The 56,128-nt window shown below is 65.4% G+C and carries 50 protein-coding genes (2 of these 50 running past the window's edge); 32 read left to right on the top strand and 18 right to left on the bottom strand.

What is annotated here, in order from left to right:
- Both xdhB and xdhA read right to left on the bottom strand, forming a co-directional pair.
- A protein-coding gene (gene xdhB, locus N0K08_RS04370) for a xanthine dehydrogenase molybdopterin binding subunit (protein ID WP_261498825.1) crosses the window boundary here: on the bottom strand, positions 1-1,051 show its 5' portion. Its footprint begins 1,307 nt before the window's first position; only the first 1,051 of its 2,358 coding nucleotides appear in the window; its start codon is at positions 1,049-1,051; its stop codon lies beyond the left edge, outside the window.
- Positions 1,048-2,550 (bottom strand): xanthine dehydrogenase small subunit, encoded by a 1,503-nt coding sequence (gene xdhA / locus N0K08_RS04365; protein ID WP_261498824.1) that lies wholly within the window; start codon positions 2,548-2,550, stop codon positions 1,048-1,050. The genes xdhB and xdhA overlap by 4 nt, the downstream gene beginning before the upstream one ends.
- Before the next feature lie 374 nt (positions 2,551-2,924).
- Here xdhA and N0K08_RS04360 point away from each other — a divergent pair, with 374 nt between their 5' ends.
- The 7 genes from N0K08_RS04360 to N0K08_RS04330 all read left to right on the top strand — a co-directional run bounded on the left by N0K08_RS04360 (position 2,925) and on the right by N0K08_RS04330 (position 11,081).
- Positions 2,925-4,508: an ABC transporter ATP-binding protein gene (locus N0K08_RS04360; protein WP_261498822.1), complete on the top strand. Its 1,584-nt coding sequence runs from the start codon at positions 2,925-2,927 to the stop codon at positions 4,506-4,508.
- Positions 4,495-5,616, top strand: coding sequence for an ABC transporter permease (locus N0K08_RS04355; protein WP_261498821.1), 1,122 nt, complete (start codon positions 4,495-4,497; stop codon positions 5,614-5,616). Before N0K08_RS04360 ends, N0K08_RS04355 begins: the two co-directional genes overlap by 14 nt.
- On the top strand, positions 5,616-6,536 hold the full coding sequence (locus N0K08_RS04350) for an ABC transporter permease (RefSeq protein ID WP_261498820.1): 921 nt from the start codon (positions 5,616-5,618) through the stop codon (positions 6,534-6,536). The genes N0K08_RS04355 and N0K08_RS04350 overlap by 1 nt, the downstream gene beginning before the upstream one ends.
- 39 nt (positions 6,537-6,575) lie before the next feature.
- Complete coding sequence (locus N0K08_RS04345) at positions 6,576-7,724, top strand: BMP family ABC transporter substrate-binding protein (protein WP_261498818.1); 1,149 nt, start codon at positions 6,576-6,578, stop codon at positions 7,722-7,724.
- 104 nt (positions 7,725-7,828) lie between these two features.
- Positions 7,829-8,986 carry a BMP family ABC transporter substrate-binding protein gene (locus N0K08_RS04340; protein ID WP_261498816.1) on the top strand — a complete coding sequence of 386 codons (1,158 nt, stop codon included), beginning with the start codon at positions 7,829-7,831 and terminating at the stop codon, positions 8,984-8,986.
- A 65-nt stretch (positions 8,987-9,051) separates the two neighbouring features.
- The gene (locus N0K08_RS04335; protein WP_261498815.1) at positions 9,052-10,026 is read left to right on the top strand and encodes an aromatic ring-hydroxylating dioxygenase subunit alpha; all 975 of its coding nucleotides are present in this window, start codon (positions 9,052-9,054) and stop codon (positions 10,024-10,026) included.
- On the top strand, positions 10,026-11,081 hold the full coding sequence (locus N0K08_RS04330) for an adenosine deaminase (RefSeq protein ID WP_261498814.1): 1,056 nt from the start codon (positions 10,026-10,028) through the stop codon (positions 11,079-11,081). The genes N0K08_RS04335 and N0K08_RS04330 overlap by 1 nt, the downstream gene beginning before the upstream one ends.
- 150 nt (positions 11,082-11,231) lie before the next feature.
- Here the strand turns inward: N0K08_RS04330 and N0K08_RS04325 are convergent, their stop codons facing one another.
- Positions 11,232-11,675, bottom strand: a complete 444-nt coding sequence (locus N0K08_RS04325) for an HIT family protein (RefSeq protein ID WP_261498813.1) — start codon at positions 11,673-11,675, stop codon at positions 11,232-11,234.
- A gap of 183 nt (positions 11,676-11,858) precedes the next feature.
- On the opposite strand from N0K08_RS04325, the gene N0K08_RS04320 reads away from it, so the two are divergent.
- The 4 genes from N0K08_RS04320 to N0K08_RS04305 all read left to right on the top strand — a co-directional run bounded on the left by N0K08_RS04320 (position 11,859) and on the right by N0K08_RS04305 (position 15,373).
- A complete protein-coding gene (locus N0K08_RS04320) occupies positions 11,859-12,941 on the top strand; it encodes a BMP family ABC transporter substrate-binding protein (protein WP_261498811.1) in 1,083 nt (360 codons plus the stop codon).
- Between the two features lie 60 nt (positions 12,942-13,001).
- On the top strand, positions 13,002-14,285 hold the full coding sequence (guaD, locus tag N0K08_RS04315; RefSeq protein WP_261499645.1) for a guanine deaminase: 1,284 nt from the start codon (positions 13,002-13,004) through the stop codon (positions 14,283-14,285).
- Positions 14,286-14,336: 51 nt separating this feature from the next.
- Complete coding sequence (gene dcd / locus N0K08_RS04310) at positions 14,337-14,903, top strand: dCTP deaminase (protein WP_159911013.1); 567 nt, start codon at positions 14,337-14,339, stop codon at positions 14,901-14,903.
- Between the two features lie 110 nt (positions 14,904-15,013).
- On the top strand, positions 15,014-15,373 hold the full coding sequence (locus tag N0K08_RS04305) for a hypothetical protein (RefSeq protein ID WP_261498809.1): 360 nt from the start codon (positions 15,014-15,016) through the stop codon (positions 15,371-15,373).
- 194 nt (positions 15,374-15,567) lie between these two features.
- On the opposite strand, the gene N0K08_RS04300 is transcribed toward N0K08_RS04305, so the two are convergent.
- Positions 15,568-17,310 carry a sensor domain-containing diguanylate cyclase gene (locus N0K08_RS04300; RefSeq protein ID WP_261498808.1) on the bottom strand — a complete coding sequence of 581 codons (1,743 nt, stop codon included), beginning with the start codon at positions 17,308-17,310 and terminating at the stop codon, positions 15,568-15,570.
- The gene (locus tag N0K08_RS04295) at positions 17,307-18,275 is read right to left on the bottom strand and encodes a delta(1)-pyrroline-2-carboxylate reductase family protein (RefSeq protein WP_408642900.1); all 969 of its coding nucleotides are present in this window, start codon (positions 18,273-18,275) and stop codon (positions 17,307-17,309) included. The genes N0K08_RS04300 and N0K08_RS04295 overlap by 4 nt, the downstream gene beginning before the upstream one ends.
- A gap of 86 nt (positions 18,276-18,361) precedes the next feature.
- Between N0K08_RS04295 and ypfJ the strand changes: the two genes are divergently transcribed.
- Together ypfJ and N0K08_RS04285 are read left to right on the top strand one after the other, a co-directional pair.
- A complete protein-coding gene (ypfJ, locus tag N0K08_RS04290) occupies positions 18,362-19,231 on the top strand; it encodes a KPN_02809 family neutral zinc metallopeptidase (protein WP_261498807.1) in 870 nt (289 codons plus the stop codon).
- A gap of 122 nt (positions 19,232-19,353) precedes the next feature.
- Entirely contained in the window at positions 19,354-20,784 is a 1,431-nt protein-coding gene (locus N0K08_RS04285) for a DEAD/DEAH box helicase (protein WP_261498806.1), read from the top strand.
- A 62-nt stretch (positions 20,785-20,846) separates the two neighbouring features.
- Here N0K08_RS04285 and N0K08_RS04280 read toward each other — a convergent pair whose 3' ends face one another.
- Entirely contained in the window at positions 20,847-21,842 is a 996-nt protein-coding gene (locus N0K08_RS04280) for a Bug family tripartite tricarboxylate transporter substrate binding protein (protein WP_261498805.1), read from the bottom strand.
- An 89-nt stretch (positions 21,843-21,931) separates the two neighbouring features.
- Positions 21,932-23,506 (bottom strand): galactarate dehydratase, encoded by a 1,575-nt coding sequence (garD, locus tag N0K08_RS04275; protein WP_261498804.1) that lies wholly within the window; start codon positions 23,504-23,506, stop codon positions 21,932-21,934.
- A gap of 136 nt (positions 23,507-23,642) precedes the next feature.
- Here garD and N0K08_RS04270 point away from each other — a divergent pair, with 136 nt between their 5' ends.
- The 7 genes from N0K08_RS04270 to N0K08_RS04240 all read left to right on the top strand — a co-directional run bounded on the left by N0K08_RS04270 (position 23,643) and on the right by N0K08_RS04240 (position 31,469).
- Positions 23,643-24,362, top strand: a complete 720-nt coding sequence (locus tag N0K08_RS04270; protein ID WP_261499641.1) for a FadR/GntR family transcriptional regulator — start codon at positions 23,643-23,645, stop codon at positions 24,360-24,362.
- A 123-nt stretch (positions 24,363-24,485) separates the two neighbouring features.
- Positions 24,486-25,463, top strand: coding sequence for a Bug family tripartite tricarboxylate transporter substrate binding protein (locus N0K08_RS04265; RefSeq protein WP_261498803.1), 978 nt, complete (start codon positions 24,486-24,488; stop codon positions 25,461-25,463).
- A 46-nt stretch (positions 25,464-25,509) separates the two neighbouring features.
- Positions 25,510-26,418, top strand: a complete 909-nt coding sequence (gene kdgD, locus N0K08_RS04260) for a 5-dehydro-4-deoxyglucarate dehydratase (protein WP_261498802.1) — start codon at positions 25,510-25,512, stop codon at positions 26,416-26,418.
- A gap of 99 nt (positions 26,419-26,517) precedes the next feature.
- Positions 26,518-27,483: a 2-hydroxyacid dehydrogenase gene (locus tag N0K08_RS04255; protein ID WP_261498801.1), complete on the top strand. Its 966-nt coding sequence runs from the start codon at positions 26,518-26,520 to the stop codon at positions 27,481-27,483.
- Positions 27,484-27,518: 35 nt separating this feature from the next.
- On the top strand, positions 27,519-28,856 hold the full coding sequence (locus N0K08_RS04250) for an enolase C-terminal domain-like protein (protein ID WP_261498800.1): 1,338 nt from the start codon (positions 27,519-27,521) through the stop codon (positions 28,854-28,856).
- Between the two features lie 29 nt (positions 28,857-28,885).
- Positions 28,886-29,986, top strand: a complete 1,101-nt coding sequence (locus N0K08_RS04245; protein WP_261498799.1) for an SMP-30/gluconolactonase/LRE family protein — start codon at positions 28,886-28,888, stop codon at positions 29,984-29,986.
- A 34-nt stretch (positions 29,987-30,020) separates the two neighbouring features.
- On the top strand, positions 30,021-31,469 hold the full coding sequence (locus N0K08_RS04240; RefSeq protein WP_261498798.1) for an aldehyde dehydrogenase family protein: 1,449 nt from the start codon (positions 30,021-30,023) through the stop codon (positions 31,467-31,469).
- 55 nt (positions 31,470-31,524) lie between these two features.
- Here the strand turns inward: N0K08_RS04240 and N0K08_RS04235 are convergent, their stop codons facing one another.
- A complete protein-coding gene (locus tag N0K08_RS04235) occupies positions 31,525-32,370 on the bottom strand; it encodes a symmetrical bis(5'-nucleosyl)-tetraphosphatase (protein WP_261499639.1) in 846 nt (281 codons plus the stop codon).
- Between the two features lie 24 nt (positions 32,371-32,394).
- On the opposite strand from N0K08_RS04235, the gene N0K08_RS04230 reads away from it, so the two are divergent.
- The 3 genes from N0K08_RS04230 (at position 32,395) to N0K08_RS04220 (ending at position 35,744) form a co-directional block, all read left to right on the top strand.
- On the top strand, positions 32,395-33,693 hold the full coding sequence (locus tag N0K08_RS04230) for a hemolysin family protein (RefSeq protein WP_261498797.1): 1,299 nt from the start codon (positions 32,395-32,397) through the stop codon (positions 33,691-33,693).
- A 123-nt stretch (positions 33,694-33,816) separates the two neighbouring features.
- A complete protein-coding gene (locus N0K08_RS04225) occupies positions 33,817-34,107 on the top strand; it encodes an H-NS histone family protein (protein ID WP_261498796.1) in 291 nt (96 codons plus the stop codon).
- A 434-nt stretch (positions 34,108-34,541) separates the two neighbouring features.
- Positions 34,542-35,744, top strand: a complete 1,203-nt coding sequence (locus N0K08_RS04220) for an FAD-dependent monooxygenase (protein WP_261498795.1) — start codon at positions 34,542-34,544, stop codon at positions 35,742-35,744.
- A gap of 7 nt (positions 35,745-35,751) precedes the next feature.
- On the opposite strand, the gene N0K08_RS04215 is transcribed toward N0K08_RS04220, so the two are convergent.
- Both N0K08_RS04215 and kynA read right to left on the bottom strand, forming a co-directional pair.
- Positions 35,752-36,942, bottom strand: coding sequence for an MFS transporter (locus N0K08_RS04215; RefSeq protein ID WP_261498794.1), 1,191 nt, complete (start codon positions 36,940-36,942; stop codon positions 35,752-35,754).
- 176 nt (positions 36,943-37,118) lie between these two features.
- A complete protein-coding gene (kynA, locus tag N0K08_RS04210; RefSeq protein WP_261498793.1) occupies positions 37,119-37,976 on the bottom strand; it encodes a tryptophan 2,3-dioxygenase in 858 nt (285 codons plus the stop codon).
- A gap of 126 nt (positions 37,977-38,102) precedes the next feature.
- Here kynA and N0K08_RS04205 point away from each other — a divergent pair, with 126 nt between their 5' ends.
- The 3 genes from N0K08_RS04205 to N0K08_RS04195 all read left to right on the top strand — a co-directional run bounded on the left by N0K08_RS04205 (position 38,103) and on the right by N0K08_RS04195 (position 41,726).
- Positions 38,103-39,053 carry a DNA-3-methyladenine glycosylase family protein gene (locus N0K08_RS04205; RefSeq protein WP_261498792.1) on the top strand — a complete coding sequence of 317 codons (951 nt, stop codon included), beginning with the start codon at positions 38,103-38,105 and terminating at the stop codon, positions 39,051-39,053.
- An 88-nt stretch (positions 39,054-39,141) separates the two neighbouring features.
- Positions 39,142-39,579, top strand: coding sequence for a type III secretion system chaperone (locus N0K08_RS04200; protein WP_261498791.1), 438 nt, complete (start codon positions 39,142-39,144; stop codon positions 39,577-39,579).
- Positions 39,580-39,584: 5 nt separating this feature from the next.
- Complete coding sequence (locus tag N0K08_RS04195) at positions 39,585-41,726, top strand: hypothetical protein (RefSeq protein ID WP_261498790.1); 2,142 nt, start codon at positions 39,585-39,587, stop codon at positions 41,724-41,726.
- A 15-nt stretch (positions 41,727-41,741) separates the two neighbouring features.
- On the opposite strand, the gene kynU is transcribed toward N0K08_RS04195, so the two are convergent.
- From kynU to N0K08_RS04170, 5 genes are all read right to left on the bottom strand, one after another.
- Positions 41,742-43,052, bottom strand: a complete 1,311-nt coding sequence (gene kynU, locus N0K08_RS04190; RefSeq protein ID WP_261498789.1) for a kynureninase — start codon at positions 43,050-43,052, stop codon at positions 41,742-41,744.
- 29 nt (positions 43,053-43,081) lie between these two features.
- Positions 43,082-43,714 carry an arylformamidase gene (kynB, locus tag N0K08_RS04185; protein ID WP_261498788.1) on the bottom strand — a complete coding sequence of 211 codons (633 nt, stop codon included), beginning with the start codon at positions 43,712-43,714 and terminating at the stop codon, positions 43,082-43,084.
- 65 nt (positions 43,715-43,779) lie between these two features.
- The gene (locus N0K08_RS04180; RefSeq protein ID WP_261498787.1) at positions 43,780-45,147 is read right to left on the bottom strand and encodes an amino acid permease; all 1,368 of its coding nucleotides are present in this window, start codon (positions 45,145-45,147) and stop codon (positions 43,780-43,782) included.
- A gap of 219 nt (positions 45,148-45,366) precedes the next feature.
- The gene (gene argF, locus N0K08_RS04175; RefSeq protein ID WP_261498786.1) at positions 45,367-46,290 is read right to left on the bottom strand and encodes an ornithine carbamoyltransferase; all 924 of its coding nucleotides are present in this window, start codon (positions 46,288-46,290) and stop codon (positions 45,367-45,369) included.
- Positions 46,291-46,310: 20 nt separating this feature from the next.
- Positions 46,311-47,507 carry an aspartate aminotransferase family protein gene (locus N0K08_RS04170; protein WP_261498785.1) on the bottom strand — a complete coding sequence of 399 codons (1,197 nt, stop codon included), beginning with the start codon at positions 47,505-47,507 and terminating at the stop codon, positions 46,311-46,313.
- A 249-nt stretch (positions 47,508-47,756) separates the two neighbouring features.
- On the opposite strand from N0K08_RS04170, the gene N0K08_RS04165 reads away from it, so the two are divergent.
- Complete coding sequence (locus N0K08_RS04165; protein WP_261498784.1) at positions 47,757-48,077, top strand: DUF3579 domain-containing protein; 321 nt, start codon at positions 47,757-47,759, stop codon at positions 48,075-48,077.
- A gap of 208 nt (positions 48,078-48,285) precedes the next feature.
- On the opposite strand, the gene rpsT is transcribed toward N0K08_RS04165, so the two are convergent.
- The gene (rpsT, locus tag N0K08_RS04160) at positions 48,286-48,585 is read right to left on the bottom strand and encodes a 30S ribosomal protein S20 (protein ID WP_159917413.1); all 300 of its coding nucleotides are present in this window, start codon (positions 48,583-48,585) and stop codon (positions 48,286-48,288) included.
- Between the two features lie 156 nt (positions 48,586-48,741).
- Here rpsT and murJ point away from each other — a divergent pair, with 156 nt between their 5' ends.
- Positions 48,742-50,307: a murein biosynthesis integral membrane protein MurJ gene (murJ, locus tag N0K08_RS04155; protein ID WP_261498782.1), complete on the top strand. Its 1,566-nt coding sequence runs from the start codon at positions 48,742-48,744 to the stop codon at positions 50,305-50,307.
- A gap of 39 nt (positions 50,308-50,346) precedes the next feature.
- Positions 50,347-51,186: a SirB1 family protein gene (locus tag N0K08_RS04150; RefSeq protein ID WP_261498781.1), complete on the top strand. Its 840-nt coding sequence runs from the start codon at positions 50,347-50,349 to the stop codon at positions 51,184-51,186.
- A gap of 96 nt (positions 51,187-51,282) precedes the next feature.
- Here the strand turns inward: N0K08_RS04150 and N0K08_RS04145 are convergent, their stop codons facing one another.
- Positions 51,283-52,344 carry an AI-2E family transporter gene (locus tag N0K08_RS04145; RefSeq protein ID WP_261498780.1) on the bottom strand — a complete coding sequence of 354 codons (1,062 nt, stop codon included), beginning with the start codon at positions 52,342-52,344 and terminating at the stop codon, positions 51,283-51,285.
- A 29-nt stretch (positions 52,345-52,373) separates the two neighbouring features.
- Complete coding sequence (purM, locus tag N0K08_RS04140; RefSeq protein ID WP_261498778.1) at positions 52,374-53,426, bottom strand: phosphoribosylformylglycinamidine cyclo-ligase; 1,053 nt, start codon at positions 53,424-53,426, stop codon at positions 52,374-52,376.
- 322 nt (positions 53,427-53,748) lie between these two features.
- Here purM and hda point away from each other — a divergent pair, with 322 nt between their 5' ends.
- The 3 genes in view from hda to pcnB are tightly spaced (at most 34 nt apart) and all read left to right on the top strand, a layout consistent with a single transcriptional unit that may run on beyond the window.
- Positions 53,749-54,447, top strand: a complete 699-nt coding sequence (gene hda / locus N0K08_RS04135) for a DnaA regulatory inactivator Hda (protein ID WP_261498776.1) — start codon at positions 53,749-53,751, stop codon at positions 54,445-54,447.
- 34 nt (positions 54,448-54,481) lie between these two features.
- Complete coding sequence (locus N0K08_RS04130; protein ID WP_261498775.1) at positions 54,482-55,186, top strand: histidinol-phosphatase; 705 nt, start codon at positions 54,482-54,484, stop codon at positions 55,184-55,186.
- Positions 55,183-56,128: the 5' portion of a polynucleotide adenylyltransferase PcnB gene (pcnB, locus tag N0K08_RS04125; RefSeq protein WP_261498773.1), read on the top strand. It continues 665 nt past the right edge of the window; the window shows 946 of its 1,611 coding nt (coding positions 1-946); its start codon is at positions 55,183-55,185; its stop codon lies beyond the right edge, outside the window. Before N0K08_RS04130 ends, pcnB begins: the two co-directional genes overlap by 4 nt.

The following is a 56,128-nucleotide window of genomic DNA, read 5'->3' as shown; positions in this document are numbered from 1 at the left end:
GGTAGGAGGCGATTTCCACGTCGCTGAGGAAATAGGCATTGTCGGCATGGAAGATCGCCCGGTCGGCCACGGGGCCGGACAGGTCGGCCGAGAAGCCGCAGTTGGCCAGCATGTCCAGGTGCAGGCCGGTGATCAGGCCGCTGTCGTCAAAGCCCACGTCGTATTCGTAGGCGAAGGGGTGGCGCTTGCCGGTGATCATGAAGTCGTCATCGCGGTCCAGCCGCAGCTTGACCGGGCAGCCGAACTTGCGTGCGGCCACGCAGGCCCAGACAGCCAGGTGGCCGGCCTGGGTTTCCTTGCCGCCGAAGCCGCCGCCCATGCGCCGGCACTCGACCTTGACCGCATGGTTTTCCAGGCCCAGCGCATGCGCGACCCAGTGCTGGACTTCGCCGGGATGCTGGGTGCTGGAATAGATCTGCCACTGCTGCTGCTCCAGCGGCAGGGCGTAGGCGATCTGGCCTTCCAGATAGAAGTGCTCCTGGCCGCCGACTTCCAGCTGGCCGCTGAGCCGGTGCTCGCTGCGCAGCAGCGCGGCCTGGGCATCGCCCCGGCGCACGAACACCGGCGGCAGCACATAGCTTTTCTGGGCATGGGCGGTGTGCACGTCGAGGACGGCGGGCAGGGCGTCGATATCGCAGCGCACCAGCCGCGCGGCGCGGCGCGCCTGGCGCATGCTGCCGGCGACGACCAGGCCTATGACCTGGCCCACATGCTGCACGCTGTCGATGGCAAACACGGGCTCGTCGTGGCCGAACGCGGCCAGGATCTTGTCGCCGGGCACGTCGGCCGACAACACCACGCCGCGCACGCCGGGCAGGGCCAGCGCGGCCGTGCTGTCGACGCCGCGCAGCCGGCCGTGGGCCACGTTCGACAGAATCGGCGCGGCATACAGCGTGCCCTTGAGTTCCGGCAGGTCGTCGATGTAATGCGCCGTGCCCTGGACCTGGGCCAGCGCGCTTTCATGCACATGGGGCCGGCCCACCGCCGGAACGGAGCGCGTGGGCGTGAGTGCCGGAGCCAGCGCGGGGGAGAGGAGGTCGAGGGCTTTCATGGTGTGACTTTCGCGGCGGCGGCTTGCGCCAGGGAGGTCAGCGTGGCCAGCTGCGGGCTTGGGCCTTGCGATTCCAGCCAGTAGCGCTGCAGCAGATTGGCCAGCAGCGCGCGGCGGTAGCTGCCGCTGGCGCGCATGTCGGACAGGGGCTGGAACTCGGCGCTCAGCGCGTCGGCCGCGCGCGTCAGCGTGGTCTCGTTCCAGGGCTGGCCGCTCAGCACGGCTTCGGTCTGGCGCGCGCGCACGGGCGTGGCCGCGACGCCGCCCACGCCTATCGAGGCGCCGACCACCTGGCCGCCCTGCAGTTCCAGCTGGATGGCCAGGCAGACCGCGGAGATGTCGTCGTCGGTGCGCTTGCTCACCTTATAGGCGCGCAGCAGTTCGCCGGCGCGGGGCTTGGGCACCAGAATGCGCACCAGCAACTCGTCGGCCGCCAGCAGGTTTTCCCGGTAGCCGGTGTAGAAGTCTTCCAGCGGCAGCTGGCGTTCGCCGCGCAGGCTGGCCAGCACCACCTGGGCGCGCAAGGCGATCAGCAGCGGCATGGAGTCGCCGATGGGCGAGCCGTTGGCCACGTTGCCGCCCAGCGTACCGGCGTTGCGCACGGGCAGGCCGGCAAAGCGCGCGGCGAATTCATCGAGCTGCGGCCACAGCGCCTGCATGGCCGCGAACGCCTCGGTCAGGGTGGCGGCCGCGCCTATGGACAGCTGATCGCCGTCGTCCTCGATGGTGCGCAGCTCGGCGACGCGGGTCAGGTCCAGCACCTGGGGAAACTGGCGGAATTGCTTGGTGACCCACAGGCCCACATCCGTGCAGCCGGCCACGACCTGGGCCTGGGGGTGGGCGGCGCGGGCCTGGAGCAGTTCGGCCAGGGTCCGCGGTGCGAGGTAGGCCGTGTCATCGCCTGGCGTCAACTGCTGCAGCTGCGCCAGCACGGCGGCCTCGTCGACCTGGGCCCGGGGCAGTTGCGCCATCTGCTCGGCCGCGTCCAGGATGGGGCGGTAGCCGGTGCAGCGGCACAGATTGCCCGACAAATCGTGCTGGGCCAGCTCGCGCGTGATGGGCTGGCCCTGGCAGACGCGGTTCTGGTACATGCCGAACAGGCTCATGACGAAGCCCGGCGTGCAGAAGCCGCATTGCGAGCCGTGGCAGCTGACCATGGCGGCCTGGGCCGGGTGGACGGTGCTGGCCGGGTCTTCACGCGTGATCAGTGGGTCGCGCACCAGGTCTTCCACGGTCCACAGCGCCAGTCCCTGGACCGAATGGGCCAGGCGGATGCAGCTGTTGATGGCCGAATAGCGCAGTTGTTCGCCGGCCGGCGTGGCCACCGCTTCGGCTATGACCACGGTGCAGGCGCCGCAGTCGCCTTCGGCGCAGCCTTCCTTGGTGCCGGTGCAGCCCAGGTCTTCGCGCAGCACTTCGAGCAGCGTGCGATCGGGCGGTACATCGTGCAGCGTCACCGCTTGGCCGCGGCGTAGGAATTGCAAGGCAGAGGTGGTCATGGGACGGTGGCTCATCAAAGTGCGTTCAGAAAGCAGGCGAGGTGGAAGGCATGGCCCTGCATAAGCAATTTTCGTGCGGACGGAGGCCGCCGTCCATCGGGACCGGCCCGAGGGCCAGGCCCGAGACCTGAGGTAAAGCACCAATGCGCACGGCTTTTGCTTGCAGCAGACTGGACCGTTACGTGCCTGCTGGCATGCGCGGGAGGTGGCGTCCTGTGTCCGTCCCTGGCTGGCTGCGCCCTGCAAGGGCTTGTGCGACGCCCTGGGTGCCGTGCTTTGTTGCTACATAAATAATAGCTTGTTGCCTAAGCCAGGCAAGCGCTTGCGGGATGCTTTATGGAATGTGTTTGGAAAATTGAGAGACAATCGCCGCCATGAATCCCCCTGAAACAATTCCCACGCCCGGTGCCGCCCCACCGCGCTTGCAACTGACGGGCGTTACCAAGCGATATCCGGCAGTGGTGGCCAACAGTGGCGTGTCACTGACGGTGCAGCCCGGCGAAGTGCACGCCGTGCTGGGCGAAAATGGTGCGGGCAAGTCGACCTTGATGAAAATCATCTATGGCGCCGTGAAGCCCGATGAAGGCCTGCTGCAGGTCGATGGCCAGGTGGTACAGATACGCAACCCCCAGGAAGCGCGCCAGCTGGGCATTGCCATGGTGTTCCAGCATTTCAGTCTGTTTGACACGCTCACCGTGGCGGAAAACGTCTGGCTGGGCCTGGACAAGCAGATTTCGCTGGCCGAAGTCGTAAGCCGCATCGAGGAAACCGCCAGCGTCTACGGCATGGACATCGATGCCCTGCGCCCGGTGCACACGCTGTCGGTGGGCGAAATGCAGCGCGTGGAAATCATCCGCGCCCTGCTCACGCGCCCGCGCGTGCTGATCCTGGATGAGCCCACGTCGGTGCTCACGCCCCAGGCCGTCGACAAGCTGTTCGTGGTGCTGCGCAAGCTCGCCGCGGAAGGTTGCAGCATTCTCTACATCAGCCACAAGCTGCATGAAATCCGCGAGCTGTGCGACACCTGCACGGTGCTGCGTGGCGGCAAGGTCACGGGCGTGTGCCGCCCGGGCGAGGAATCCAACGCTTCCCTGTCGCGGCTGATGATCGGCGCCGAGCCGCCGGCCCTGACCCACCGCGAAGTCGCCACCGGCGCCACGGTGCTGCGCGTGCAGGGCTTGTCGCTGGCCCGCACCGACCATTTCGGCGTGGACCTGGAAGGCATCAACTTCGAAGTGCGCGCCGGCGAAGTGGTGGGCATTGCCGGGGTTTCGGGCAACGGCCAGAAAGAGCTGCTCTACAGCCTGTCGGGCGAAGACCGGCGCGCCGCACCCGAGATGGTGCAGGTCGCGGGCCAGGCGGCGGGGCGCATGTCGCCGCGCCAGCGCCGGGCCCTGGGCCTGCATTTCGTGCCCGAGGAGCGCCTGGGCCGCGGCGCCGTGCCGTCCATGAGCCTGGCGCACAACCTGCTGCTGACGCGCGACAACGCCGTGGGCCGCGGGGGCTGGCTGCACATGGACGTGCTGCACAGCCAAGCCCGCGCCATCATCGAGCGCTTCCAGGTCAAGGCCGGCGGGCCGAATGCAGCCGCCAAGTCGCTGTCGGGCGGCAACCTGCAGAAATTCATCGTGGGCCGCGAAATCGATGCCAAGCCCCGCCTGTTGATCATCTCGCAGCCGACCTGGGGCGTGGATGTGGGCGCTGCCGCGCAAATCCGCGGCGAAATCCTGGCGCTGCGCGATGCGGGCTGCGCCGTTCTGGTGCTCAGTGAGGAGTTGGACGAATTGTTTGAAATCTCAGACCGGCTGCATGTCGTGGCCAAGGGCCAGCTGTCGCCTTCCGTGCCCCGGGCCCAGGCCACGGTGCAGCGCATAGGCGAATGGATGAGCGGGCTGTGGCATGCCGAAGCGCAGCCAGCCGCGCAGGCCGCACAGGGAGGCCAGCATGCTCAAGCTTGAACCGCGCCCCCAGGTTTCCAAGGTCTGGACCTATGCTTCGCCGGTGCTGGCGCTGGCGATCACGGTGCTGATCGGCGTCGCGCTGTTCGTCATGCTGGGCAAGGACCCGGTGCGCGGCCTGCAGGCGTTCTTCTGGGATCCGATCAAGTCCGGCTACGCGCTCGGTGAGCTGGCCATGAAGGCCACGCCGCTGCTGCTGGTGGCGCTGGGCCTGGCCGTGTGCTTTCGCTCCAATGTCTGGAACATCGGCGCCGAAGGCCAATTCGTCATGGGCGCGGTGGCCGCGGGCGGAATGGCGCTGTTGGCGGACAAGACCACCGGCCCCTGGATCGTGCCCGCCATCCTGGTGGCCGGCGTGCTGGGCGGCATGGTCTGGGCCGGCATCGTGGCTTTTCTGCGCGACCGCTTCAACGCCAACGAAACCCTGGTCAGCCTGATGCTGGTCTATGTGGCCATCCTGGTGCTGGGCTATCTGGTCTACGGCCCCTGGAAGGACCCCATGGGCTACAACTTCCCGCAGAGCAAGACCTTCGAGCGCGTGACGCAGATTCCCAAGCTGATCGAAGGCACGCGCGTGAACATCGGCGTGGTGCTGGCGCTGCTGGGCGCGGGCGTGCTGTGGGTGTTTCTGGCGCGCACACGCGCCGGCTTTGCCCAGCAGGTCAGCGGCCTGGCGCCGGCGGCCGCGCTCTATGCGGGCTTTTCCTCGCGCCGTGCGCTGTGGACGGCCTTGTTGATTTCGGGTGGCGCGGCCGGTCTGGCCGGGGCGCTGGAAGTCGCCGGCCCCATGGGCCAGCTCACGCCTTATGTTCCCGCCGGCTACGGTTTTGCCGCCATCATCGTGGCCTTCGTCGGGCGCCTGCACCCCGTGGGCATGATTTTTTCCGCCGTTCTCATGAGCATGTTCTATATCGGTGGTGAGCTGGCGCAGTCGCGTCTGGGCCTGCCCAAGTCCCTCACGGGCGTTTTCCAGGGCCTGCTGCTGTTCTCGCTGCTGGCCTGCGACACCCTGGTGACCTACCGCCTGCGCTGGGTCCGTTCTCCCAGGCCGGTGGCGGCGCCCCCCGTGACGGCGCCCGTGGTGGCCGCGGCGAAGGGAGGCCTGTAATGGAGCCGTATGCATTGCTGCTCGGCTCCACGCTGAGCGCCGGCACCGTGCTGGCCCTGGCCGCCCTGGGCCTGTTGATCAACGAGAAGGCCGGCATCATCAACCTCGGCGCCGAAGGCATGATGCTGTGCGCGGCGATTGCCGGTTTCGCGGCCGTGGTGCATTCGGGCAATACCTGGGTGGGCTTCGCGGCCGGCATGGCCGCCGGTGCCGTGCTGGCGGCGCTGTTCGGCGTGCTGGTCATCTGGCTCAACACCAACCAGCAGGCCACGGGCCTGGCGCTGACGCTGTTCGGCGCGGGCTTCTCGGCCTTCGTCGGCCTGAACTACGTGCAGGCCAAGTTGCCCGAGCTGCCCAAGTACGCGATTCCCGTGCTGTCCGACATTCCGCTGCTGGGCCCCGCGCTGTTCCGCCAGCATCCACTGGTCTATCTGGTGGTGCTGCTGGCCCTGGCCATGGTCTGGTTTCTGTACCGCTCGCGCGCCGGCCTGGTGCTGCGCGCCGTGGGCGAGTCGCCGGAATCCGCGCATGCGCTGGGCTACCCCGTGCGCCGCATCCGCCTGGCGGCCGTGGTCTTCGGCGGTGCCATGTGCGGTCTGGCCGGGGCCTATATCTCGGTGGTCTACACCCCGTTGTGGGTCGAGGGCATGGTCGCCGGGCGCGGCTGGATTGCGCTGGCGCTGACCACCTTCGCCACCTGGCGCCCTGCGCGCATCCTGCTGGGTGCCTATCTGTTTGGCGGTGTGACCATGCTGCAATTCCATTTGCAGGCTTCGGGCGTGCAACTGGCCAGCCAGTTGCTGAGCATGCTGCCCTATCTCGCGACCATCGTCGTCTTGGTGCTGATTTCGCGCAATTCCAGCTGGATTCGTGCGAACATGCCGGCCTCGCTCGGCAAGCCGTTTTACCCCGGCTCCTGAGCCATTTTTTTACAGAACACTGAGTCGAGAGGGACAAGAATGAAGAATCTGCAAAAACGCGCTTTGCTCAAAGTGGCCGCGCTGTCGGCCGTGGCCCTGGCCCTGGCCAGCTGCGGCAAGAAAGAAGAAGCCGCAGCGCCAGCTGCCGCGCCTGCGCCCGCGGCAGCGGCTGCTGCGGGTCCGCTGAAGATGGCGTTCATGTACGTGAGCCCGGTCGGCGACGGCGGCTGGACGTTCCAGCATGAAAAGGCCCGCCAGGCCCTGCAGGCCGAGTTCGGCGACAAGATTCAGACCTCGCTGGTGGAAAGCGTGCCCGAAGGCCCGGACGCCGAGCGCGTGCTGCGCGACCTGGTCGGTCAGGGCAACAAGATGGTGTTTTCCACCAGCTTCGGCTACATGGAGCCGGTGCAGAAAGTCGCGGCCGATGCCAAGGACGTGAAGTTCGAACATGCCACGGGCTACAAGACCGCCGAGAACGTGGGCACCTATGACGCGCGCACCTACGAAGGCGCCTACCTGGCCGGCATCGTCGCCGGCGGCATGACCAAGTCCAACCAGATCGGCGTCGTCGCCTCGGTGCCGATTCCCGAAGTGCTGCGCAACATCAACAGCTACGTGCTGGGCGCGCAAAGCGTCAACCCCAAGATCAAGGCTCGCGTGGTCTGGGTCAACGAGTGGTTCAGCCCACCCAAGGAATCCGAAGCCGCGGCCACGCTGATCAACGGCGGCGTCGACGTGCTCTACCAGAACACCAACTCGCCCGCCGTGCTCAAGACGGCGCAAGAGCGCGGTGTGCGCGCTTTCGGCAAGGATTCGGACATGAGCGCCTACGCGCCAAAGGCCCACCTGGCCTCGGCCGAAATCAACTGGCTGCCGTACTACCGCAAGGTCACGCAGGACATGCTGGCGGGCACCTGGAGCACCGGCCAGCACTGGTGGGGCGTCAAGGAAGGTGCCATGGACCTGGTGAGCATCGCCGACGACGTGCCCCAGGCACTCAAGGACAAGGTGGCTGCTGCCAAGGCCGGCCTCAAGGACGGCACGTTCCACATCTGGAAGGGCCCGCTCAAGGACAACAGTGGCAAGGAACAGTTGGCCGATGCAGCCGTGGGTGACCATGCTTTCCTGAGCGGCATCAACTTCTACGTGGCTGGTATCGAAGGCAACGTGCCCGGCGCTGGCAAGTAAGCAACAGGCAGGCACGTTACTTGCTGATACATTGAACGTGCCTCCCCGGGGCAAGCCCCGACCGTTTTCCTATTGTTGTGACCCTGTTTTTTCTAGGAAGAAATATGACTGATCTGCACAAGCGTTCGATGTTCAAGCTGGCGGCGCTGACCGCCGTGGCCGCGGCAGCCCTGGCCGGCTGTGGCAAGAAAGAGGAGCCCGCAGCGGCACCTGCGCCCGCACCCGTGGCCGAAGCGCCCGCCAAGGCCGAGCCGCTGAAGATCGCGTTTGCGTATGTCGGTCCGGTCGGCGATGGCGGCTGGTCGTTTGCCCACGACCAGGCGCGCAAGGCCCTGGAAAAGGAATTTGGCGACAAGATCAAGACCAGCTACGTGGAAAGCGTGCCCGAAGGCCCGGACGCCGAGCGCGTGCTGCGCGACATGGCCGGCCAGGGCAATCAGCTGATCTTCGGCACCACCTTCGGCTACATGGAAGCGCTGCAAAAGCTCGCGCCTGACTTCTCCAAGGTGAAGTTCGAACACGCCACGGGCTACAAGACCGCCGAGAACGTGCGCACCTACGACAGCCGCACCTATGAAGGCGCCTACATGGCCGGCGTCATCGCCGGTGGCATGACCAAGACCAACACCCTGGGCGTGGTCGGCTCGGTGCCGATTCCCGAAGTGATCCGCAACATCAACAGCTTCACGCTGGGCGCGCAGTCGGTCAACCCCAAGATCAAGACCAAGGTGGTCTGGGTCAATGAGTGGTTCAGCCCACCCAAGGAAACCGAAGCCGCGACTTCGTTGATCAACGGCGGCGCCGACGTGCTGTTCCAGAACACCGACTCGCCCGCCGTGCTGAAGACGGCCCAGGAAAAGGGCAAGCGCGCTTTCGGCTGGGATTCGGACATGACCGCCTACGGCCCCAAGGCCCACCTGGGTTCGGCCATCATCAACTGGACGCCTTACTACACCAAGGCCACCAACGACGTGCTCAATGGCACCTGGGCCACGGGTTCCAGCTGGTGGGGCGTGAAGGAAGGCGCGATCGACCTGGTGTCCATCGCCGAAGACGTGCCCGCGGAAATCAAGGCCAAGGTCGACGCTGTCCGCGCAGGCCTCAAGGACGGCAGCTTCTCCATCTGGAAGGGCCCGATTGCCGGCCAGGATGGCAAGCCCGTGCTGGCGGCCGACGCCGTGGCCGATGACAAGTTCCTCTCGGGCATCAACTTCTACGTCAAGGGCGTGGAAGGTAACATCCCCGGCGGCGACAAGAAGTAAACCGTTTTAACGGTTGGAATCAAGGGCCGCCTTCGGGCGGCCCTCTGCATGACGAATACACTTTCATGATGGAAAAAACACTCTGGCATCCGGTGGCCTTGGCCCAAGAAGTAGTGCACGCGCCCCTGGCCGTGCGTTTGTTGGAACAGGAGCTGGTGCTGTGGCGCGATCTGGCGGGCGAGGTGCGGGCCTTCGTCGACCGCTGCCCCCACCGGGGCGCACGCCTGTCCATGGGCCGCGTCAGCGGTGACCGGCTGGAGTGCCCGTATCACGGCTGGCAGTTCGCCAGCGACGGCCACTGCGCGCAGGTGCCCGCCGTGCCCGAGTTCGTGCCGCCGCCCGCGCACTGTGTGCGTTCGTTCGCGGTGCAGGAGGCCTATGGCCTGGTCTGGGTGCAGCTGGAGGCCGCCGACACGCCGCTGCCGGTCTTCGCCGCCGAAGGCGACGACAAGCTGCGCAAAGTCCTTTGCGGGCCTTACGACGTCGCGGCCAGCGCGCCGCGCATCATCGAGAATTTTCTCGACATGTCGCATTTCGGCTTTGTGCACGAAGGCTGGCTGGGCTCGCGCGATGCCACGGCCATGGCGCCTTACCAGGTCGAGAACACGCCCACTGGCGTCAAGGCGACGAACTGCAAGGCGGTTCAGCCGCAGTCCAATCTGCATTCCACGGCCGCGGCCGAAGTGCATTACACCTATGAGGTGACCGATCCCTATACGGCCTTGCTCAACAAGCTGCCCGAGGAAGGCACGAGCAAGGAGGGCTGGTACGAATCCATCGGCCTGTTCATCTGCCCCGTGACGCCCGAGAGCAGCCGCGTCTGGTTCCGCTTGGCGGTGGCTGATTTCGAGACACCCGACGAAAAGCTGCAGGCGTTCCAGCACACCATCTTCGTCCAGGACCAACCGGTGCTGGAGTCGCAACAACCCAAGTGCCTGCCGCTCGATCCGCGTGCAGAGTTGCATTCCGCGGCCGACCGCATGTCGTCCGCCTACCGCCGCTACCTCAAATCGCGCGGCGTTTCTTTCGGAGTCTGCTGATGTCCACCGTTCTGCCGAAGTCACCTTTGATGGCCTTGCTGCGCGACATGCCCAAGGCCGAGTTGCATATCCATATCGAAGGCTCGCTGGAGCCGGAGCTGATCTTTGCGCTGGCCGAGCGCAACCAGGTGGAGCTGCCCTATGCCGATGTGGCGGCGCTGCGCCGTGCCTACGCCTTCACCGATCTGCAGAGTTTTCTCGACATCTACTACGCCGGCGCGAGCGTGCTGCTGCACGAGCAGGATTTCTACGACATGGCGCGCGCCTACCTGGCTCGGGCCGTGCGCGACCACGTGGTGCGCGCCGAAATCTTCTTCGACCCGCAAACCCATACGGCGCGTGGCGTGCCCATGGCTTCGGTGATCAACGGCCTGTACCGCGCCTGCCGCGAGGCCGAGCGCGACTGGGGCATTTCCTGCGACCTGATCCTGTGCTTCCTGCGCCACCTGAGCGAGGAAGAGGCCTTGGTCACGCTGGCCCAGGCCATGCCTTTGCGCGACCGTTTCATCGGCGTCGGGCTGGACAGCAGCGAGCTGGGCCACCCGCCCGAGAAATTCGCGCGCGTGTTTGCGCGTTGCCGCGCGCTGGGCCTGCGCCTGGTGGCCCACGCCGGCGAAGAAGGTCCGCCGGCCTATATCTGGAGCGCGCTGGACGTGCTGCAGGTCGAACGCGTGGACCACGGCGTGCAGGCGCTGCAGGACGCGGCGCTGGTCCAGCGGCTGGCGCGCGAGCGCATTGCGCTCACCGTGTGCCCGCTGTCCAACCAGATGCTGCAGGTCTTCCCCGATCTGGCCGACCACAACCTGCCGCAGCTGCTCGAAGCCGGCCTGGTGGCGACGGTGAACTCCGACGATCCGGCCTATTTCGGCGGCTATATCAACGAAAACTTCGTGCAGCTGTTCGCCGCCACCGGCATGGGCGCGCGCCAGGCCTACCAGCTCGCGCGCAACAGCCTGCAGGCCAGCTTTGCCGGCGCGGCGAGCAAGGCTGCGTGGATGGAGCAGCTCGACGCCTGCTTTGTGCGCCATGGAATGGAAGCTGCAATCACCCCCTGAGCCGCTTCGCGCTAGGCGCGCCCCGTCTTCCCCCTCTCAACCTTCGGTGGAGGGAGACGGCAGCCTCGGTGCGGGGCGGCCCTTCCTCGCTGCCCCCTTGTTGGGGCGCGCCAGTTGCATAGGCTGCGGGCTGCGCGAGCGTTACGAAATTCAGTCTGCTAGCGCCATTCGCAATCGCTGCGCATAGCCAGCCAGCACGTCTGAGCCCGGCTCCTTGCGCGGCCAGCTGAGCTTGATGCCGTCGTCCGCATGGCGCGGCACCACATGCATGTGGAAATGGGCCACGGTCTGGCCGCCGGCCGCGCCGTTGGCCTGCAGCAAGGTGATGCCGGCCGGCGCGAACGCCGTCTGCACGGCCTGGGCCATGCGCTGGGCGGTCTGCATCACGGCCGCGGCTTCGGCCGGCGTCAACTCCAGCAAGGTGGCCGCGTGGCGCCGGGTCGCGACCAGCACATGGCCGGGCGTGACCTGGCCTATGTCCATGAAGGCCAGGGTCAGCGCATCTTCGTAGACCAGGGCCGCGGGCAGCTCCTGGTGGACGATGCGACAGAAAATGCATTCTCCCGGGGGCGAATGGTCGACAAACTCAGGCATGGCAAGGGTCTCCTTGGTGAATGGGGTTGACTGCATTGTGGCCGTGGCCCTGGCTTGGCGCTTGTCAGATCAGAGACCTTGTGGTCGCGGATTTCGGTCCTCCCGGGCTAGAATTCGCCCCGTTTGCAGTCAGTGCCCGCTGCTGCAAGCCTTGTTTGTTTCCGGGCCATGTAGAGGACCACCATGTACAAAAACCTCGCAGCCGTGTTCGCGGCCGCCTGTTTTTTCACCCCCGCTTTTTCCCAAACCTCCGGCAAGCCGCTGTCCGCGGCCTTTGTCTATGTCACGCCGGTGCTCGAAGCCGGCTGGACGCACCAGCACGACGTCGGACGCCTGGCGGCGCAAGCCGCGCTGGGCAAGCAGCTGCAGACCAGCGTGGTGGCCGACGTGGCCGAAGGGCCCGACGCCGAGCGCGTGATCCGCGATCTGGCGCGCAGCGGCCATAAGCTGATCTTCACCACCAGCTTTGGCTACATGGTGCCCACGCTGCGCGTTGCCGCCGAGTTCCCGGATGTGCGCTTCGAATCCATCACCGGCTACCAGCGCACGGCCAATGTGGCCACTGCCAACGCGCGCTACTACGAAGGGCGTTACCTGTCGGGGATTGCCGCGGCGCGCATGAGCAAGACCGGCGTGGCCGGCTATGTGGCGGGCTTTCCCATTCCCGAAGTGCTGCAGGGCATCAATGCGTTCGCGCTGGGCATGCGCTCGGTCAACCCGCAGGCCCAGGTCAAGGTGATCTGGCTCAACACCTGGTTCGACCCTGCCAAGGAACGCGATGCGGCGATGACGCTGATGAACCAGGGCGCCGACGTGCTGGCCTTCCATTCCGCGTCGAACGCGGTGATGGTGGCGGCGCAGGAGCGCGGCAAGTTCGCCGTGGCCTACCATTCGGACATGCGCCAGGTGGCGCCGGATGCGCAAATCCTGGCCGTGACCCACCAGTGGGGCGACTACTACACGCGGCGCGCGCGCGCCGTGCTGGACGGCAGTTGGACCAGCGGCGATGTCTGGGGCGGCGTGCGCGAAGGCATGATCCGCCTCGAAGCGTTCGGGCGGAGCGTGCCCCAGGCGGTGCAAAAAGAGGTGCTGGCGCGTCAGCAGCAAATGGCCCAGGGCCGCTTGCCGCCGTTTGCCGCGGGCGGCGCCGATGTGCGCGACAACAGCGGGCAGGTGGTGATCCCCAAGGGCAGCCAGCTCAGCGATGCGCAGATTCTCACCATGAACTGGCTGGTTGAAGGCGTGCAGGGCAAGCTGACGCAGTAAGCGCGCTGGATCGGGAATATGCGCAGGCGCGCAGCGCCCATCGCCGTTAAGCTCGGCGGCATGGACATCTACCGCAGTGGCTTGTTGCGCTTCACCCCCCAGGGCCAGGCCCTTTATGACGAGGACGGTCTGCTGGCTGTCGCACGCACGCCCGACGGCCGCGCGTGCGTGCAGGCCTCGGGCAACTGGGCCCAGCTCGCCCCCCAGTTTGCCGGCCTGCCGGTACAGCATTTCCCTGGGCGGCTGATCGCGCCGGGCTTTGTCGATCTGCACATCCATTACCCGCAGACCGATGTCATAGGCGCGCCCGCCGACGGCCTGCTGCCCTGGCTGGAAAACTACACTTTTCCCCATGAGCAGCGTTTTGTCGATCGCGACTACAGCACGCAAGTCGCGGAGTTCTTCATTGCCGAGTTGCTGCGCAATGGCGTGACCACGGCCCTGGCCTTCGCCACCAGCCATCCGGCCTCGGTCGATGCCTTGATGGCGGCGGCGCAAAAAGCGCGGATGCGACTGGTCACCGGCAAGGTGTTGCAGGACCGCAACTCGCCTGACGGCGTGCGCGATGCCACCGAACAAAGCCTGCTCGACACCGAAGCGTTGATCCAGCGCTGGCATGGCGTGGACCGGCTGGGTTACGCCATCACGCCGCGCTTTGCCCCGACCAGTTCCGAAGCCCAGCTGCGCGGCGCAGGCGAGCTGGCCGCGCGCTACCCCGATGTCTGGGTGCAATCCCATGTGGCCGAAAACCTCGACGAAGTGCGCTGGGTGCGGGAGCTGTTTCCGCGCGCGCGCAGTTATCTCTCGGTGTACGACGATTTCGGCCTGCTGCGCGAGCGCGCGGTCTATGCGCACTGCATTTATCTGGACGCCGAGGACCGGGTGCTGATGCGTGCCCGTGGCGCGGCGGCGGCCGTGAGCCCGACCAGCAACCTGTTCCTGGGCAGCGGATTTTTCGACTATCGCAGCGCGCAGGAAGCCGGCTTTGCCTATGGCCTGGCCAGCGACGTGGGCGCGGGTACGAGTTTCTCGCCGTTTCGCACCATGCTGGCGGCCTACACCGTGGGCCGCGAAGGCCAGAGCAAGCGCGGGCTGAGCCTGTCGCCCACGGATTTGTGGTGGCAGCACACGGGCGGGGCGGCGGCGGCCATGGGATTGGGGGGCGTGGTCGGCAACCTGCTGCCGGGCTGCGAAGCCGACTTCGTGCTGCTCAACCCCGAGGCCACGCCGCTGCTGGCGCGCAAGACGCGCGCCGCGCGCAATCTGGACGAATTGCTGTTTGCCATGATCGTGCTGGGCGATGACCGGGTGGTGGAGCAAACCATTATTTCTCAAGCAAAATAGCCTGTTACGCTTGGTTTTCAGGCGTCTGAAGCAGTATTGGCAGGAATTCCCATGAGTATCAAGAGCGACAAATGGATCCGTCGCATGGCGGAAAGCACCGGCATGATCGAGCCTTTCGAGCCCGGTCAGGTGCGCGAGGCCGACGGCCGAAAAATCATCAGTTACGGCACCAGCAGCTATGGCTACGACATCCGCTGCGCGCCCGAATTCAAGGTCTTCACCAACATCCACAGCACCGTGGTGGACCCGAAGAACTTCGATGAGAAAAGCTTTGTCGACTTCGAAGGCGACAGCTGCATCATTCCGCCCAACAGCTTTGCGCTGGCCCGCACGGTCGAGTATTTCCGCATCCCGCGCAATGTGCTGACGATCTGCCTGGGCAAGAGCACTTATGCGCGCTGCGGCATCATCGTCAACGTGACGCCGTTCGAACCCGAATGGGAAGGCTATGTGACGCTGGAGTTTTCCAACACCACACCGCTGCCGGCACGCATTTATGCGGGCGAAGGCTGCGCCCAGGTGCTGTTCTTCGAAAGCGACGAAGTCTGCGAAGTCAGCTACAAGGACCGTGGCGGCAAGTACCAGGGACAAAGCGGCGTAACCCTCCCGCGCGCCTGAGCGACTGTCAAGAAAACCTGACACGCGACATGGCCGTGCGCCGTCTGGTTGCGACGGGGCGTAGCATTTAGCATGGGCTGACAAGGCATCTGCCAGGATCAGGAGGTTTTATGCTTGCGTTATGGAGTTCCGCTTGGCGCGCCGCGGTGCACGGGGCGGCGCAAAATGCCGATGGCGCCGTGGGTGGCGGCCGTGATGTTGTCGACAGCCGCGCGGGCTGCCACAGTGCCTACTGGCCGCAGCATGAGCTCGATGCATTTATCTTGCAGATGGCAGGCCACGGCTATGCCGTGCGCACGGCCATGATGCTGGGCGATGCGGCCTATGCGCGTGAGCAGCTGGCGACAGCCTTGGCCATGGGTTGTCCGGAACTGCGTGCCTTGAGCGCACGCCTGAGTGCCTATTTCGATCGGCCACCCTGCGCGGGCGGGGCCGATGGCGGGGCCGATGGCGAGGCCGACCCCCTCTGAACGAAGCCCTTGGCTCTCATGGATTCATGGCGCTCGCTCTACCCGCAGCCTATGCAACTGGCGTGTCCCAGCAAGGGGCAGCGAGGAAGGGCCGTCCCGCACCGAGGCTGCCGTCCCTAGCCGGGCGCCCCCCTCCACCGAAGGTTGAGAGGGGGAAGCGGGGGACGGCCCCTGCCGCGAAGTCGCTCAGGGGGTCATGCCAAGACCTGGGCGCAATTGCGCCCTGCGGCCTTGGCGGCGTAAAGTGCTTCATCGCTGCGGCGCAGCATGGCGGCGGCATCTTCCTCGCCCGGGCGCAATGCCGACAGGCCGGCGCTGACGGTGATGCGCCCCACGCGGGGCTCTGGATAGGCCTGGACCGAGGCCAGCAACTGCAGGGCGGTCTCCAGCGCCTTGTCCAAAGCAGTGTCCGGCAACAGCACCATGAACTCCTCTCCACCCAGCCTGGCCACCACATCCGAGGACCGCAGCCGCTCCTTGAGCTGGCCGCCCAGACTGCGCAGCACGTTGTCGCCGACTTCGTGGCCATGGTTGTCATTGACGCGCTTGAAATGGTCGACATCGAGGGAGATCACGCTCAAGGGGCGACCGCTGCGCCTTGCCAGGGCCAGGGCATAGCTCAGCTGCGTCTCGAAGCCGCGGCGGTTGAGCAGGCCCGTGAGCGGATCGCTGCTGGCCAGGTGTGAAAGCTCCAGATTGGCATGCTGCAGCTCCAGCGTGCGCTGGCGCACGGTTTCCTCCATGGCCTCGTTCATGGCCAGCAGGCGGCGCGTCATATGGCCCAGTGTGCTCGACAGGCGCTGGACTTCCCGCGTGCTGTGGGTCTGGGGCACGACGGCACCGGGCATGCCGGCTTCGATGTACAGGGCGGCCTGGGACAGGCTGTTGAGGTCTTCGCTCAGGCGGCGCGCGGCCAGCCAGGCGATCAGCGCGGCCAGCATGGCGGCCGCAATTCCGCCGAACAGGGCCTGCAGGACGACGCTGTTGGCGGCGGCGAAGGCCGTCTGCGTGGGCTGGCGCGCGACCACATACCACCCCAGGTCGCTGGCCAGGCTGCGCGCCGGCAACGTGGTCACGGCCGTGAGGAAGGGCGCATCCGCATCCTTCCAGTGGGCCAGGGCCGCCTGGCCCGGGGTGTTCATGCTGTCCGTGGCGCTGGTGGACGGGCCTTCGGTGGCTGGCAGCGCTTGGTCCAGGGCCATGAAACGCGCGAGCTGGCCTTGGGGGGCGTAGATCAGCCGGCCCTGGCGATTGAACACAAACAGCGCGATCTGTGCCTGGTCGGCATAGACCGGGCGCAGGTCTTCGATGGCATCGCGCGCCCAGTCCCAACTGCTTTGTATGCCCAGCACGCCCACTGGCTGCCCCTGTTGGCGAATCGGGGCGGAAAAATCCACGAAGCGCAGCGGTTCGCCATTGGCGCTGGGCGGCAGCATTTTCTCGAGCCGCTCGGCGGGGTGTACGTCGCCGACATAGACGTCCTTGAGCCCGGCCTGGAACCAGGGGCGATCGCTGACGCTCTTGCCCTGGAGCAGGTGGTTGGAGTCGGTCTGCACGATGCCCTGGGCGTCGGCCACGCCTATCCACAGGCTGTGCGGCTGGGTCGCCTGCAGGCGCTGCAGCAGGGCTGTGACATCGGGCGTGTCCAGTCCGTTTTTCCAGAGATGCTGCGAGGACGCCATGACCTGCACCAGCCGGCTGCGCTCGAACAGGCCATTGGCCAGCGCCTTGGAGGCGTTGTGGGCCACGGTGTGCAGCGATGCGGCCGCCTCATGCTGTATTTGCAATTTGAGCAGTTCGCCAAAGGCCAGCGACAGCAGCATGGCGACCAGCGCCACCAGGCTGCCAAAGACCACGGCAATCTGCGTGCGCAGGCTCCAGGGCCGGGGCTTGGAGGCCGACGAATGCGTGGGCGGAGGAGGGCGTGGCTGGGTCATGTCGCCACCTGCATCGCTTGCGCGCAGGCCAGCCGCGCCGCGGCCAGGTCCCAGCCGCCCCAGCCGCAGCTTTTGAACAGCACAGCGCCGCTGGCCTGCGCCGGGCCCGCGTTCAAGGCCTGCGCCAGCGTGGGCAGGCGAGGCACGTCCAGTCCGGCCTGCAGCAGGTCGCCGGCCTCATGGGCGGCATCTTCGGTGTCGACCACGATGCGCCCGCGCTGGGCAAAGTCCAGGCACAGGCTGGGCGCCAGCTCCACCATCTGCGGCGTGAAGGCGCCCACGGCGCAGACGAAGGCATCGGCGCGCGGTGCTTCGTGCAGCACCACGGCGTTGGCCGGCGTGCAGGTCACGATCAAGGGGCAGTGGCGGGCGGCCAGGCGGATATCGCTGACCAGCCGGGCGTCGCAGCCGAGGCTGCGTGCATGCTCGACCAGCGCCTGGGCGCTGTGCGTGCTGCGCGAGGCCACATGCACTTCGCGCACGCCCAGCCCGGCCACGAAAGCCTCGACATGGGCCTTGCCCTGGGCGCCTGCACCGATCACCAGCAAGGGGCCTGCGGGCTGCGCCGCGAGCCGTTGCGCGGCCAGCAGGGAGACGGCGGCCGTGCGCCGGGCGGTGATGGTGGGACCGTCCAGGGTCAGGCGGCGGCTGCCGGTGGCGACGTCGAACACGACCACATCGCCCTGGATGGTGGGCCTGGGGGTGCCGGCGTTGGCCGGCGTGGATGTGATCAGCTTGGTCATGGCCAGCTGGCTGTCGGCGGCGGGCATGCAGAACAGGCTGCCTCCGCCGGCCAGCGGCAGCACGATGCGCGCCGGCACCTGGACGCTGGCGTCGTGCAGCACGGCGAAAATCTCTTCGGCCAGAAGCTTCCAGGGTAGCAAGGCGGCCGTGGCATGGGGCGAAAGCGCTGCATGCAAAAGCATCTGGGGCAGCGCTGCGCTGCTGGCAGTGGAAGAGTGCATAAGCTGAATGTACACAGGTAAGGTGCCAAATGACGGGGGTAATATCACCACCCAGACGCCGCGCATGCCGGCGACAAGGAGCTCTTATGCGATGGGACGGAAACCGGGAATCGGAAAATGTCGAGGACAGGCGGGATGAGGGAGGCGGTTCGCCGGTCTTTGGCGGCCGCAGTATCGGTATCGGGACCATCGTCGTGGCCCTGCTCGGCGGTTGGGTGCTGGGCATCAACCCGCTGACCTTGCTGGGCGTGCTCAGCGGCGGCAGCCCTGTGGCTGTGCAGCAACAGGCGCCGGCCCACAAGCCGCCGGCCGACGACCAAATGGCGCGTTTTGTGTCGACCGTGCTGGCCGATACCGAAGACGTCTGGACGGATATCTTTCGCCGGAACGGCGGCAGCTACAAGGACCCCCGGCTGGTGCTGTTTCGCGGCGTGACGCAGACCGCCTGCGGCACCGGCCAGGCAGCGATGGGGCCGTTTTATTGCCCTGCCGATCAAAAGGTCTATATCGACCTGGGCTTTTACCAAACGCTCAAGAACCAGCTGGGTGCACCCGGCGACTTTGCTCAGGCCTATGTGATCGCGCATGAGGTGGGCCACCATGTGCAGAATCTGCTGGGTATCAGCGCCAAGGTGGACAACATGCGCGGGCGGGTCAGCAAGACCGAATACAACCAGCTGTCGGTGCGGCTGGAACTGCAGGCCGACTGCCTGGCCGGCGTCTGGGCCCACCATGCGCAAAATGCCCGCCAGATACTGGAGCAGGGGGATGTCGAGGAGGCCATGAATGCCGCGGCCAAGATCGGTGACGATGCGCTGCAACGTGCCGCCGGCGGCGCTGTGGTGCCCGACAGCTTCACCCATGGCACCAGCGCCCAGCGTCAGCGCTGGTTCAACAGCGGCCTGCAGCGCGGTGAGCTCAAGGGCTGCGATACGTTTTCCGCCCGGCAACTGTGAGTTTCAAGCCAAGCCAGGGCGGGCCCGGCTTGGCTTTTTTCGCACACAATGGGGCGCATGAAGCCCTTGAATCGGCGGGTAAATACGGGTGTTCGCCGCTCGGTGCGACAATAGTAGGCTAAATGACAAGTTCTTTTTCCAATCTATCCCTGTCGGAACCCCTGGCCCGTGCTGTCGCCGAGATGGGCTATGAGTCGATGACGCCCATTCAGGCGCAGGCCATTCCCGTTGTCTTGACCGGCAAGGACGTGATGGGCGCTGCCCAAACGGGAACAGGCAAGACGGCGGCTTTTTCGCTGCCTCTGTTGCAACGTCTGCTCAAGCACGAAAACAGTTCCACCTCGCCCGCGCGCCATCCTGTGCGCGCCCTGGTGCTGCTGCCGACCCGCGAGCTGGCCGATCAGGTGGCCCAGCAAATTGCCCTGTACGCCAAACATACCAAGCTGCGCAGCATGGTGGTGTTCGGTGGCATGGACATGAAGCCGCAGACCCTCGAGCTCAAAAAAGGCGTCGAAGTCCTGGTGGCCACTCCTGGCCGCCTGCTGGACCACATCGAAGCCAAGAATGCCATCCTCAACCAGGTGGAATACGTGGTGCTGGACGAGGCGGACCGGATGCTCGACATCGGCTTCCTGCCCGACCTGCAGCGCATCCTGTCCTACCTGCCCAAGACACGCACCACCTTGCTTTTCAGCGCGACCTTCTCGCCGGAAATCAAGCGCCTCGCAGGCAGCTACCTGCAGGATCCGGTGACGATCGAAGTGGCCCGGCCCAACGAGACCGCCTCGACCGTGGAGCAGCGCTTCTTCAGCGCCGCGGACGAAGACGAAAAGCGTCTGGCCATCCACAAGATCCTCAAGGAACGCGGCATTCGCCAGGCCTTCATTTTCTCGAACAGCAAACTGGGCTGTGCGCGGCTCACGCGCACCCTCGAGCGTGACGGACTGCGCGCCACGGCGCTGCATGGCGACAAGAGCCAGGACGAGCGTCTGAAGGCCCTCGAAGCTTTCAAGGCCGGCAATGTCGACCTGCTGGTCTGTACCGACGTCGCCGCGCGCGGCCTCGATATCAAGGACGTGCCCGCCGTATTCAACTACGACGTGCCGTTCAACGCCGAAGACTATGTGCACCGCATTGGCCGTACGGGCCGAGCCGGCGCATCGGGCCTGGCCGTGACGCTGGTGACCGCGCGCGATGCACGCCAGGTCGCCGAGATCGAAAAGCTGATCAAGAAGAAGATCGACGTGGAAGCGCTGCAGTTCGAAGATGCACGCCCACGCGGCCGCATGAACGACGGCAACCGCGCCTGGCGCGGTGAAGGCAGCGACGCCGCGCGCGGTGTCGTGGGCCGTCCGGCCCCGGCCCCCCGTGCCGCGCGTCCGGCTTCGCGCCCTTCGGCCGATCCGTTTTTCGACAAGCCTTACGAAGCCTCCAAGGCCGCCCCGGCCGCGACCTGGGACGATGCCCGCCAAGGCCCTGCGACGCGTGCGCCCGCCAAGTCCAAGCGCAAGGTGGCGGCCCTGTTCCGCGCGCCGGAACTGGTCCAGTCCTGACGCACCCGCGGCGGACAAAAAAAAAAGCGCCCCAGGGCGCTTTTTTTTGCCTTGAAAAAGGCTCAGCCATCGACTTTCACATTGGCTTCCTTGATCACCGTCGCCCATTTGGCGACTTCGGCCTTCTGGAAGGCGGCGACCTGCGTCGGCGACAGCGTCGACGGCTCCATGCCCATGGTCTTCATGCGGGTCTGCATGTCTGGCGTGGCAAGAATCTTGGCGATCTCCTGGTGCAGGCGAGTGACGATGGCGTCGGGCGTGTTGTGGGGCGCAAAAATGGCCTGCCAGGAGGTGACTTCGAAGTCTCCCAGGCCCTTGATGCCGGACTCGGCCACGGTGGGCACATCCTTGAGCGAGTCCAGGCGCTGCTTGGAGGTCACGGCCAGCGCCCGCAGCTTGCCGCTCTGGATGTGCGGCGCAGCCACCACGGTGGTGTCGAACATCATGTCCACTTGTCCGCCCATCACGTCCTGGATGGCCGGGCCGCTGCCCTTGTAGGGCACATGGGTGAATTTGACGCCCGACTTCCAGGCCAGCATCTCCAGCGACAAATGCTGCGAGGTGCCGGTGCCCGCCGATGCCGAGGACAGGCCGCCGGGCTGTTTCTTCGATGCATCCAGCACGTCCTGCAGCGTCTTGTAGGGGCTGTTGGCCGCCACCACCAGCACCAGGGGGTTGGTGCCGATCAAGGTGATAGGGGTGAAGGACTTGACCGGGTCATAGCCCAGCTTGGGGTACAGGCTCACATTGATGGCGTGCGAGCTGATCGTGCCGCCCAGCAGGGTGAAGCCATCGGGCTGTGCGCGCGCGGCCAGCTCGGAGCCCACGCTGCCGCCAGCGCCCCCCTTGTTGTCGATCACCACTGTCGTGCCCAGCACGGTGCCCAATGGCTGCGCAATCAGCCGGCCCAGCGTATCGGTGGTGCCGCCCGCGGGGAAAGGCACCATGTAGGTGATGACCTTGCCTTTGGGCCAGCTGCTCTGCGCCATCACGGCGGCAGGCAAGCAGGCCAGTGCCAGCGGAGCGGCCGCGGCCTTCAGTAGTTGTCGACGTTGCATGAGGTTTGTCTCCTGGTTGAAAAAGGCCGCCTGTGGGTCCAGGCGTGCGGGGGGTGTTGTTCAGTCGTCTATCGCCTGCGAGCGTTGGTTCAGGTCACTGGTGCGGGATTGAACAGCACCAGAGCGTTGTGCAGCTTCCAGTGTTCGGCCCAGGTTTTCTTCTTGCCGCTGGCCACGTCCAGCATCAGGCGGAACAGCTCCCAGCCCATGTCTTCTATGCTGGCCTCACCGTCGGCAATGCGCCCGGCATTCACGTCCATCAGGTCGTGCCAGCGCCGCGCCAGGTCGCTGCGCGTGGCCACCTTGATCACCGGGCAGGCGGCCAGGCCATAGGGCGTGCCGCGTCCGGTGGTGAAGACATGCAGATTCATGCCCGCCGCCAGCTGCAAGGTGCCGCAGATGAAATCGGAGGCCGGTGTGGCCGCATAGATCAGGCCTTTTTCGCGCAGCTTTTCGCCGGGAGCGAGCACGCCCGTGATGGGCGTGGAGCCGGACTTGACGATGGAGCCCATGGCTTTCTCCACGATGTTGGAGAGCCCGCCTTTCTTGTTGCCCGGCGTGGTGTTGGCGCTGCGGTCCGCGAGTCCGCGTGCCAGGTAGGCGTCGTACCAGGCCATCTGATCGATCATGGCCTGGGCCACTTCCGGCGTGCTGGCGCGCGCCGTGAGCTGGTCTATGCCGTCGCGCACTTCGGTGACTTCCGAGAACATCACGCTGGCGCCGGCGCGCACCAGCAAATCCGTGGCAAAGCCCACGGCCGGGTTGGCCGTGACGCCGCTGAAGGCATCGCTGCCGCCGCACTGCACACCCACCACCAGTTCGCTCACCGGCACGGTCTCGCGGCGGCGCAGGTTCAGGCGCTGCAAATGCACATCGGCCTGGCGCACGATGGAGTCGATCATGCTCATGAAGCCCACATGCTCCTCGGCCTGCAGGCAGACCACGTCCAGCGCGGCCACGGGCAGGGCGGGGGCGGCCGTCAGGCGTGTCATCGGCAGCAGAGGGGCCTCGGCTTGGGGCAGCAGCCGTTCGGGCTGCAGCTTTTCGCAGCCCAGGCTCACGACCATCACTTCGCCGCCGAAATTGGGATTGCTGCTGATGTTGCGCAGCGTGCGGATGGGAATGATGGCGTCGGGCGCGTCAATGGCCACACCGCAGCCGTAGCTGTGCTCCAGACCCACGACGTCGTCGACCTGCGGGTAGCGCGGCAGCAGCTCGCTCTTGATGCGTTGCACCGCCGTATCGACCACGCCCGACACACATTGCACGGTGGTGGTGATCGCCAGGATGTTGCGCGTGCCCACCGAGCCGTCGGCGTTGCGGTAGCCCTCGAAGGTATGGCCTGTAAGAGGCGCCAGGGCAGGCGGCTTGTGCGTGGCCATGGGCAGGCCTTGCAGCTCGGGCGCGGCAGGCATGCGCAACACCCGCTCGTTCACCCAACTGCCGCGTGGCAAGGCCTGGAGCGCATAGCCGATGACCACGTCGTAGCGGCGCACCTCCGCGCCTTCGGCCAGGTCTTCCAATGCCACCTTGTGGCCTTGCGGAATGGCGTTCACCAGGCGCAATCCATCGGCGAACACCGTGCCGGCAGGAAGGCCGCCATCGTTGGCGACGATGGCCACATTGTCGGCCGCATGCATGCGGATATAGAGGGGGCTGCTCATCGGCTACTTTCCATAGTGATATGTTGTCGTACAACTTAATCGCATTATCATCACGCCCATGAGCACCCTGACATCGGAATTACCCCAAGCCGCGGCATTTTTATTGCCGGCCAATGGCTCTGCGCTGCGCGGCAGAATGGGCCGCGGCAGCCGCAGCCTGGCGAATCTCCTGTCGGAAGAGTTTGGGCACAAGATCCGCCAAGGCCTGCTGAACCAGGGCGACAAGCTCCCCACGGAATCGGAATTGGTGCGCAGTTATGACGTCAGCCGCACGGTGGTACGCGAAGCGCTGTCCAAGCTGCAGGCCTCCGGGCTGGTCGAAACCCGCCATGGCATAGGCACTTTTGTGCTGGCCACGCGGCAAAGTCCGGGCCTGCTGCTCAACGCCCATGAACTCAGTGAATCGGTGGATGTGCTGGCCGTGCTGGAGTTGCGCATCAGTCTGGAGACCGAGGCGGCCGGCCTGGCCGCGCAGCGCCGCGAGTCCCGGCAGTTGCAGGCCATGCGCGAAGCCTTGCAGGCCTTCGAGCACAACGCCGCAGCAGGCCATGAGACCGTGAGCCACGACCTGGCTTTTCATCTGAGCATTGCGCAGGCCACGGGCAACCAGTACTTCCAGGAGATCCTGCAGCATTTCGGCACGCTGCTGATTCCGCGCAACCGCATTGCTTCCATCCACGCGCCGGCCCGCGACCCGGACTACCTGCGTCGCGTCCATCGCGAGCACGAAGAGATCTACGCCGCCATAGAGCGCCAGGACGCGGACTCGGCCCGCGCGGCCATGCGCATCCACCTGACCAATTCGCGTGAGCGCCTGCGTCTGGCCCAGCGCCTGAGTCAGGCGCCGGCGGCGTAGCGCGGGCGGCGGGTCGGGGCGCTTTTTTTTTTAGAATTTTCCGCGTTTACCCCTAGCAATCAGGCCTAGGATTGGCAGAAGCCAAGTTGTATGATGACTGATCACTAAACGGAGACTCTTCATATGCTTCCCCGCTCCCGCTTTCTGTGTTCAGCGCTGGCCCTTGCCGCCATCAGCCTGCTTTCCACGCCTGTGCTCGCGGGCGAAGCCTGGCCCAGCAAGACGATCCGTCTGGTCGTTCCTTACCCTCCGGGCGGCAGCTCCGACATCATTGCCCGCTCCATCGGCCAGTTGATCTCGCAGGAGTTGAAGCAGACCGTGGTGATCGAGAACAAGCCCGGCGCCAACGGCAATCTGGGCGCGGAATTCGTGGCCCGCGCCCCCGCCGACGGCTACACCTGGCTGCTGTGCGATCTGGGCGCCCTGGCGATTTCGCCTTCGATCTACACCAAGCTCAGTTTCGATCCTTCCAAGGACTTGCGCGGCGCGGGCATGCTGGCCTACTCGCCCCACATGCTGGTGGTGCACCCTTCGGTGCAGGCGAACAATCTGACGGAGCTGGTGGCCCTGTCCAAGAAGCAGGACCTGAACTTTGCGGTGACGGCCACGGGCAGTGCGCCCCATCTGGCCGGAGTGGAGCTGGCACGCATCACGGGTGCCAAATGGGTGTACGTGCCCTACAAGGGCGGCGTGCAATCGGTGCAGGACACCGTTGCCGGCCAGACCCAGGTGCTGATGAACGGCATGCTGGCCACTTACCCCCATGTACAAAGCGGCAAGCTCAAGCTGTTGGGCATCTCCAAGGAGGCGCGCATGCCCTTGATCGCCGATGTGCCGACGCTGGCCGAACAAGGCGCGAAAGGCTTTGCCTCGGGTTCCTGGCAGGGTGTGGTGCTGCCCGCCAAGACGCCCGAGGCGGTGGTGCGACGCGTGAACCAGGTCCTGCTCGGCGCGATTCGCTCGCCTGAAGTGCGTGCGCGCCTGACAGGGCAGGGCGCCGAGGTGATCACCATGACCCCTGCCGATACCGACAAGTTCTTCAATGCCGAACGTGCCCGCTGGCGCAGCGTGGTGCAGACCGCCAATTTGCAGCTGGACTGACGTTCAGCGCCCTTTTTTCCTCTCCTTTTTCTCTCCAAGGATTGCCATGAGCCCCCAAGAAGTCAAAAGCGTCATGAGTTCCGGTCTGTTGTCGTTCCCCGTGACCGACTTTGACAGCCAAGGTGATTTCAATCCCAAGGGCTATGCCGAGCGCCTGGAATGGCTGGCGCCCTTCGGTGCCAGTGCCTTGTTCGCCGCGGGCGGCACGGGCGAGTTCTTCTCCCTCACCGCCGACGAGTACCCACAGATCATCCAGACCGCGGTCGATACCTGCAAGGGCAAGGTGCCCATCATTGCCGGCGCGGGCGGCCCCACGCGTTTTGCCATCCAGTGCGCCCAGGCCGCGGAAAAGGCCGGCGCCCATGGCATCTTGCTGATGCCCCACTACATGACCGAAGCCAGCCAGGAAGGCCTGGCCGCGCACGTGGAAGCCGTGTGCAAGAGCGTGAAATTCGGCGTGATCATCTACAACCGTGGTGTGAGCCGCTTCACGCCGCAAACCGTGGCCCGGCTGTGCGAGCGCAACCCGAATCTGGTGGGCTTCAAGGACGGCGTGGGCGACATCGAAGCCATGTCCGCCATGTTCCTGACCATGGGCGATCGCCTGGCCTATCTGGGCGGCCTGCCCACGGCCGAAGTCTATGCCGCCGCCTACAAGGCGCTGGGCACGCCGGTGTATTCGTCGGCCGTCTTCAACTTCATCCCCAAGACCGCGCTGCGCTTTTACGAAGCGGTGAAGAACGACGACCACGCGACGCAGCACCATCTGCTCAAGACCTTCTTCATGCCCTACCTCGAGATCCGCAACCGCAGTGCCGGCTACGCGGTGTCCATCGTCAAGGCCGGCGCAAAAATCGTCGGCCACGACGCGGGCCCCGTGCGCGCACCGCTGGCAGACCTCCAGCCCGCTGAAGTGCAGGCGCTGGCGGAGCTGATCAAGCTGGTCGAGCAATAAGCCCAGCAGGGACATGCACTGTCCCTGCGCGGTGACGGGCGCCCGCCGCGGCGCCTCACCATCCCCTCTGTTTATCGAATGACCCAAGGACCTCCCGGCATGGCGCACTCCCGACCCCGCGTTCTCCAATACGGCAAGATGCCTTTGCCTCAGCTCGATGCCGAACTGGCACAGGCCTACGATGTGCACATCCTCTCCCAGGAAAGCGACCCTGATCGTTTTCTGGCGGAGCAGGGCGCGCAGTTCAAGTACCTGGTCACATCGGCGGCCATGGGCCTGCCGGCGCGCGTCGTGGATGCGCTGCCCGAACTCCAGTTCGTCAGCAGCTTTGGCGTGGGCTTCGACTCCCTGGACAAGGACGCCTTGCTGCGCCGCGGTGTCCGCGTGGGCTATACGCCGGGCGTGCTCGATGATTGCGTGGCCGACATGGCCATGGCCTTGTTGCTGGACGCTGCCCGCGGCCTGTCCGCCTCCGATCGATTCGTGCGCCGCGGCGACTGGAGCCGCCAGCGCTTTGGCATCCAGACCCGTGTGTCCGGCAAGCGCCTGGGCATCTTCGGCATGGGCCGCATCGGCAGCACCGTGGCCCGCCGCGCCGCGGGTTTCGACATGGAAGTGGCCTATCACAACCGCCGTCCGATCGAAGGCTCGCCCCATCTGTACCTCGCATCGCTGCTGGAGCTGGCGAGCTGGTCCGACTTTCTGGTCATCACGGCCGCCGGTGGCGACCACACGCGCCATCTGGTCAGCCGCGAAGTGCTGGATGCCCTGGGCGCCCAGGGTTTTCTGGTCAACGTGGCACGCGGCAGCGTGGTCGATGAGGCGGCGCTGGTCGAAGCCCTGCGCAGCGGCCGCATCGCCGGCGCGGGCCTGGACGTCTTCGAAGACGAACCCCACCCCCATCCCGATCTGCTGACGCTGGACAACGCCGTACTGGCCCCCCACATCGCCAGCGGCACGCACGAAACGCGCCGCGCCATGGCCGATCTGGTGCTGAAGAACCTGCAGCAGTGCATCGCCACGGGCCATCCCGCCGTCGAAGTGCCCTGGTCCGCCGCGCGCTGACGCTTACTTTTTTCTGTGCATTGAACGAGCCGCCCATGTCCTCTACCCCGACCATCACCCAGATCGAAGTCATTCCCGTCGCCGGCCGCGACGGCATGCTGATGAATCTCAGCGGCGCGCACGCGCCTTATTTCACGCGCAACATCGTGCTGATCCACGACAGCGCCGGCCACACCGGCGTGGGCGAAGTGCCGGGCGGCGAAAACATCCGCCAGGCACTGGAAGACAGCAAGTCGGTGCTGATCGGCCAATCCATAGGCCAGCACCTGCAGTTGCTGCAGCGCGTGCAAAAAGCCCTGGAAGGGCGCGACACGGGCGGGCGCGGCCAGCAGACATTCGATCTGCGCATAGGCGTGCATGCGGTGACGGCCATCGAGTCCTGCCTGCTGGACTTGCTGGGCCAGCACCTGGGCGTGCCCGTGGCGGCCTTGCTGGGCGAAGGCCAGCAGCGTGACCGCGTCGAGATGCTGGGCTATCTGTTCTATGTCGGTCCGTCCGACAAGACCGACCTGGCTTACGTCAAGGCCGGCGAAGACAAGCTGGGCAGCGACGCCTGGACGCAGGTGCGCCACATGACGGCCATGACGCCCGAGGCCATCGTGCGCCAGGCCGAAGCCGCCTATGAGCGCTACGGCTTCAACGACTTCAAGCTCAAGGGCGGCGTGCTGCCCGGTGAAGAGGAAATCGAAGCCGTGGCGGCCCTGGCCAAGCGCTTCCCCCAGGCCCGCGTCACGCTGGACCCCAACGGCGGCTGGTTGCTCAAGGACGCGGTCCGCCTGATGCGCGACATGCACGGCGTGCTGGCCTATGCCGAAGACCCCTGCGGCGCCGAAGGCGGCTTCTCCGGCCGCGAAGTCATGGCCGAGTTCCGCCGTGCCACCGGCCTGCCCACGGCCACCAACATGATCGCCACCGACTGGCGCCAGATGACGCACGCCCTGGCGCTGCAGTCGGTGGACATTCCGCTGGCCGATCCGCATTTCTGGACCATGGCCGGCTCGGTGCGCGTGGGCCAGACCTGCCGCGACTGGGGCCTGACCTGGGGCTCGCATTCCAACAACCACTTCGACATTTCGCTGGCCATGTTCACCCATGTGGCCGCCGCCGTGCCGGGCAAGGTCACGGCCATCGACACGCACTGGATCTGGCAGGACGGCCAGAACCTCACCCAGAACCCGCTGCAGATCAAGGGCGGCTTTGTGGACGTGCCCACCACGCCCGGCCTGGGCGTGACCGTGGACCGCGCCGCGCTGCAGCGCGCCAACGCCCTGTATCTGGAACATGGCCTGGGCGCGCGCAATGACGCCATGGCCATGCAGTACCTGAACCCCGGCTGGACTTTCGATCCCAAGCGCCCCTGCATGGTGCGCTGACCCACTCTTCGTCACCCAGGAGATTGCCCATGCCCCATGCCATGAACCGGCGCAAGTTGCTGAAAACCGCGAGCGCCACCGCCCTGGGCGCCTGGGGCGCTGCCGCCGGGGCCCAGTCTTTCGGCTTTGCTCCCCAGCAACGCTACCCGGACCCCTCGGTGTTCATCCTGGACCCGAGCTTTGCCAAGTACCGCATCTACAGCAGCACCATCGAGCAGCTGGGCACGGGCATGCGCTGGGCCGAAGGCCCGGTGTATTTTCCCGAGACGGGCACGCTGATCCTGAGTGACATTCCCAACAACCGCTTGATGAAGTACGAGGAGAAGACCGGCAAGTTCTCCGTGCACAAGCAAGGCGTGAACTACGCCAACGGCAACACGCGCGACCGCCAGGGCCGCTTGATCTCCTGCGAGCATTCCGTGACGCGCCGTGTCGTGCGCACCGAGCGCGACGGCCGCACCACCGTGCTGGCCGACAGTTACCAGGGCAAGCGCCTGAATGCGCCGAACGACGTGGTGGTGAAGTCGGACGACAGCGTCTGGTTCACCGACCCCTTGTTCGGCATCAACGGCGAATGGGAAGGCGCGCGCGCCACGCCCGAGCAGGCCACGACCAACGTCTACCGCATCGCCAAGGACGGCCAGATCAGCGCCGTGGTGACCGACATCGTCAACCCCAATGGTCTGGCGTTCTCGTCCGACGAGAAAAAGCTCTATGTGATCGAGTGGAAGGGCACGCCCCACCGCAGCGTCTGGAGCTTCGACGTATCGGCCGACGGCAGCAGCCTGTCGAACAAGACCAAGCTGATCGACGCCGACGGCCCGGGCGCTCTCGACGGCATGCGGGTCGACCGCGACGGCAATCTGTGGTGCGGCTGGGGCTTTTCCGGCGCCTTGAGCGCCCAGCCCAGCGACATCGGCGGCGGCATGAGCGCCTATTTGCCCCTGGGCAAGTCCGAGGAGATGGATGGGGTGAAAGTGTTCAACCCGCAGGGCAAGCCCATTGGTTTCATCCGCCTGCCCGAGCGCTGCGCCAATCTGGAATTCGGTGGCCCCAAACGCAACCGCCTGTACATGGCCAGCAGCCATTCCCTTTACGCGCTGTATGTCGAAGCCCATGGCGCGGCATGACGTTTTATTTCGTTTCTCTTCAGAACTTCAGTCAATGACAAAATTCGACAACCTCATCAACGGCCAGTGGACTGCCGGCAAGAGCTACAGCCCCAACATCAACCCCAGCGACCTGTCCGATCAGATCGGCGAGTACGCCCAGGGCGATGCCAGCGACGTCAATGCCGCGGTCGCGGCCGCCACGGCCGCCTTTCCTGCCTGGAGCGTTTCCGGCATCCAGGCCCGCCACGATGCGCTGGCCAGGATAGGCGCTGAAATCCTGGCGCGCAAGGAAGAGCTGGGCGATCTGCTGGCGCGCGAGGAAGGCAAGACCCGGCCCGAAGCCATGGGCGAAGTCGCGCGCGCGGGCCAGATCTTCCAGTTCTTCGCGGGCGAATGCCTGCGCCTGTCGGGCGAGACCCTGCCTTCGGTGCGCCCCGGCGTCGGCGTGGAAATCACGCGCGAGCCCATAGGCGTGGTGGGCCTGATCACGCCCTGGAACTTCCCCATCGCCATTCCCGCCTGGAAGATCGCGCCGGCCCTGGCCTTTGGCAATTGCGTGGTCCTGAAGCCCGCCGATCTGGTGCCGGGCAGCGCCTGGGCGCTGGCCGACATCATCCACCGCAGCGGCATTCCGGCCGGCGTGTTCAACCTGGTCATGGGCCGGGGCCGCGTGATCGGCGAAGCCCTGGTGCAGCATGCCGATGTGGCGGCGATCAGCTTCACGGGGTCGGTGGACGTGGGCCGGGGCATTGCCGCCGCCTGCGTGCAAAGCGGCAAGAAAGTGCAGCTGGAAATGGGCGGCAAGAACCCGCAACTGGTGCTCGATGATGCCGATCTGAACCAGGCCGTGGAGCTGTCGGCGCAAAGCTGTTTTTACTCCACCGGCCAGCGCTGCACGGCGTCCAGCCGGCTGATCGTGACCGACAAGATCTACCCGGCCTTCATTGAGGCCCTGCAGGCCCGCATGGCGAAGATCAAGGTCGGCGATGCGCGCGCCGCGGGCACCGACATCGGCCCCGTGGTCAGCCAGGCGCAGCTGGAGCAGGATCTGAGCTACGTGGAAATCGCCAAGGCCGAAGGGGCCAGGCTGGCCGCGGGGGGCGCGCGGGTGAACTGCCATACGGGCAGCGACAAGCAGGGCTTCTTCATGCAGCCCGCGCTGTTCGTCGACACCGAGGCCGGCATGCGCATCAACCGCGAGGAAGTGTTCGGCCCCGTGGCCAGCGTGATCCGCGTCAAGGACTACGAAGAGGCGCTGGCCGTGGCCAACGACACGCCGTTCGGCCTGTCGGCGGGCATTGCCACGACCAGCCTGAAATACGCCAGCCACTTCAAGCGCCACAGCCAGGCCGGCATGGTGATGGTCAACCTGCCGACGGCGGGAGTGGACTACCACGTGCCGTTTGGCGGGCGCAAGGGCTCGAGCTACGGCCCGCGCGAGCAGGGGCGCTATGCCCAGGAGTTCTACACCACGGTGAAGACGGCGTACACGCTGGCCTGAGGGGGGGCAGGGCATTGACGAAACCGGGTCCTGGCCCGGTTTTTTCATGGGCGCTTCACTTCAGCGGTTGCTGCTGCTTGCAATGCACTTGCAGCAGTTCGCGCTGTTGCAGGGAATCGCCAAAGCGCACGGCGCTCAGGCAGCCGCCCCAGACGCAGCCGGTGTCCAGCCCGATCAGATCGGGCCGGTCGAGATGGCCCAGCGTCGACCAGTGACCGAAGGCCACGAGCGTGCCGGCGGTCTGGCGCGCGGGTGCATCGAACCAGGGCAGCAGGCCCGCGGGGGGCGTGCTGGCGCTTTCGGTGCTCGCAAAATCCATGTGTCCTTCGGGCGTGCAAAAGCGCAGCCGGGTCAGCGCATTGACGATCACGCGCAGGCGGTCGGGGCCTTCGAGCTCGTCGCTCCAGGCGTCGGGCGTATTGCCGTACATGGTGGCCAGAAAAGCCGGCAGTTCATTGCCGCGCAGCACGGCCTGGACTTCCTCGGCCAGGGCCAGTGTTTTTTCCGTGCTCCACGCGGGCAGCACGCCGGCATGCACCATCAGCAGGCGTTCTCCGCGGGCGGTGGTGTGCAGGCGCGCCAGGGGCTGCTGGCGCAGCCAGTCCAGCAGCTGTGCACGGTCGGGCGCCAGCAGTATGGGCTGCAGCGTGTCGCGCTTGCCAGCGTGGCGCAGGCCGTGGGCGGCGGTGAGCAAATGCAGGTCATGGTTGCCCAGCAGCGGGCGTACGGCATCGCCCAGCGCCATGCAGCGGCGCAGCACCTGCAGCGACTCGGGGCCACGGTTGACCAGATCGCCCAGCAGGTACAGCGTATCGCGGCTGGGCGAGAAATCCATGACCTCCAGCAGCCGTCCAAAAGCGTCGTCGCAGCCTTGGATATCGCCGATACAGTAAAGTGACATCATGTTCTTTCTAATTATTGATCCATGGATTTTCTGCTGATCGCACTGTTGACCTTGCTCAATGGTGTGTTTGCCATGTCGGAGCTGGCATTGGCATCCAGTCGCCGGGCCCGTCTTGCCAACATGGCCGAAGACGGTGACAAAGGGGCTGCCGCCGCTTTGGTACTGCTTGAAAACCCAACCCAATTCCTGTCATCGGTGCAGGTGGGCATTACGTCGATCGGCATGCTCAACGGCATCATCGGCGAGGCCGCCTTCAGTGATGGCCTGGCCGACTGGCTGAAAACCGTCGGTGTGCCCGAAAGTGCGTCGGGCATTACAGCCACCGCCCTGGTGGTCACGGTGATTACTTTCATTACCATCGTATTTGGTGAACTGGTTCCCAAGCGCATAGGCCAGTTGTACCCCGAAACAGTCTCGCGCCTGATTGCCCGCCCCATGACCTGGGTGGCTTCCGCGGCCAAGCCCTTTGTGCGCCTGCTGTCCGTGTCGACCCAGGGTATTTTGACCCTGTTGCGCGTCAATGACTCCGCCAGCCGCCAGGTCACGGAAGAAGAAATCGTGGCCAGCCTGGAAGAAGGCCGCAATGCGGGGGTGATCGAGTTCCATGAGCACCAGATGGTGCAAAACGTATTCCGCCTGGACGACCGCTCGCTGACTTCGCTGATGGTGCCGCGCTCCGACGTGCAGTGGCTGGATGCCGATCTGAGCATATCGGAAGGTTTGCAGCTGGCGGCCGATGGCCAGGAAAAAGGCGGGCACTCCTGGTATCCCGTATGCCGTGGATCGCTCGACGAAGTGGTGGGCGTGATCAGCGTGGCCCGCATGCTGGCGCTGGGGGCTGAGGTCCCGGGTCGTCTGGCCGAGCATGCCTTGCCGGCGGCATTCTTGCCGGAAACGCTCAGCGGCATGGAGTTGCTGGACCAATTGCGCGCGCGTTCGGGTCGCATGGTGTTTGTGGTGGATGAATATGGCGTGGTGCAAGGCATCATGACGCCGCGTGATTTGCTCGAAGCCATCACTGGAGAGCTCAAGCCCGGCGCCCATACCGATGCCTGGGCAACGCCCAGAGAGGATGGTTCCTGGCTGCTTGACGGCCTGATGCCTGTTTCCGAACTCAAGGCCCGACTGGATATACGGGATTTACCCGAAGAAGACCGTGGCCGATATAACACCATCGCCGGACTGCTGATGGCTGAAACCGGTCATCTTCCCGCAGTAGGAGAGCGTATTGCCTGTGCTGGATGGATCTTTGAAATTGTGGACCTGGATGGAAAGCGTATCGACAAGGTATTGGCTGAGAGGCCTAAGACCGATAGCTGAAGCTGCGGTTAAAAATCAATAACGTGAAGGCTGTGGTAAATACGTATAGTTTTTATACTGGCATGGTTTTCTATTTATCTATAATATCCAGGCACTTTCACTTATCTAAAAGATATCAACATCATGAATTCTTACAAAGAGCTGCTCAAGCAAAAAGAAGCCCTGGAACAACAAATCCATGAGGCTCGCAGCCGTGAATTGTCGGATGCCGTGGCTCGCGTGCGCGCCCTGGTGGCCGAGTATGAATTGACGGCTGAGGATGTGTTTCCTCCCGCACGTGCAACACGCGGTGCCGGCACTGGCGCCAAAGTGGCTCCCAAGTACCGTGATCCAGCAACGGGTCAAACCTGGACGGGCCGCGGTAAGGCACCCAAGTGGATTCAGAACGAAGCGCGCGAAAAATTTGCAATCTAATTGCACTTGTTTTCCAAAAAGGCCTGTTAAGACAGGCCTTTTTTCATTCTACTGACGCCATGTGGGCGGGTTCGGCTCGGTCAGCACCAATGCGGTGCGTATTTACCCTCTTGCCCATGGGTAAGGAGTAGCGCAATTCAATTTTTTGGAACTCGCTGGGTAATGGGGTCCAGGCACCGCGCCTGCCGCGTGCCTGGTGACAAACTGTAATGGGGATTTGCATTGCCAGGCCCGGCAGTACCCGCAGTCCCGCGAGATAAGCGCCCTGGCGGTGAAATGCCTTGAAGGGACGGATCTCGAAACGCGCAGCGCGCATGTCTGCCTGGTGCTCCAGGCTGCTGGCCATCCTGGCCTCAGTACCTAAAGACAAGGTATTGCTGAAAAGGCGGTGGGCCGGCGCTTGGGGATGGGTGCGAAAGCGGCACAATGGGCGCATGAAAAAGCAGGTGTTGATTGCCGGCGGCGGCATCGGTGGATTGGCCGCGGGGATTGGGGCGGCCAGGGCCGGTTGGGACGTGCGTTTGTTTGAGCGCGCGGGGCATTTCAGCGAAGTCGGCGCGGGCGTACAGCTGGGGCCGAATGTGGTGCGCCGGCTGCAGGCCTGGGGCTTGCAAAAGGAATTGCAATCGGTGGTCGCGGTGCCCGAGGCCTTGCAGGTGCGCAGTGCCGTGAGCGGTCAGGCACTGGCCTGCATGCCATTGGGCAATACGGCCGTGGAGCGCTATGGCGCGGCCTATGCAACCGTGCACCGTGCCGATCTGCACAGCCTGCTGCAGACTGGGCTGAGCGCTTATGCCGATGTGCATCTGAATCTGGCCCAGACCATAGAGCACTACCGCGAAGCCGAAGGCGTGGTCACCGTGCGCACCCAGGCCAACAAACTCATAGAAGGCGATGCGCTGGTCTGCGCGGACGGCGTCCACAGCCGCTTGCGGCAGCAAATGCTCGGCGATGGTCCGGCCCGGCCGACGGGGCACCTGGCCTATAGGGCGATGGTGCGCCAGGCCGAGCTGCCGCTGCGCTTGCGGGCCACGGATGTGACCGCCTGGCTGGGGCCCCGACTGCATGTGATCCAGTACCCGGTGCGCCGCGGGGAGCTGCAGAATCTGGTGGTGATTGTCGAGGGACCGGCGCCTCAGGACATGGAGCGCTGGGACCATGCGGCGAATGCCCAGGGTCTGGAAGCAGCGCTGGCGGGCACTTGCAGCGCGTTGCAGGATCTGGTGCGCAGCGTGCCCAAGACGGGCTGGCGCCTGTGGCCGCTGGCCGACCGGCCGCCGCTGCGCTCACCTGCCGAAATGGCCCAGGGCCTGGTCGCGCTGCTGGGCGATGCCAGCCACCCCATGCTGCCTTACCTGGCCCAGGGCGCGGGCATGGCGATCGAAGATGCGGCCGAGCTGCAGCGGGCCCTGTCCATGCACGACCTGGACGTGACGCTGCGGCTGCGGCGCTATGCACTCAACCGCTGGCAGCGCAATGCGCGCGTGCAGGCGCGGGCGCAGCGCAACGGGCGCATCTTCCACGCCACCGGGCCCGTGCGCTGGGGCCGCGACAGCGCCTTGAAGCTGCTGGGCGCGCGCATCATGGACCTGCCCTGGCTCTACCGGGGCGACGGCTCCAGCGCGAGTTCGCTGTGAGCGTCGGCTAGAGGTTCTTGCGCAACTGCTCGGACATGGGCATGGCCTGGAAGCCCGCGGCGCCCAGGGCGAGCATGCCGGCAATGCCCAGCATCACGCCCGCGAACGGATCGAAGCCGTAGTGCTGGGCCCATGACGCGAACAGGCCGGTCAGCCATTGCATCAGCCCGGCGCCGAGAAACATGGCCATGGTGAGCAGGGCCATGGCCCGGCCCGTGGCTTCGGGCGGGAAGGACGAGCGCGCATTGGCGTATTGCAGCACCGAGGAGCCGGAGCAGATGACGATGATGATGATCAGCGCCACATTCAGCCAGGTGGCGTGCAGCAGGCCCAGGACCGCGTACAGCACGGCCGTCGCCATCACCGAGCCCACCATCCACTGGCGCCGGCGCAGGGGACCGGGGTCCATGCGGCCGAACAGCCCGGGCATGACCAGCGAGATCACGGAGACCAGCAGCGCCAGATTGCCGCTGGCCACCAGCGACCAGCCATGGCGCTCCATGAAAAGGGGGCCCAGCCACAGGCCGCGCAGGGTCAGGAAGGACGCGTAGGTCACCAGGCCCAGGGACAGGATTCCCCAGCTATGGGGCATGGTCAGCAGGGCGCCGAATTCACGGATGGCCGTCAGCCAGCTCTGGCGCGGTGCCGTGCTCGCACTGCCTTGCGGCTCATGCACTTTCCAGGCGATCAACAGCCAGGACAGAGCGGACAGCAGGCCCAGCAGGGCAAAGCCGCTGCGCCAGCCATAACGCTCGACCAGCCAGGCCAGCGGCGTGCCCGTGAACAACATGCCGACACCGCCCAGCCCCAGGCTGATGCCCGACACCAGCGCAAACTGTGAAGCCGTGAAATGGCGGGCGATGAACACCGTGCAGGCCAGAAAGGCGGGGGCGCAGCCCAGGCCGATCAGCGCCTGGCCGGCCAGCAGCCAGGCGTAGTTGGGCGACCAGGCGGAAATGACCGCGCCGAGAACGCACAGCGGCGCGGTCACGAGCACCGTGCGCCGCAGGCCGTAAAGGTCTATGCCCACGCCCATGAACAGCTGCACGGCACCGAAGGTCAGTGCGAACAGGCTGGCAAACAGTCCCAGGGACGCGGTCGACAGGCCGAAGTCGGCTTGCAGGCCCTGGGCAAAAATGGCGGTGACGGTGCGGTAGGCCTGGCTCAGTGCAAAGCCGCTGATCAGCACCAGCAGCATGGCCCAGGCTGCGCGCGGAGGAAGCCGGGGTGGGGCGGCGGCGGCGCCGTGGGAGTCTGGGGTGGATGTCGGGGGAGAGGTGGCAGGCTGGTTCACAACGCAAATTTTCCTTATCCCGCAGCCTAGCAGGGATTAGCGCTGGGGCCTGTCGCCTGCGGTGCTGCGGGTCATCTATCTCAGAGTTCGGTGCGCAGCGTCCAGATTTCAGGGAACAACACGATGTCCAGCATCTTGCGCAGATAGCTCACGCCGCCGGTGCCGCCCGTGCCGCGTTTGAAGCCTATGACCCGCTCGACGGTGGTCACATGGCGAAAGCGCCAGAGCCGGAATGCATCTTCCAGGTCGGTGAGCTCTTCGCCCAACTGGTACAGGTCCCAGTGCTGGCGCGGATCGCGGTAGACCGTCAGCCAGGCCTGTTCCACGCCTGCGTCGGCCGTGTAGGGCTGGGTCCAGTCACGCTCCACATGGCTGGCCGGCACGGCAATGTCGCGGCGCGCGAGCAGGCGCAAGGCTTCGTCGTAGAGCGAAGGCGCGCGGAAGGCCTCGTCCACCATGGCCAGCAACTCGGGCCGGTGGGCGTGGGGCTTGAGCATGGCGGCGTTCTTGTTGCCCAGGGAGAACTCGATGCAGCGGTACTGGTAGCTCTGGAAGCCGCTGGATTGCGCCAGGTAGGGGCGAATGGCGCTGTACTCGGGCGGCGTCATGGTGGCCAGCACGTCCCAGGCATGGACCAGCTGCTCCATGATGCGCGACACGCGCGCCAGCATCTTGAAGGCCGTGGGCAACTCGTCGAGCGCGACATGGTGGATGGCGGCGCGCAGCTCGTGCAGCATGAGCTTCATCCAAAGCTCACTGGTCTGGTGCTGGACGATGAACAGCATCTCGTTGTGATCGGGCGACAGCGGTTTCTGCGCGTTCAGGATCTGGTCGAGATGCAGATAGTCGCCATAGCTCATGCTCTGGCTGAAGTCGAGCTGGGCTCGCTCGGCATGCACGATGGACTCGGGAGCGGGAGGAGGGGTGTGGGAGGTCATGGGAGCTACACAAAAAGCCGGTTTCACATCATAGGCTGCGCTGGGCCTGCTGTCGGTCGCCATCGTTGGACGCAGTGCGCGCAGATGGTGCACCATGGCGGGTCTTGCCACAGGAGCTGCAGCGCCATGACCACGACATTGCCCGAAGAGGGAACCCGCGGGCCAGTCTGGCGCCTGCCTTTGCCCGCGCATTACCGTGCCCAGGACATGCTGGCTTTCCATGCGCGTGACCGCGAGGCGCTGGCCGAGCAGGTCGGGCCGGCATCGCTGCGCAAAGGCCTGTGGTGGCAGGACCGGCCGGTCTGCGTGCAGATGGTCTTTTCGGCCGATGAGGTCCAGGTGCGCTGGGAGATGGACGGCGGCGATGCGGACCTGGCCGCGCAGGAGGGCCTGCCGCTGCTGCGCCGCATGTTGGGCCTGACGCAGGACATCGCGGCTTTCGAAGCGCGCTGGGATGCGGATCCGTTGCTGGGGGCGGTGCTCAGGGCGCAGACCGGCTTGCGTGTGGCCGTGGTGGGCACGCCGTTCGAAGCGCTTGCCTGGGCCATCATGGGCCAGCAGATCAGCGTGGCGGCCGCCGTGGCGCTGCGCCGGCGCCTGATTCTCGCCGCCGACCTGCGCCATGCCAGCGGCCTGTACTGCCATCCCCAGGCCGCGCAGGTGCTGGCGCTGGGTCCGGAGCGCCTGCGCGCGGCGGGCCTGTCCCTGGCCAAGGCCCAGAGCCTGCTGGCGGTGTCGCAGGCCCAACTGGCCGGCGAGCTGCCGCTGGCGGCCTGGGCCGCGCAGCCCGTGGTGCCGGCCGAGCAGATCAGTCAGGCCTTGCTGGCCATCAAGGGCATAGGGCCGTGGACCGTGAGCTATACGCTGCTGCGCGGCTTTGGCTGGCTCGATGGTTCGCTGCATGGCGATGTGGCCGTGCGCCGGGGCATACAGCGGTTGCTGGCAGACCAGGGCCTGGCCGGCCCCGACGCGCTGCTCACGCCCGCCCAGGCCCAGGCCTGGCTTGCGCCCTTCGCTCCCTGGCGTGCGCTGCTGGGCGCGCACCTGTGGGCCATGCAGGGGCGCAGGACCGATTGACGGCCTGCCGTGGCTCCAGGGAACTTTGGAATGTCAGGGGTTACTCACCGTTGGATACCGATTTTTCATCCACGGAGTCGCCCACGCCATGTCTCTTTCCTACCCGCAGCTTCTGACGCAGCTCGCTGAAAACATAGGCCTGGACTCCGCGAGTCTGCTCGCGCAGCAGGAAATTCGCCTGGGCGAGCTGAGCATTTTCATGCAGCAAGGCGGCACCCTGGAAGCGCCGGATGTGGTGCTGTGCAGCGTATTGGGGACACCGCCAGCGCAGCGGTTCGAGGAAGTTTTACGCATGCTGATGCAGGCCAATCACCTGTGGGCGGGGACGGGCGGCGGCACCTTGGGCCTGTCGCCTGCGGGTGATGCTGTCACCTGGTGTGTGCGTTGGCCTATGCGGGATCTGGATGGCGCCACGCTGGCTGCCTTGATCGCCGGTTTTGCCGAATTGGGCCAGGCCTGGGGGCAATACCTTGTAGCAAACACCGATGAGATGGCGCTGGCCATGCATTCGGATTTTCGGGCTTGATCACTATGGACATCGTTTACCTTTCCCCCACCAACGGGGGATTTCCTCCGTCGACATTGCTGCAGGAAGCCGGGAGCGCCCCGACGCAGGCAGGTGCAGCGGGAAATCAGACCGGCGCGACGGCTTCCAGCGCTCCGCCTGGACCTGCTGACCAGAGCAGCTTTCCGTGGCCCGTGCAGGGCGTGATAGAGCAGTTGACCCATTATTGGTGGCCAACAGCCCCCTCGGTGCCTGACTTGTCCCCGCTGTGTATCCCCGAGCCAGGGACTCTGGCCACAAACCCTGCGGTGCTCGACGCGCTGCTTGCTCACGCGCAGGACGCTGGCACGGAATTGTCCCGCGAAGCCATCCAGAAGTACGTGGCCCTGGGCGAGCGGGTGGTGCGTGCCATCGAGCAGACCGGGGCACAGGATAGCCAGGAGGAAGTCCCACTGGATGGGGCGCAGGAGGCGGTCAACGCCACCGGACAGTCCCGCGCGGGGCGTGTTCAACGACTGAAGCTGACGACGCCGGCGGGGGGAGTGGAGTTGACACCCAATCAGGAGGTGACACGGGCCATTTCCTGGTATGTGGTCGCCTGCGCGGCGCAGCAGGACGCGAACCAGAAAGCCACGGGTATGGCGCGAATGGTCGACGGCAAGGAGGTGAGCGATCTGTCGATCAGCGGAGCCTATATGTTCAAGGACCCGGGCCACGCGATCTACCGCTTCATGCAAAGCAGCCCCTTGGCTTACAGCCGGATATCGACGCATTTCAATGAGATGTCGGCCAGCGCAAAGGATTACTGGGGCAATCCCGAACAACGCGGCATAGAGGACTATGACCGGCGGTTGCCAGGCCAGAACGGAACCATATTGTTCGACCAGTTGCAGGGCGATGAGGGCCAGGCACTGATGTTCATCAAATTTGAATCCGAGGGCATGCCACATGTGTCGACCAGCGCGCAGCGGATCGACGACATGGGGCGAGGCAGTGCCAGCCCAGCCATGGCTTGGCAGCGTGTGATCGCGCACTCACTGAGCTTTATTCGAACGCGCTTGGAAAGTCCGCCACCTGGCGTGGAGCGCAAGGAGCATGTCTACAAGGGGATCTTGAGGCTGGTAGCACATGAACCCTTCATGCAAGTGGTCTCGAGGGCAGAAAAGCTCGGCCTTCTTGAGCCGGAAATGAATTCCCGGCTGCATGCACGAGGGTCGCAGGAGAGAGGGTTTCCCCATCTGGAGACCATCCTGACGCAAGTCAAGGCAAAAATAGAAGGGCTGGCAGAGCGCACTTCGGAGCACGATGCTCTGAACGCCGAACTGGTTCAGCTGGAGGCCTCCATGCAGCGGGTCAAGGCGCAGCTGGGCATGCAGTCAGACGCTTTGGACATTGTGCGCCGCGGCGCCGAGACGCATGTGGACTTGAGTCCGCCGCGTGCGCATTGGCAAGAGCAGCAACGCAGCTTCCAGCATCTCAAGGGCGACCTGGCCCAAGCGCAGGGCGTGCTGACGCCCTACCTTCTGAGCTCAGGGGAGCACCAGATTCCAGCGGGTGTGCACGCAGCGACGGCGCACGATTGGCGCCTCCACGGCATAGAGATCAACGGCAAGGCCTATCCGGGCGAGGGCCAGGCGGGCTGGATGGCTTCCGGCGTCGATGGCAGCGGGTCCAGCCTGGAGCAGGCGTGCCGCGCTTTTGTGCAAGCCTGTGGTGAAAATCTGGTGGCCGCCGACTGGATCAGTCGGTTTGCCCAGCAAGGACTGGCCCAGCCGCTATTGAGCTATCTGCAAAAAGAATCGCTGGGAAGCGTGGGCGAGGGCATTGATCTGAGCGCAGGGGTGCGGACTTTGAAAGTCAACACCCTGTCCCAGGAAGCGGTGGAAGTGGTCCTGGATTTCAAGTACGAAAACCAGGAAGAGGCGCCTATCGATGTCAGGACGGTGCCCAGCGACACAACGCTGGAAATGGACGAAAAAGCCCGGCTGCAGGCCTCTGTGGCGCTGCGGTTTGAAAACCTGGGCAGCTTCACGGCCGCTCAGGCCCCGGTGCCGGTGATCAGCAAACCGCTGACTTACAGCACCTCGTATTTCGATGAGAAGGCCGGGTCCGGTTTTGAGATAGTGAACAAAGCCGACTTCGACCAGGAGTCGCCTGATGTCCCCTGAATCGCGCCCCTCGCCTCAGGTCACTGCCTGGCGCTGGTGAAAGCGCGGCTCGCGCCACTCGCCTGAAGCCAGCACCTGGCGCAGCTGCTCCACGGCGTTCCAGACGTCTTCAAAGCCCACATACAGCGGCGTGAAGCCAAAGCGCAGGATGTCCTTGTGCCGGCCCAGGCCGCCGTCGCCCTGGCGGAAGTCGCCGACCACGCCGCGCGCGATCAAGGCCTGGATGATGGCGTAGGCGCCGCTGCCCTGGCCGTCCAGGCCCAGGCCTTCGTCGCGCGTGAGGCAGACCTGCGAGCCGCGCTGGGCATGGTGCAGCGGCGTGGCCAGGCCCAGTCCATGGCCTTGGCAGCGTTCCTCGACCAGGCGGATGAACAAGTCCGTCAGCGCCAGCGACTTGGCACGCAGCGCTTGCATTCCGCCCAGGGCCTCGGTGGCGCTGAACACATCCAGCCCGCATTGCAGTGCCGACAGGCTGATGATGGGCTGGGTGCCGCACAGGTAGCGGCGAATGCCTTCGGCCGGCGCATAGCCGGGCGTGAACTGGAAGGGCGCAGCATGGCCGAACCAGCCCGTGAGCGGCTGCCAGCAGCGGTTGACGACGCGCGGGTGGGCCCAGACAAAGGCTGGCGCGCCCGGGCCGCCGTTGAGGTATTTGTAGCCGCAGCCGACGGCGAAGTCGGCGTTGGCGCCGCGCAGGTCGACAGGCACGGCGCCCGCGCTGTGGCACAGGTCCCAGACGCAGAGAATGCGGTGCGCATGGGCGGCTGCCGTGATCTGCTCCATGTCGTGCATGGCGCCCGTGCGGTAGTTGACATGGGTCAGCAGCAGAACAGCGGCGTCATCATCCAACGCGGGCAGGATTTCCTCGGGCTCGAGCAGCACCAGCTCCAGGCCGTGCTGCTGGCACACCGACTGGGCGATGTACAGATCGGTGGGGAAATTGCTGCGTTCGGTCAGCAGCTTCTTGCGCGCCGGGCCGTCTTCGGCCGCGATCCGGGCCGCGGCCGTGAGCACCTTGAACAGGTTGATCGAAGTGGTGTCGGTGAACACCACTTCGTCCTGGCCCGCGCCCAGCCAGGGCGCGAACTGGTTGCCCAGGCGCAGCGGCAGATCGACCCAGCCGGCCTTGTTCCAGGAGGCGATCAGGTCCTGCGACCATTCGTTCTGGACCACGCTGGCGACGCGCGCAGCCGTGGCCTTGGGCGCCGCTCCCAGCGAATTGCCGTCGAGGTAGATCTGGCCCGCAGGCAGGGAAAACAGGTCGCGCAGCGGGCGCAGCAGGTCCTGGGCGTCGCGGTCGCGGCAGTCTTGCAAGGTGAGTGTCATGGGAGGCTTCCTGGTGATGGCACAGAAGGTCAGGGCAGGGCGCGCAACACGGCGCGCACCGGGGAGGCATCGGCTTGCGTGAGCTTGAGCGGCAGGGCGATCAGTTCGTAGTCGCCTTCGGGTACGGCGTCGAGCACCAGGTTTTCCAGCACGCGCAGACCGCGCCGGCGAATGACCTGGTGGCTGTCCAGGGTCTTGCTGCTGGCCGGGTCTATGCTGGCCGTGTCGATGCCGATGAGGCGCACGCCCAGCTCGGCCAACCGCTCCACGGTCTCGGGCGCGTAGGCGGCGAGATCGCCGTCCCAGCCCAGAGGGGCCTGGGCATAGGTGCGCACCAGCACGCGTGGCGGCAGGTCGGGCGTGATGGCATGGGCCAGGTGCTCCCAGCGCACCAGGGGGCCGCAGGCGATGGCGTGGATCACGCGGCAGGGGCCGAGAAAGGCGTCGAGGTCCACCGCGCCGATGGCGGCACCGTCCGGCGCGTAATGCAGCGGTGCATCGGCGTGCGCGCCCACATGGGGCGAGAGCGTGATGGCGCTGACATTGACCGGGCAGTCCGGTGAAATGGTCGCGCACCACTGCTGGCTGTAAGACGTGTCGCCCGGGAACACCGGGCTGGCGCTATGGATGGCGGGGGAAATATCCCAGAGGAGCTGTGGCATGGTGATCTACTCTAAACCGCCGGCCGCGCGCGTGGCGTCAGCATGGGCGGGTTTGTGCCGCCGGTTCATGCGCGGCGGCGGTACCAGACGGCATAAACCACCAGCAGGAAGCCCAGAAAGGGCAGGCCGGTCAGCAGCGTCAGGTGGAACTCTTCGGTGAAATAGGTGGTGACCAGCACGCCCAGCATCAGCGCCGCGCCCAGCAGCGTGAACCAGGGGAAGCCCCACATGCGAAAGACCAGCGGCCCCTTGCCTTCGGCCTTCCAGCGGGCGCGGAAGAACAAATGGGTCACGAACACCATGAACCAGGTGAACATCGCGCCGAACATGGAGATCGCCATCATCCAGACCAGCGATTTCTCGGGCTGCCAGACGTTGAGCACCATGGCCACGGCAATGCCGGCGCAGGACACGGCAATCGCGCGCGCGGGCACGCCGCGGCGGTTGAGCTGGCCCAGGGCCCGCGGCGCATAGCCGCCGCGCGACAGGCTGAACATCATGCGCGAGGTCACGTACAGCTGGCTGTTCATGGCCGACAGGGCGGCGACCAGCACCACGAAATTGAGCACATGGGCCGCGCCGGGAATGCCGATGATTTCCATCACCTGCACGAAGGGGCTTTTGTCCGTGCCCGCCGACTGCCAGGGAACGATGGCCAGCATCAGCGCCAGCGTCAGCAGGTAAAACAGCACCAGCCGCAGCACGGTGGTGCGAAACGCGCTGGTGATGGCTTTCTGCGGGTCCCGGGCTTCGCCGGCGGCGACGGCAATGGCTTCGAGACTCAGGTAGCTGAAGATGGCGATCACCACGCCGACCCAGGTGCCCCACAGGCCGTGGGGGAAGAAGCCGCCGTGCGCCGTGTAGTTGTGAAAGCCGATTTCCGGGCGCTGGGAGCCGAAGACCACATAGGCGCCGATCAGGATGAAAGCCACGATGGCCACGATCTTGACCATGGAGAAACCGTACTCGACCTGACCGAAGGCCTTGACGCTGGACGCATTCACGGCCACCAGCGCCGCCGAAAAAATGCCCACCCAGATCCAGCGCGGTACTTCGGGAAACCAGTAGCCCATGTACAGGCCCACGGCCGTGACTTCCATGCCCACGGCCAGCACCACCGCGGCCCAGTAGGCGTAGCGCACCAGAAAGCCGGCCCAGGGCGCGATGTAGTGCTCTGCATAGGCGCCGAACGAGCCCGAAGTCGGGTGGGCGACGGTCATTTCGGCCAGGCAGCCCATGAGCAGCAGCGCAATCAGTGCACCGATGGCATAGCTCAGCAGCACGCTGGGACCGGCAAAGCCGATGGCGAACGCGCTGCCCATGAACAGGCCGGTGCCGATGGCGCCGCCAATGGCGATCATCACGATCTGCGCACCGCTCAAATGCTGCTGCAGGCCGGATTCGCGCTGCTGAATGTCGTCGAAGGTGGCCATGGCCGGAGTCTTTCTGCACGCATCAGGGCGGCAGCGGGGAAAAGAGGGGGGCCGCTGCAGGAAACACAGCGTTTGAAACTGGCGTGCCCCAGCAAGGGGGCAGCGAGGAAGGGCCGCCCCGCACCGAGGTTGCCGTCCCTGGCCGGGCGCCCCCCTCCACCGAAGGATGAGAGGGGGAAGCGGGGGCCGGCCATCCGGCGTAAGCCGCTCAGGGGGTGTTTAGCCTGTCTGCTTGCCTAGCAGCAGGTATTCCATCAGCGCCTTTTGCACATGCATGCGGTTCTCGGCTTCGTCCCAGACCACGGACTGCGGGCCGTCGATGACGTCGGCTTCGACTTCCTCGCCGCGGTGCGCGGGCAGGCAGTGCATGAACAAGGCCTCGGGCCGGGCCGCGGCCATCATTTCGGCGTCCACGCACCAGTCGGCAAAGGCCTTCTTGCGCGCTTCGTTCTCGGCTTCGTAGCCCATGCTGGTCCAGACGTCGGTCGTGACCAGGTCGGCACCCTCGCAGGCCTTGAGCGGGTCCTTGAAGATGGCGTAGCTGCCGGGGTTGGCGGCCTTGCCATTGAAGGCCAGCTGCTCGTCGACTTCATAGCCGCCGGGCGTGCTCACATGCACCTTGAAGCCCAGCAGATCGCCGGCCTGCAGCCAGGTGTTGGCCATGTTGTTGCCGTCGCCGACCCAGGCCACGGTCTTGCCCTGGATGGAGCCGCGGTGCTCGATGAAGGTGAAGATGTCGGCCAGGATCTGGCAGGGGTGGAACTCGTTGGTCAGGCCGTTGATGACCGGCACGCGCGAGAACTCGGCAAAGCGCGCGATGCGCTCCTGGCCGAAAGTGCGGATCATCACCAGATCGGTCATGCGGCTGATCACGCGCGCGCTGTCTTCGATGGGCTCGGAGCGGCCGAGCTGGCTGTCGCCCGAAGTCAGATGCACCACCGAGCCGCCGAGCTGGTACATGCCGGCTTCGAAGCTCACCCGCGTGCGCGTGCTGGCCTTCTCGAAGATCATGGCCATGGTGCGATCGCCCAGCGTGTGGTGCTTTTCGTAGGCCTTGAACTTCTTCTTGATGAGGGCAGCGCGTTCGAACAGGTAGGCGTATTCCTCGGCAGTGAAGTCACTGAATTGGAGGTAATGCTTCATATGTCTTCATTCCTTGCAGTTTAGGCAGCCAGCACAGCTTGCACCAGCGGTTTGAGCTTGGCCACGAGTTCGTCGGCTTCTGCCGTGCTCAGGATCAGCGGCGGCACCAGACGGATCACGGTGTCGGCGGTGACGCTCAGCAGCAGGCCGGCCTCGGCCGCCTGGCCGATCAGCTGGCCGCAGGGCTTGGACAGCTCCACGCCAATCATCAGGCCCTGGCCGCGGATGTCGAGCACACCGTCCATGCTGCCCAGCTGTTCGCGCAGCGCGGCCCGCAGGTATTCACCCACGGCGCTGGTATGGGCCAGCAGGCCATCTTCTTCCATGATACGGATGGTTTCAATGCCCGCACGCATGGCCAGCGGGTTGCCGCCGAACGTCGAGCCATGGTTGCCCGGCTGCAGCACGGTCGCGGCCTTGCCATGGGCCAGCACGGCGCCGACAGGCACGCCCGAGCCCAGGCCCTTGGCCAGCGTCATCACGTCGGGCACGATGCCGGCCCACTGGTGGGCAAACCACTTGCCGGTGCGGCCCATGCCGGTCTGGACTTCGTCGAGGATCAGCAGCCAGCCGCGGGCATCGCACAGCGCGCGCACCTGCTGCAGGTAGTCGGCGCGCATGGGGTGCAGGCCGCCTTCGCCCTGGATGGGTTCCAGCATCACGGCCGTGATGTTGGCATTGCCTTCGGTGGCGGCGAGCAGGGCGGCGTAGTCGTTGGGCGCCACGCGGATGAAGCCGTCGAGCAGCGGGCCGAAGCCTTCACGCACCTTGGGGTTGCTGGTGGCCGTCATGGTGGCAATGGAGCGGCCGTGGAAGGCATAGTCGAAGACCACGATCTCGGGCCGGGCAATGCCCTGGTCCACGCCGTACTTGCGCGCGATCTTGATTGCGGCTTCGTTGGCTTCCAGGCCGGTGCTGCAGAAGAACACATTCGTCATCAGCGAACGCTCGACCAGCATCTGGGCCAGGGTTTCCTGGCCGGGCACATGGTAGTAGTTCGAGGTGTGGATCAGCTGTGTCAGCTGATGCTGCAGGGCGGGAACCAGCTTGGGGTGGTTGTGCCCCAGGGTGTTCACGGCAATTCCGCCGAGGGCATCGAGGTATTCCTTGCCGTTGACATCCCACACGCGGCAGCCTTGGCCTCGTTCCAGAGCGATCGGGACGCGGCCATAGGTGTTCATCACGTGGGGCGAGGCTGCCTCAATGAAAGCGGTCATTGCAAAAATCTCCCGAGAATGCAGGGGTGGCACGAACTTTGCACTCGTGCCCAGGTTGAGCGAACGACAATTCTAGATGGCGCACGCAGGATGAAAATTGAGGAATACGCATTACAGCCGTGCAATGAGCCCATGTGGCACTGGGATGCTGTCAGTCTGCCAGGGTTAACTCTTGTACAAGAGCTAGAATCATTGGCTGGCGCACCGACGGCGATCCCGCTGGCCGCTTCACTTCCCCTACCTATACCGATGGTTTCCCCCAACTCTAAAGAACTGTTCATCCAGGGCCTGACCCAGGATGGAAAAACCTTCAGGCCCAGTGACTGGGCAGAACGCCTGGCCGGCGTCATGAGCCAGTTTCGCCCTGGGGGGGCGCAGCCCGGCAGCCATCTGAACTATTCGCCCTGGTGCATTCCCACCACGCTCAACGGCACGAAGTGCGTGGTGCTGCACGCCGACTTGCGTGAGCATGAGCCCATGGCCTGGGATTTCGTCATCAATTTCGCCAAGGACAACAATCTGCAGATCGCCGAAGCCTGCCTGTTGCCCGATCCTCCGGCCAAGGCCTGAGGCGACTCCACTGTTTCGACCCAGGCCGGCTTACGCCGGCTTTTTTGTATCTGTAGGTAGCGCGGCTACGCGCAGCGAGCAAGCGTGGGGGTGGTTTGTGCTTCCACAACGAAAAAACCGCCCTAAGGCGGTTTCTTCGTTCGTTGACAGCGCACCCGTTACAAACGGCAGATGGCTTGCGCCATCCGTGCGATTGCCTAAATGTGGATTAGGCGGCCAGTGCCAGGGCCTTGACCTTGGCGGAAAGACGGCTCTTATCGCGAGCAGCCTTGTTCTTGTGGAAGATACCCTTGTCGGCAATGGTATCCAGTACGGATTGTGCCTTGGCAAACAGTTCGCTTGCCTTGGTCTTGTCGCCAGCCAGAACAGCCTTTTCGACGTTCTTGACAGCGGTGCGGTACTTGGAGCGCAGCGAAGTGTTCGCAGCGTTCAGTACAACGTTTTGACGAGCGCGCTTGCGGCCGGAGGCCAGGCGGGGGTTCTTTTTCTTGGGTTTAGCAGATGCCATGATTCAAATTCCTTGTGTCTGAGGATGATGTCAGCGAAGCCGGCGATTGTAGCACTGCTTGCAGGGGCAGGCCAAAAAATGGCTTCGTACTGTGGCAGGACGGCGTACACGGGGTCTGTTCGGCGGCGTGGTCGGCGCAGCGCATACACTGCGCGGGTGTCACTTTTCAAAGCCGCCTCCACCGTCTCCCTGTTCACGCTCGCTTCCCGGATCACCGGCTTGCTGCGCGACCTGCTCATGGCCTCCATGTTCGGAGCGAACGCGCTGACCGACGCTTTCAACGTCGCGTTCCGCATTCCCAATCTATTCCGGCGCCTGTTCGCCGAAGGGGCTTTCAGCCAGGCCTTTGTGCCGGTGTTGGCCGGCACCAAGGCCAGGGAGGGCGAGGACGCCACGCGCGTGCTGATCGCCAACGTGGCCACGGTGCTGACCTGGGCCCTGGTGTTGACCTGCGTGCTGGGCGTGCTGGGCGCGCCGCTGCTGGTGTGGCTGCTGGCCAGCGGGCTCAAGCAGGAGGGTGCCAGCTACGACGCTGCCGTGCAGATGACGCGCTGGATGTTCCCCTATATCGGCTTCATGTCGCTGGTGGCGCTGTCGGCCGGGGTGCTCAATACCTGGCGGCGTTTCGTGGTGCCCGCGGCCACGCCGGTGCTGCTGAACCTGAGCATGATTGGCGCCGCGCTGATCGGTGCGCCCTGGTTGTCGGCGCGCGGCATCGAGCCCATCTTCGCCATGGCGGGGGGCGTGATGCTGGGCGGCGTGCTGCAACTGGCCGTGCAGATTCCGGTCTTGAAGCGCATGGGTCTGATGCCGCGCATCGGCCTGACGTGGACGGCCGTGCACACGGCCTGGCAGGACCCGGGGGTGCGCCGCATTCTGTCGCTGATGGCGCCGGCCTTGCTGGGCGTGGGCGTGGCGCAGATCTCGCTGATGATCAATACGCAGATCGCTTCCTATCTCACACCGGGCAGCGTCTCATGGCTGTTCTATGCCGACCGCTTGATGGAGTTCCCCACCGCCTTGCTGGGCGTGGCGTTGGGCGTTGTGCTGACGCCACAGCTGGCCGCGGCCAGGGCCAATGCGGACAGCGAACGCTATTCCGCCATGCTCGACTGGGGCTTGCGGCTGGTGCTGGTGTTGTCGGTTCCCTGCGCGGTGGCCTTGCTGGTGTTTGCACAGCCGCTGGTGGCCACGCTGTTCCACCGCGGCGCGTTGACGGACCGCGATGTCGGCCAGATTGCGCTGGCGCTCGCCGGCTATGGCGCGGGCTTGGTGGGCTTGGTCGCGATCAAGGTGCTGGCGCCCGCGTATTACGCCAGCCAGGACATTCGTACCCCGGTGAAGATTGCGGTGGCGGTGCTGGTCATTACCCAGTTGCTGAACCTGGCCTTGGTGCCTTGGCTCGCGCACACGGGGCTGGCGCTGTCCATCGGCCTGGCGGCGCTGGTCAATGCGGGCTGGCTGCTGGTGGTGCTGCTGCGCCGGGGCACCTTTGTTCCGCGGCCCGGCTGGGGCAAGCTGGTGCTGCAGGTGCTCGCGGCCAGCGTGCTGCTGGCCGTGCTGCTGGCCTGGAGCGGGCAGAAACTGGACTGGATTGGGCTCAAGGCCCATGGCTGGCAGCGCGCTGGCTGGCTGGCGCTGATTTTGCTGAGCGCCGCCGGCGTGTATTTTGGTGGGCTGTGGGCGGCTGGATTGAAGCTGCGCCAATTACTGCATCGATAACCCCTTGCGCTCGGAGGCGCCTGGTCGTACAAGGACAGCATGTCACTGCGTTTCGATTCGCCTTCTTCCCTGCAGTACTTTGCTACCCTGGTGCAAAGCGATGAGCATTTGCCCCTGATGGAGGCTGCGGTCTGCATTGCCCAGGATGAATTTCCCGAGCTGGACATCCAGGCCGTGCTGGCCGATATCGACCAGATGCAGCTGCGTCTGGCCCGGCATCTGGTGGGCGTGCATTCCCCCTTGCAGCGGCTCAAGGTGCTCAACCAGTTCTTCTTCGGCGAAATGGGGTTTGGCGGCAACGTCAACAACTACTACGCGCCCGAAAACAGCTACATCCCGGTGGTGCTGGCCACGCGGCGCGGTATTCCGGTGAGCGTGGCCCTGATCTGGCTGGAGCTCGCGCAGGCCGCGGGGCTGCAAGCCAGCGGCGTGGCGTTTCCCGGCCACTTCCTGCTCAAGGTCGGCCTGCCCGAAGGCCAGGTGATCATGGACCCGCTGACCGGCATTTCGTTTTCCGCCCAGGAACTGGCCCAGCGGCTCGAGCCTTTTGGCCTGGGGCGCGGGCGGCGTGAAGATGCGCCACCCCTGGGCCTGCATCTACAGGCGGCGACGCCCCGCGACATTCTCGAGCGCCTGCTGCGCAACCTCAAGGAAATCTATTTCGCCCAAAGCCAATGGGCCTTGCTCACGGCCACGCTGGACCGGCTGATCGTGCTCTTGCCCGACGATTGGGCCGAGTACCGCGACCGGGGCGCGGTCCTGGCCGAGCAGGGGCGCACGCGCGAAGCCGTCGCGGATTGGGAAACCTATTTGCGGTACGCGGGCGACCGACCCGATGCCGAACTGATAGCCCGCCGACTGGCTGTCCTGCGAGGTTGATGCAGTTCTTGATGTGTCATCGTCACCGGGCCCTAGCGCAGGGTGGAGGCCCGCAGCCGCCGGGCCGCACCTAGGCAAAATGCGATGGGGGTCATTTCAGACCAGTTTGCGCGCTTCCAGCTCTTTCTTGAGGTAGGCGTAGAACAGCGGCGCGGCGACCAGGCCGGCGGGGCCGAATACGGATTCGGCGACGAACATCACCGACAGCAGTTCCCACACGCCCATGTGGGTGCGCTGGCCGACCACCTTGGCATTGATCACGTACTCGGCCTTGTGGATCAGGATCAGAAAGCACAGGCAGGCGGTCGCCGCCACCGGCGATACCGACAGCCCGACCAGGGTGATGACGGCATTGCACAGCAGGTTGCCGACGATGGGGATCAGTCCGGCGACAAAAGTCAGCGTGATCAGCGCAGGGGTGTAGGGCAGGGCCAGATCCCAGGCGGGCAGGATCAGCAGCAGGAACAGCGCGGTGAGCAGGCTGTTGAAGGCGGCAATCCAGAATTGCGCGGCCACGATCTGCCCAAAGGCTTCGCCAAACAGCGAGATACGTTGGTGCAAGGCGTCGACCAGCGGCGCGCGATGCAGCGGAATGGCGCGCACGGCGGCCAGCGCGCCGACCAGCAGGCCGACGTAGGCATGCAGCAGGCCCGAGAGCCAGGCCCGGCCGGCCGTGGCGAGTGCGCCGGCCTTGGCGCCGAGGTAGCCGGCGATGATTTTCTGGATTTCACGCGCGCCGTCGGGCAATTGACTGGCAATGTCGGCGGGCAGCTTGTGGCGCAACTCCAGCACGGTGCGCGCCATGTAGTCGAGCAGCTCCTTGTATTGCTGGGGTGCTTCGACGATGTAGCCGCGGGTATGGGGCAGGGCGGTGGTCAGCAGGGCCAGGGGCGCCAGCATGATGATGGCTGCCGCCACGACCTGGGCCCAGTGCGGCAAATAGCCGGCAGGGACCGGGCGGCGCTGCAAGCGGGCCAGCAGCCGGGCCAGTGCGCGCGTGAGCATGAAACCCACGCAGACGCACAACAGGCCGGGCAGCAGGTTCTGCCACATGACCAGCAGCAAGCCGCCGGCCATCAGCAGATAGCTGGCGATCACTACGCTGCGCAAGTTTGTCTGAGGCAATTCTTCTCGGGTAACAGGAAGGTTTTGGGACATCTTGGCGCGTGGTGACGGTGGCTGCAGTGTCAGCGAACTTCGACTGGCTGGCCGTCGCCGCGGTCGGCGATGCGGCCAATGGTGTAGACCGTCTCACCCAGGCCTTGCAGCGTGGTCGCGATGGCCTGGGCCTGCTCGGCGGGCACTACCACCACCATGCCGATACCGTTGTTGAACGTGCGGTTCATTTCCACGGCGTCGATGCCGGCCGTGGCTTGCAGCCAGGCGAACAGCTCGGTCTGCGGCCAGCTGCCGGCATCGAGGTGCGCGGCCAGGCCGTCGGGCAGCACGCGCGGGATGTTTTCCAGCAGGCCGCCACCGGTGATGTGGGCCAGGGCCTTGATGGGGTGCTCAGCCAGCGCGGCCAGCACGTTCTTCACGTACAGGCGTGTGGGTTCCATCACGGCCAGCTTGAACGGCTTGCCGTCCAGGGATGCAGGCAGGGTGCCATTGGCCTCGGCGCGCTCGATGCACTTGCGCACCAGGCTGAAGCCGTTGGAGTGCACGCCGGACGAAGCCAGGCCCAGCACCACGTCGCCGGCCTGCACGTTCTGGCCCGTGAGGATCTTGGATTTTTCGACAGCGCCGACGGCAAAGCCCGCGAGGTCGTATTCGCCGGCGGGGTACATGCCGGGCATTTCAGCGGTTTCGCCGCCGATCAGTGCGCAGCCCGACAGCTCGCAACCGCGGGCGATGCCGCCGACCACGGCCGCGGCCGTGTCCACGTCCAGCTTGCCGCAGGCAAAGTAGTCGAGGAAGAACAGGGGTTCAGCGCCTTGCACCAGCACATCGTTGACGCTCATGGCGACCAGGTCGATGCCGACGGTGTCGTGCATGTTCCATTCGAACGCCAGACGCAGCTTGGTGCCCACGCCGTCGGTGCCGGAGACCAGCACGGGCTCCTTGTAGCGCTTGGGTACTTCAAACAGGGCGCCAAAACCGCCAATACCGGCCATCACGCCTTCGCGCATGGTTTTCTTGGCCAGCGGCTTGATGCGCTCGACCAGCGCATCGCCGGCAACAATGTCAACGCCAGCGTCTTTATAGGAAATGGGGGTGGATTGGGTGGCAGAGGAGCTCATGATTGGGTCAGTGCAGGTGTGCCCGGCAGGGGGCGGAACTCGGGGATTTTACGGCGCTGGCCCGCTCAGTGGGGGGCCAGGGGCTGCTTTCAAGGGCTTTTCGAGAGGTCTGTGCGGGATCGCTGTGTGCTTGGGGGCCTTGCGCAGACTAAAATCAGGCAAGCGCAACTGCGGTTGCGCCCTTCGAGCCCTGTCGCAGATGCCTGCGCCAGGGGTTCTTTGCTCTGCCGTTTGTAATGTTGCCGAACTTCCTTTTGCCAGCTTGTTGTTGTGCACGGTTCCTCCTGGGTTCAGGAAGGGGGGTGTGCTCCGTATGCCGTCCATGAAGCAAATGGCGCTGGATATTGGCCTGGCAACCAGTCCTTCGCTGTCGCGTTTTTTTGCGGGGCCCAACGCTGCGGTGCTGCAGCACCTGCGACTGTGGGTGGGCGAAGGCCGCAGCTTGATACCGCGCTCACCTGTCCCCACTTATCTGTGGGGCGAGGCGGGCTCGGGAAAAACCCATTTGCTCAAGTCCGTGCGTGAAGCGCTGCGCGAGCAAGGGGCAATCGTGGGCTGGATGGATGCGTCCATCGGCTATCCTCCGGAGTTCGACGAGCGCTGGTCGGCCGTGTTGATGGACGAAGTGCATCTGTACACGCCCATGCAGCAGGCCAGGGCATTCAACTGGTTTGTCAATGCGACCAGCCCGGCCACAGGCCTGCCCCGGTGGGTGCTGGCGGCCGGAGAGCTGCCGCCGGCGGACCTGAAGCTGCGCGAGGATTTGCGGAGCCGACTGGGCTGGGGCCATGTGTTCCAGCTGCGGCTGCTCGACGAACCGGCGCGCCGCGCGGTGTTGCGCCAGGAGGCCGATGCCCGGGGTGTGTTTCTCGGCGACGATGTGATGGATTACATGCTCAAGCGCTTCTCACGCGATCTGGGCAGCCTCATGCAGTTGCTCGACATGCTCGATGGCTTTGCCTTGCGCAACAAGCGCGCCATCACCATTCCACTGCTCAAGACCATGTTGGAGACCGAGTAGCTAGCCGCTGCCAGGCCTCTTTTTCTGGAACCCCATGCCAACACCTTCCGCGTCCAACGCCCGCCCGCGGCTCGCGCTGTTTGATTTAGACCACACTTTGCTGCCCCTGGACTCGGATTACGAGTGGGGCGTGTTCACCACCCGCATCGGCTGGACGGACCCGGAGGAATTCGGGCGCCGCAACGACGAGTTTTTCGCCCACTACCAGGCGGGAACGCTCGACGTGCACGACTATGTGCGCTTTGCCACTGACGCGGTGCGTGCGCGCGGCCCCGAAGCGGCGGCCCAGGCCCATGTGCGCTTCATGCGCGAAGTCATCCTGCCTGCGATTCGCCCGGCCGCGCGCGCGCTGCTTCAGGCGCATCGCGAGGCAGGCGATGAAATCGTGATCGTGACGGCGACCAACGAGTTCATCACCCGTCCCATTGCGCAGGCACTGGGCGTGCAGGAGCTGTTGGCGGTGCAACTCGAGCGTGACGCTTCGGGCTGGATCACCGGTGAGATCGACGGCGAGCCCACCATGCGTGAAGGCAAGGTGCTGCGCATGCAGCAATGGCTGGCACGGCGTGGGCTGGACTGGGACGATGTAGAGAGCACTTTCTACAGTGACTCCATGAACGACGTGCCCTTGCTGGAAAAAGTGGACCACCCCGTCGCAACCAATCCTGACGCGCGTCTGCGCGCCCTGGCCCAGGAGCGCGACTGGCGCATACTGGACCTGTTTACTGAACACCCATGATCAAAACCATCATCGATAAATTGCTGGGCAAGCCCAGCGCGAGCGCCCGTGCGCACAAGCTGCGCTTTGGCAAGCGCGAGGAAGTGCCGGCTTCGGTGCATGGCATCAACCCCGAACTCGTGGACCGGCGCGCCGTGGACGTGGTCGAGACCTTGCAGGACGCGGGTTTCGAAGCCTATATCGTCGGCGGCGCGGTGCGCGATCTGCTGCTGGGCCTGCGGCCCAAGGATTTCGACGTGGCCACCAATGCCACGCCCGAGCAGGTCAAGAGCCTGTTCCGCCGCGCCTTCATCATCGGCAAGCGTTTTCGCATCGTCCACGTGGTCTACGGCCGCGGACGTGAGAACGAAGTCATCGAAGTCTCGACCTTCCGTGCCTTTCTGGACAACAGCCTGGCGGAAAGCGTGTCCGGCAACGAGCGCACCAGCAAGGCCGCATTGGCCGGCATGAAGCATGCGGTCGATGCCAGCGGCCGCGTGCTGCGCGACAACGTCTGGGGCCCTCAGGACCAGGACGCCACGCGCCGCGACTTCACCATCAATGCCATGTACTACGATCCGGCCACGCAAATCGTGGTCGACTATCACAAGGGCATACAGGACGCGAAAAAGCGCGTGCTGCGCATGATTGGCGACCCGGCCACGCGTTACCGCGAAGATCCGGTGCGCATCATCCGCGCCGTGCGTTTCGCGGCCAAGCTGCATGACGTGGGCTTCAAGCTCGAGCCGAAAACCGCTGCACCGCTGGTCGCGAGCCAGCATCTGCTGGCCGAAGTACCGCAAAGCCGCCTGTTCGACGAAATGCTCAAGCTGCTGCAGACCGGCCACGCGCTGGCCTCGGTGTCGCGCCTGCGCGATCTGGGCCTGAGCCGCGGCATTTACCCGCTGCTCGACGTGGTCGTCGAACGTGCCGATCACCCGTTCGTCACCGCGGCCCTGGCCG

This window comes from Acidovorax bellezanensis, assembly GCF_025421555.1.
Taxonomy (GTDB): domain Bacteria; phylum Pseudomonadota; class Gammaproteobacteria; order Burkholderiales; family Burkholderiaceae_C; genus Comamonas; species Comamonas bellezanensis.
The sequence above is the reverse complement of the archived record's forward strand: the minus strand, read 5'-3'. Positions and strand labels throughout refer to the sequence as shown.

Excerpts from the sequence above, each read along its gene's own strand:
- xdhA (WP_261498824.1), bottom strand. The coding sequence starts at position 2,550 with ATGACCACCTCTGCCTTGCAATTCCTACGCCGCGGCCAAGCGGTGACG.
- N0K08_RS04360 (WP_261498822.1), top strand. The coding sequence starts at position 2,925 with ATGAATCCCCCTGAAACAATTCCCACGCCCGGTGCCGCCCCACCGCGC.
- N0K08_RS04355 (WP_261498821.1), top strand. The coding sequence starts at position 4,495 with ATGCTCAAGCTTGAACCGCGCCCCCAGGTTTCCAAGGTCTGGACCTAT.
- N0K08_RS04350 (WP_261498820.1), top strand. The coding sequence starts at position 5,616 with ATGGAGCCGTATGCATTGCTGCTCGGCTCCACGCTGAGCGCCGGCACC.
- N0K08_RS04345 (WP_261498818.1), top strand. The coding sequence starts at position 6,576 with ATGAAGAATCTGCAAAAACGCGCTTTGCTCAAAGTGGCCGCGCTGTCG.
- N0K08_RS04340 (WP_261498816.1), top strand. The coding sequence starts at position 7,829 with ATGACTGATCTGCACAAGCGTTCGATGTTCAAGCTGGCGGCGCTGACC.
- N0K08_RS04335 (WP_261498815.1), top strand. The coding sequence starts at position 9,052 with ATGATGGAAAAAACACTCTGGCATCCGGTGGCCTTGGCCCAAGAAGTA.
- N0K08_RS04330 (WP_261498814.1), top strand. The coding sequence starts at position 10,026 with ATGTCCACCGTTCTGCCGAAGTCACCTTTGATGGCCTTGCTGCGCGAC.
- N0K08_RS04325 (WP_261498813.1), bottom strand. The coding sequence starts at position 11,675 with ATGCCTGAGTTTGTCGACCATTCGCCCCCGGGAGAATGCATTTTCTGT.
- N0K08_RS04320 (WP_261498811.1), top strand. The coding sequence starts at position 11,859 with ATGTACAAAAACCTCGCAGCCGTGTTCGCGGCCGCCTGTTTTTTCACC.
- guaD (WP_261499645.1), top strand. The coding sequence starts at position 13,002 with ATGGACATCTACCGCAGTGGCTTGTTGCGCTTCACCCCCCAGGGCCAG.
- dcd (WP_159911013.1), top strand. The coding sequence starts at position 14,337 with ATGAGTATCAAGAGCGACAAATGGATCCGTCGCATGGCGGAAAGCACC.
- N0K08_RS04305 (WP_261498809.1), top strand. The coding sequence starts at position 15,014 with ATGCTTGCGTTATGGAGTTCCGCTTGGCGCGCCGCGGTGCACGGGGCG.
- N0K08_RS04300 (WP_261498808.1), bottom strand. The coding sequence starts at position 17,310 with ATGACCCAGCCACGCCCTCCTCCGCCCACGCATTCGTCGGCCTCCAAG.
- N0K08_RS04295 (WP_408642900.1), bottom strand. The coding sequence starts at position 18,275 with ATGCACTCTTCCACTGCCAGCAGCGCAGCGCTGCCCCAGATGCTTTTG.
- ypfJ (WP_261498807.1), top strand. The coding sequence starts at position 18,362 with ATGCGATGGGACGGAAACCGGGAATCGGAAAATGTCGAGGACAGGCGG.
- N0K08_RS04285 (WP_261498806.1), top strand. The coding sequence starts at position 19,354 with ATGACAAGTTCTTTTTCCAATCTATCCCTGTCGGAACCCCTGGCCCGT.
- N0K08_RS04280 (WP_261498805.1), bottom strand. The coding sequence starts at position 21,842 with ATGCAACGTCGACAACTACTGAAGGCCGCGGCCGCTCCGCTGGCACTG.
- garD (WP_261498804.1), bottom strand. The coding sequence starts at position 23,506 with ATGAGCAGCCCCCTCTATATCCGCATGCATGCGGCCGACAATGTGGCC.
- N0K08_RS04270 (WP_261499641.1), top strand. The coding sequence starts at position 23,643 with ATGGGCCGCGGCAGCCGCAGCCTGGCGAATCTCCTGTCGGAAGAGTTT.
- N0K08_RS04265 (WP_261498803.1), top strand. The coding sequence starts at position 24,486 with ATGCTTCCCCGCTCCCGCTTTCTGTGTTCAGCGCTGGCCCTTGCCGCC.
- kdgD (WP_261498802.1), top strand. The coding sequence starts at position 25,510 with ATGAGCCCCCAAGAAGTCAAAAGCGTCATGAGTTCCGGTCTGTTGTCG.
- N0K08_RS04255 (WP_261498801.1), top strand. The coding sequence starts at position 26,518 with ATGGCGCACTCCCGACCCCGCGTTCTCCAATACGGCAAGATGCCTTTG.
- N0K08_RS04250 (WP_261498800.1), top strand. The coding sequence starts at position 27,519 with ATGTCCTCTACCCCGACCATCACCCAGATCGAAGTCATTCCCGTCGCC.
- N0K08_RS04245 (WP_261498799.1), top strand. The coding sequence starts at position 28,886 with ATGCCCCATGCCATGAACCGGCGCAAGTTGCTGAAAACCGCGAGCGCC.
- N0K08_RS04240 (WP_261498798.1), top strand. The coding sequence starts at position 30,021 with ATGACAAAATTCGACAACCTCATCAACGGCCAGTGGACTGCCGGCAAG.
- N0K08_RS04235 (WP_261499639.1), bottom strand. The coding sequence starts at position 32,370 with ATGTCACTTTACTGTATCGGCGATATCCAAGGCTGCGACGACGCTTTT.
- N0K08_RS04230 (WP_261498797.1), top strand. The coding sequence starts at position 32,395 with ATGGATTTTCTGCTGATCGCACTGTTGACCTTGCTCAATGGTGTGTTT.
- N0K08_RS04225 (WP_261498796.1), top strand. The coding sequence starts at position 33,817 with ATGAATTCTTACAAAGAGCTGCTCAAGCAAAAAGAAGCCCTGGAACAA.
- N0K08_RS04220 (WP_261498795.1), top strand. The coding sequence starts at position 34,542 with ATGAAAAAGCAGGTGTTGATTGCCGGCGGCGGCATCGGTGGATTGGCC.
- N0K08_RS04215 (WP_261498794.1), bottom strand. The coding sequence starts at position 36,942 with ATGCTGCTGGTGCTGATCAGCGGCTTTGCACTGAGCCAGGCCTACCGC.
- kynA (WP_261498793.1), bottom strand. The coding sequence starts at position 37,976 with ATGACCTCCCACACCCCTCCTCCCGCTCCCGAGTCCATCGTGCATGCC.
- N0K08_RS04205 (WP_261498792.1), top strand. The coding sequence starts at position 38,103 with ATGACCACGACATTGCCCGAAGAGGGAACCCGCGGGCCAGTCTGGCGC.
- N0K08_RS04200 (WP_261498791.1), top strand. The coding sequence starts at position 39,142 with ATGTCTCTTTCCTACCCGCAGCTTCTGACGCAGCTCGCTGAAAACATA.
- N0K08_RS04195 (WP_261498790.1), top strand. The coding sequence starts at position 39,585 with ATGGACATCGTTTACCTTTCCCCCACCAACGGGGGATTTCCTCCGTCG.
- kynU (WP_261498789.1), bottom strand. The coding sequence starts at position 43,052 with ATGACACTCACCTTGCAAGACTGCCGCGACCGCGACGCCCAGGACCTG.
- kynB (WP_261498788.1), bottom strand. The coding sequence starts at position 43,714 with ATGCCACAGCTCCTCTGGGATATTTCCCCCGCCATCCATAGCGCCAGC.
- N0K08_RS04180 (WP_261498787.1), bottom strand. The coding sequence starts at position 45,147 with ATGGCCACCTTCGACGACATTCAGCAGCGCGAATCCGGCCTGCAGCAG.
- argF (WP_261498786.1), bottom strand. The coding sequence starts at position 46,290 with ATGAAGCATTACCTCCAATTCAGTGACTTCACTGCCGAGGAATACGCC.
- N0K08_RS04170 (WP_261498785.1), bottom strand. The coding sequence starts at position 47,507 with ATGACCGCTTTCATTGAGGCAGCCTCGCCCCACGTGATGAACACCTAT.
- N0K08_RS04165 (WP_261498784.1), top strand. The coding sequence starts at position 47,757 with ATGGTTTCCCCCAACTCTAAAGAACTGTTCATCCAGGGCCTGACCCAG.
- rpsT (WP_159917413.1), bottom strand. The coding sequence starts at position 48,585 with ATGGCATCTGCTAAACCCAAGAAAAAGAACCCCCGCCTGGCCTCCGGC.
- N0K08_RS04150 (WP_261498781.1), top strand. The coding sequence starts at position 50,347 with ATGTCACTGCGTTTCGATTCGCCTTCTTCCCTGCAGTACTTTGCTACC.
- N0K08_RS04145 (WP_261498780.1), bottom strand. The coding sequence starts at position 52,344 with ATGTCCCAAAACCTTCCTGTTACCCGAGAAGAATTGCCTCAGACAAAC.
- purM (WP_261498778.1), bottom strand. The coding sequence starts at position 53,426 with ATGAGCTCCTCTGCCACCCAATCCACCCCCATTTCCTATAAAGACGCT.
- hda (WP_261498776.1), top strand. The coding sequence starts at position 53,749 with ATGAAGCAAATGGCGCTGGATATTGGCCTGGCAACCAGTCCTTCGCTG.
- N0K08_RS04130 (WP_261498775.1), top strand. The coding sequence starts at position 54,482 with ATGCCAACACCTTCCGCGTCCAACGCCCGCCCGCGGCTCGCGCTGTTT.